54 protein-coding genes, 2 riboswitches and 2 other annotated features (2 of these 58 only partly in view) are annotated in these 57,671 nt (G+C 28.5%); of the genes, 10 read left to right on the plus strand and 44 right to left on the minus strand.

All coding sequences use genetic code 11. From position 1 onward, the window contains the following. From ACYQ1T_RS05450 to ACYQ1T_RS05465, 4 genes are all read right to left on the minus strand, one after another. Positions 1–1,359, minus strand: partial view of an alpha-galactosidase gene (locus tag ACYQ1T_RS05450; protein ID WP_459832664.1) — the 5' portion only. The gene continues 849 nt to the left of window position 1, outside the view; 1,359 of the gene's 2,208 nt are visible here — the first part of the coding sequence; its start codon is at positions 1,357–1,359; its stop codon lies off the left edge, out of view. A 29-nt stretch (positions 1,360–1,388) separates the two neighbouring features. After that, on the minus strand, positions 1,389–2,216 hold the full coding sequence (locus ACYQ1T_RS05455; RefSeq protein WP_459832666.1) for a carbohydrate ABC transporter permease: 828 nt from the start codon (positions 2,214–2,216) through the stop codon (positions 1,389–1,391). 17 nt (positions 2,217–2,233) lie between these two features. Continuing rightward, complete coding sequence (locus ACYQ1T_RS05460) at positions 2,234–3,160, minus strand: carbohydrate ABC transporter permease (RefSeq protein WP_459832668.1); 927 nt, start codon at positions 3,158–3,160, stop codon at positions 2,234–2,236. Between the two features lie 99 nt (positions 3,161–3,259). Beyond that, a complete protein-coding gene (locus ACYQ1T_RS05465; RefSeq protein WP_459836468.1) occupies positions 3,260–4,519 on the minus strand; it encodes a sugar ABC transporter substrate-binding protein in 1,260 nt (419 codons plus the stop codon). Between the two features lie 203 nt (positions 4,520–4,722). On the opposite strand from ACYQ1T_RS05465, the gene ACYQ1T_RS05470 reads away from it, so the two are divergent. Then, on the plus strand, positions 4,723–5,574 hold the full coding sequence (locus ACYQ1T_RS05470) for an AraC family transcriptional regulator (protein WP_459832670.1): 852 nt from the start codon (positions 4,723–4,725) through the stop codon (positions 5,572–5,574). Between the two features lie 124 nt (positions 5,575–5,698). Here ACYQ1T_RS05470 and ACYQ1T_RS05475 read toward each other — a convergent pair whose 3' ends face one another. The 10 genes from ACYQ1T_RS05475 to nrdD all read right to left on the minus strand — a co-directional run bounded on the left by ACYQ1T_RS05475 (position 5,699) and on the right by nrdD (position 17,933). Next, positions 5,699–7,180, minus strand: a complete 1,482-nt coding sequence (locus ACYQ1T_RS05475) for a leucyl aminopeptidase (RefSeq protein ID WP_459832673.1) — start codon at positions 7,178–7,180, stop codon at positions 5,699–5,701. Between the two features lie 325 nt (positions 7,181–7,505). After that, positions 7,506–8,078 (minus strand): xanthine phosphoribosyltransferase, encoded by a 573-nt coding sequence (locus ACYQ1T_RS05480; RefSeq protein WP_459832675.1) that lies wholly within the window; start codon positions 8,076–8,078, stop codon positions 7,506–7,508. A gap of 99 nt (positions 8,079–8,177) precedes the next feature. Continuing rightward, a riboswitch (purine riboswitch) is annotated at positions 8,178–8,279 on the minus strand. Between the two features lie 54 nt (positions 8,280–8,333). Continuing rightward, positions 8,334–9,095 carry an ABC transporter permease gene (locus ACYQ1T_RS05485; RefSeq protein WP_459832676.1) on the minus strand — a complete coding sequence of 254 codons (762 nt, stop codon included), beginning with the start codon at positions 9,093–9,095 and terminating at the stop codon, positions 8,334–8,336. After that, entirely contained in the window at positions 9,092–9,742 is a 651-nt protein-coding gene (locus tag ACYQ1T_RS05490; protein ID WP_459832678.1) for an ABC transporter ATP-binding protein, read from the minus strand. The genes ACYQ1T_RS05485 and ACYQ1T_RS05490 overlap by 4 nt, the downstream gene beginning before the upstream one ends. 137 nt (positions 9,743–9,879) lie before the next feature. Continuing rightward, positions 9,880–10,194: a PadR family transcriptional regulator gene (locus ACYQ1T_RS05495; protein WP_459832680.1), complete on the minus strand. Its 315-nt coding sequence runs from the start codon at positions 10,192–10,194 to the stop codon at positions 9,880–9,882. A 105-nt stretch (positions 10,195–10,299) separates the two neighbouring features. Continuing rightward, on the minus strand, positions 10,300–10,815 hold the full coding sequence (gene nrdG / locus ACYQ1T_RS05500; protein ID WP_459832682.1) for an anaerobic ribonucleoside-triphosphate reductase activating protein: 516 nt from the start codon (positions 10,813–10,815) through the stop codon (positions 10,300–10,302). Positions 10,816–10,937: 122 nt separating this feature from the next. Beyond that, positions 10,938–12,227 (minus strand): CapA family protein, encoded by a 1,290-nt coding sequence (locus tag ACYQ1T_RS05505; protein WP_459832684.1) that lies wholly within the window; start codon positions 12,225–12,227, stop codon positions 10,938–10,940. A gap of 121 nt (positions 12,228–12,348) precedes the next feature. Next, positions 12,349–14,274, minus strand: coding sequence for an aconitate hydratase (locus ACYQ1T_RS05510; RefSeq protein ID WP_459832687.1), 1,926 nt, complete (start codon positions 14,272–14,274; stop codon positions 12,349–12,351). Between the two features lie 42 nt (positions 14,275–14,316). Next, positions 14,317–15,480 carry a homocitrate synthase gene (gene nifV / locus ACYQ1T_RS05515; protein ID WP_459832689.1) on the minus strand — a complete coding sequence of 388 codons (1,164 nt, stop codon included), beginning with the start codon at positions 15,478–15,480 and terminating at the stop codon, positions 14,317–14,319. Between the two features lie 335 nt (positions 15,481–15,815). Then, positions 15,816–17,933, minus strand: coding sequence for an anaerobic ribonucleoside-triphosphate reductase (gene nrdD, locus ACYQ1T_RS05520; RefSeq protein ID WP_459832692.1), 2,118 nt, complete (start codon positions 17,931–17,933; stop codon positions 15,816–15,818). A gap of 354 nt (positions 17,934–18,287) precedes the next feature. Here nrdD and ACYQ1T_RS05525 point away from each other — a divergent pair, with 354 nt between their 5' ends. The 4 genes from ACYQ1T_RS05525 (at position 18,288) to ACYQ1T_RS05540 (ending at position 20,860) form a co-directional block, all read left to right on the plus strand. Next, entirely contained in the window at positions 18,288–19,133 is an 846-nt protein-coding gene (locus tag ACYQ1T_RS05525) for a DegV family protein (RefSeq protein WP_459832694.1), read from the plus strand. Between the two features lie 3 nt (positions 19,134–19,136). Further along, a complete protein-coding gene (locus ACYQ1T_RS05530; RefSeq protein WP_459832697.1) occupies positions 19,137–19,598 on the plus strand; it encodes a PadR family transcriptional regulator in 462 nt (153 codons plus the stop codon). Positions 19,599–19,747: 149 nt separating this feature from the next. Further along, positions 19,748–20,593, plus strand: coding sequence for a DegV family protein (locus tag ACYQ1T_RS05535; RefSeq protein ID WP_459832699.1), 846 nt, complete (start codon positions 19,748–19,750; stop codon positions 20,591–20,593). A 60-nt stretch (positions 20,594–20,653) separates the two neighbouring features. After that, on the plus strand, positions 20,654–20,860 hold the full coding sequence (locus tag ACYQ1T_RS05540; protein ID WP_459832701.1) for a hypothetical protein: 207 nt from the start codon (positions 20,654–20,656) through the stop codon (positions 20,858–20,860). 46 nt (positions 20,861–20,906) lie between these two features. On the opposite strand, the gene ACYQ1T_RS05545 is transcribed toward ACYQ1T_RS05540, so the two are convergent. The 13 genes from ACYQ1T_RS05545 to ACYQ1T_RS05605 form a co-directional block, all read right to left on the minus strand. Further along, positions 20,907–21,095: a ferredoxin gene (locus ACYQ1T_RS05545; RefSeq protein WP_459832704.1), complete on the minus strand. Its 189-nt coding sequence runs from the start codon at positions 21,093–21,095 to the stop codon at positions 20,907–20,909. 70 nt (positions 21,096–21,165) lie between these two features. Next, positions 21,166–22,008, minus strand: coding sequence for an Mrp/NBP35 family ATP-binding protein (locus ACYQ1T_RS05550; protein ID WP_459832707.1), 843 nt, complete (start codon positions 22,006–22,008; stop codon positions 21,166–21,168). 4 nt (positions 22,009–22,012) lie between these two features. Next, positions 22,013–22,855 carry a YhfM domain-containing protein gene (locus ACYQ1T_RS05555; protein ID WP_459832709.1) on the minus strand — a complete coding sequence of 281 codons (843 nt, stop codon included), beginning with the start codon at positions 22,853–22,855 and terminating at the stop codon, positions 22,013–22,015. 131 nt (positions 22,856–22,986) lie between these two features. After that, on the minus strand, positions 22,987–23,484 hold the full coding sequence (locus tag ACYQ1T_RS05560) for a hypothetical protein (RefSeq protein ID WP_459832712.1): 498 nt from the start codon (positions 23,482–23,484) through the stop codon (positions 22,987–22,989). A 91-nt stretch (positions 23,485–23,575) separates the two neighbouring features. After that, on the minus strand, positions 23,576–24,820 hold the full coding sequence (locus ACYQ1T_RS05565) for a DUF7922 domain-containing protein (protein WP_459832714.1): 1,245 nt from the start codon (positions 24,818–24,820) through the stop codon (positions 23,576–23,578). Between the two features lie 158 nt (positions 24,821–24,978). Next, positions 24,979–25,821: a 16S rRNA (adenine(1518)-N(6)/adenine(1519)-N(6))-dimethyltransferase RsmA gene (rsmA, locus tag ACYQ1T_RS05570; RefSeq protein ID WP_459832716.1), complete on the minus strand. Its 843-nt coding sequence runs from the start codon at positions 25,819–25,821 to the stop codon at positions 24,979–24,981. Continuing rightward, entirely contained in the window at positions 25,821–26,375 is a 555-nt protein-coding gene (gene rnmV / locus ACYQ1T_RS05575) for a ribonuclease M5 (protein WP_459832719.1), read from the minus strand. The genes rsmA and rnmV overlap by 1 nt, the downstream gene beginning before the upstream one ends. 195 nt (positions 26,376–26,570) lie before the next feature. Then, positions 26,571–27,623 carry a resuscitation-promoting factor gene (locus ACYQ1T_RS05580; RefSeq protein ID WP_459832721.1) on the minus strand — a complete coding sequence of 351 codons (1,053 nt, stop codon included), beginning with the start codon at positions 27,621–27,623 and terminating at the stop codon, positions 26,571–26,573. A gap of 261 nt (positions 27,624–27,884) precedes the next feature. Then, positions 27,885–28,670, minus strand: a complete 786-nt coding sequence (locus tag ACYQ1T_RS05585) for a TatD family hydrolase (RefSeq protein ID WP_459832723.1) — start codon at positions 28,668–28,670, stop codon at positions 27,885–27,887. A 202-nt stretch (positions 28,671–28,872) separates the two neighbouring features. Next, positions 28,873–30,501, minus strand: a complete 1,629-nt coding sequence (metG, locus tag ACYQ1T_RS05590; RefSeq protein WP_459832726.1) for a methionine--tRNA ligase — start codon at positions 30,499–30,501, stop codon at positions 28,873–28,875. 29 nt (positions 30,502–30,530) lie between these two features. Further along, entirely contained in the window at positions 30,531–30,758 is a 228-nt protein-coding gene (locus ACYQ1T_RS05595) for a DUF2164 family protein (protein WP_459832728.1), read from the minus strand. A gap of 86 nt (positions 30,759–30,844) precedes the next feature. Continuing rightward, complete coding sequence (metG, locus tag ACYQ1T_RS05600; RefSeq protein WP_459832731.1) at positions 30,845–32,788, minus strand: methionine--tRNA ligase; 1,944 nt, start codon at positions 32,786–32,788, stop codon at positions 30,845–30,847. Positions 32,789–32,855: 67 nt separating this feature from the next. After that, positions 32,856–33,096: a binding site (T-box leader), on the minus strand. 36 nt (positions 33,097–33,132) lie between these two features. Then, the gene (locus ACYQ1T_RS05605) at positions 33,133–33,492 is read right to left on the minus strand and encodes an SdpI family protein (protein WP_459832734.1); all 360 of its coding nucleotides are present in this window, start codon (positions 33,490–33,492) and stop codon (positions 33,133–33,135) included. A 183-nt stretch (positions 33,493–33,675) separates the two neighbouring features. On the opposite strand from ACYQ1T_RS05605, the gene ACYQ1T_RS05610 reads away from it, so the two are divergent. After that, positions 33,676–34,179, plus strand: coding sequence for an FUSC family protein (locus ACYQ1T_RS05610; RefSeq protein ID WP_459832736.1), 504 nt, complete (start codon positions 33,676–33,678; stop codon positions 34,177–34,179). Between the two features lie 105 nt (positions 34,180–34,284). Here the strand turns inward: ACYQ1T_RS05610 and ACYQ1T_RS05615 are convergent, their stop codons facing one another. Further along, a complete protein-coding gene (locus tag ACYQ1T_RS05615; protein ID WP_459832739.1) occupies positions 34,285–36,051 on the minus strand; it encodes an aminopeptidase P family protein in 1,767 nt (588 codons plus the stop codon). A gap of 165 nt (positions 36,052–36,216) precedes the next feature. Here ACYQ1T_RS05615 and ACYQ1T_RS05620 point away from each other — a divergent pair, with 165 nt between their 5' ends. Continuing rightward, complete coding sequence (locus ACYQ1T_RS05620) at positions 36,217–36,672, plus strand: DUF5680 domain-containing protein (RefSeq protein WP_459832741.1); 456 nt, start codon at positions 36,217–36,219, stop codon at positions 36,670–36,672. Positions 36,673–36,783: 111 nt separating this feature from the next. Here the strand turns inward: ACYQ1T_RS05620 and ACYQ1T_RS05625 are convergent, their stop codons facing one another. From ACYQ1T_RS05625 to ACYQ1T_RS05650, 6 genes are all read right to left on the minus strand, one after another. Next, on the minus strand, positions 36,784–38,520 hold the full coding sequence (locus ACYQ1T_RS05625; RefSeq protein WP_459832744.1) for a Na+/H+ antiporter NhaC family protein: 1,737 nt from the start codon (positions 38,518–38,520) through the stop codon (positions 36,784–36,786). Between the two features lie 109 nt (positions 38,521–38,629). Then, positions 38,630–38,802: riboswitch (Lysine riboswitch) on the minus strand. Positions 38,803–38,891: 89 nt separating this feature from the next. Continuing rightward, positions 38,892–40,142: an aminopeptidase P family protein gene (locus tag ACYQ1T_RS05630; protein WP_459832746.1), complete on the minus strand. Its 1,251-nt coding sequence runs from the start codon at positions 40,140–40,142 to the stop codon at positions 38,892–38,894. Continuing rightward, complete coding sequence (locus tag ACYQ1T_RS05635; RefSeq protein WP_459832748.1) at positions 40,139–40,600, minus strand: ACT domain-containing protein; 462 nt, start codon at positions 40,598–40,600, stop codon at positions 40,139–40,141. The genes ACYQ1T_RS05630 and ACYQ1T_RS05635 overlap by 4 nt, the downstream gene beginning before the upstream one ends. Before the next feature lie 247 nt (positions 40,601–40,847). Beyond that, the gene (locus ACYQ1T_RS05640; protein WP_459832750.1) at positions 40,848–41,057 is read right to left on the minus strand and encodes a hypothetical protein; all 210 of its coding nucleotides are present in this window, start codon (positions 41,055–41,057) and stop codon (positions 40,848–40,850) included. A 163-nt stretch (positions 41,058–41,220) separates the two neighbouring features. Further along, on the minus strand, positions 41,221–41,748 hold the full coding sequence (locus ACYQ1T_RS05645; RefSeq protein WP_459832751.1) for a spore maturation protein: 528 nt from the start codon (positions 41,746–41,748) through the stop codon (positions 41,221–41,223). Positions 41,749–41,765: 17 nt separating this feature from the next. Continuing rightward, on the minus strand, positions 41,766–42,341 hold the full coding sequence (locus ACYQ1T_RS05650; protein ID WP_459832753.1) for a nucleoside recognition domain-containing protein: 576 nt from the start codon (positions 42,339–42,341) through the stop codon (positions 41,766–41,768). A gap of 120 nt (positions 42,342–42,461) precedes the next feature. On the opposite strand from ACYQ1T_RS05650, the gene ACYQ1T_RS05655 reads away from it, so the two are divergent. Further along, a complete protein-coding gene (locus ACYQ1T_RS05655; protein WP_459832756.1) occupies positions 42,462–42,647 on the plus strand; it encodes a hypothetical protein in 186 nt (61 codons plus the stop codon). Between the two features lie 280 nt (positions 42,648–42,927). Here the strand turns inward: ACYQ1T_RS05655 and ACYQ1T_RS05660 are convergent, their stop codons facing one another. Next, positions 42,928–43,926: a LacI family DNA-binding transcriptional regulator gene (locus tag ACYQ1T_RS05660; RefSeq protein WP_459832758.1), complete on the minus strand. Its 999-nt coding sequence runs from the start codon at positions 43,924–43,926 to the stop codon at positions 42,928–42,930. A gap of 157 nt (positions 43,927–44,083) precedes the next feature. After that, the gene (gene ileS / locus ACYQ1T_RS05665) at positions 44,084–47,194 is read right to left on the minus strand and encodes an isoleucine--tRNA ligase (protein ID WP_459832760.1); all 3,111 of its coding nucleotides are present in this window, start codon (positions 47,192–47,194) and stop codon (positions 44,084–44,086) included. Between the two features lie 130 nt (positions 47,195–47,324). Then, positions 47,325–47,571 (minus strand) — a binding site (T-box leader). Positions 47,572–47,945: 374 nt separating this feature from the next. On the opposite strand from ileS, the gene ACYQ1T_RS05670 reads away from it, so the two are divergent. Both ACYQ1T_RS05670 and ACYQ1T_RS05675 read left to right on the plus strand, forming a co-directional pair. Then, a complete protein-coding gene (locus tag ACYQ1T_RS05670) occupies positions 47,946–48,161 on the plus strand; it encodes a (2Fe-2S)-binding protein (protein WP_459832762.1) in 216 nt (71 codons plus the stop codon). A 164-nt stretch (positions 48,162–48,325) separates the two neighbouring features. After that, positions 48,326–49,501, plus strand: coding sequence for a class I SAM-dependent rRNA methyltransferase (locus ACYQ1T_RS05675; RefSeq protein WP_459832764.1), 1,176 nt, complete (start codon positions 48,326–48,328; stop codon positions 49,499–49,501). A 61-nt stretch (positions 49,502–49,562) separates the two neighbouring features. On the opposite strand, the gene ACYQ1T_RS05680 is transcribed toward ACYQ1T_RS05675, so the two are convergent. From ACYQ1T_RS05680 to mnmL, 8 genes are all read right to left on the minus strand, one after another. Then, the gene (locus tag ACYQ1T_RS05680) at positions 49,563–49,862 is read right to left on the minus strand and encodes a nitrous oxide-stimulated promoter family protein (RefSeq protein WP_459832767.1); all 300 of its coding nucleotides are present in this window, start codon (positions 49,860–49,862) and stop codon (positions 49,563–49,565) included. Between the two features lie 8 nt (positions 49,863–49,870). Next, positions 49,871–50,275 (minus strand): YbaN family protein, encoded by a 405-nt coding sequence (locus ACYQ1T_RS05685; protein ID WP_459832769.1) that lies wholly within the window; start codon positions 50,273–50,275, stop codon positions 49,871–49,873. 29 nt (positions 50,276–50,304) lie between these two features. Next, positions 50,305–51,972 (minus strand): thiol reductant ABC exporter subunit CydC, encoded by a 1,668-nt coding sequence (gene cydC, locus ACYQ1T_RS05690; RefSeq protein WP_459832771.1) that lies wholly within the window; start codon positions 51,970–51,972, stop codon positions 50,305–50,307. After that, complete coding sequence (locus ACYQ1T_RS05695) at positions 51,972–53,762, minus strand: ABC transporter ATP-binding protein/permease (protein ID WP_459832773.1); 1,791 nt, start codon at positions 53,760–53,762, stop codon at positions 51,972–51,974. The genes cydC and ACYQ1T_RS05695 overlap by 1 nt, the downstream gene beginning before the upstream one ends. A 152-nt stretch (positions 53,763–53,914) precedes the next feature. Beyond that, positions 53,915–54,760: a CAP domain-containing protein gene (locus tag ACYQ1T_RS05700; RefSeq protein ID WP_459832775.1), complete on the minus strand. Its 846-nt coding sequence runs from the start codon at positions 54,758–54,760 to the stop codon at positions 53,915–53,917. A 548-nt stretch (positions 54,761–55,308) separates the two neighbouring features. Next, a complete protein-coding gene (locus tag ACYQ1T_RS05705) occupies positions 55,309–55,950 on the minus strand; it encodes a DUF3793 family protein (RefSeq protein ID WP_459832778.1) in 642 nt (213 codons plus the stop codon). Positions 55,951–56,127: 177 nt separating this feature from the next. Beyond that, entirely contained in the window at positions 56,128–56,850 is a 723-nt protein-coding gene (locus ACYQ1T_RS05710; RefSeq protein ID WP_459832780.1) for a 2-phosphosulfolactate phosphatase family protein, read from the minus strand. A gap of 43 nt (positions 56,851–56,893) precedes the next feature. Further along, positions 56,894–57,671 carry the 3' portion of a tRNA modification radical SAM protein MnmL/YtqA gene (gene mnmL / locus ACYQ1T_RS05715; RefSeq protein WP_459832782.1) on the minus strand. Its footprint extends 149 nt past the window's final position, so 778 of the gene's 927 nt are visible here — the last part of the coding sequence; its start codon lies beyond the right edge, outside the window; it ends in the stop codon at positions 56,894–56,896.

The following is a 57,671-nucleotide window of genomic DNA, read 5'->3' on the forward strand; positions in this document are numbered from 1 at the left end:
CCTAGAAAAATCTAATGTATATTGATTTCTTGTATGTGAAGGTTTTCTTTTAGGATCATGTATAATCCAATCTGGATGAATCCTATAAAGCTCACTATCCTTATTTATCATTTCTGGTTCAATCCAAATTCCAAATTTCATTCCAAGGCTATTTATATAGTTAATAGTTTTATCTAATCCATTAGGAAATTTATGTTTATTTACAGTCCAATCACCTAATCCAGCTTTATCATTATTTCTATTGCCAAACCACCCATCATCTAAAACAAATAGTTCTACTCCTAACTCTGAAGCATTAGTAGCTAGCTCATTAACTTTCTCTTCATCAATAGAAAATCCAAGGGCTTCCCAACTATTTAAAAGAACAGGCCTTATACTATTTTTCCATATTCCCCTCATTAAACACTCTCTATATAAACTATGATAAGTTTGACTCATATAATTTAAACCCTTATTTGAATAAACAATAGCAACCTCTGGAGTAAAAAATTCTTTGTAAGGTTCTAATTTCCAACTAAATCGATCCGGATGGATCCCCATCATAACTCTCATTTGATTATAAGTATCTACATCTATTTCTGCTAAGTAGTTTCCACTATAAATAAAAGAAAATCCTACTACCTCACCAGAAAATTCATCTGTATTTGGTCTTCTAAGAGCAAAAAAAGGATTGAATTCTGCACTGCTAGCTCCCTTTAAGCTATAGAAACCTTGCGTTCCTTGTTTAATACTTCTATCATGAACATGTCTTTCTCTTCCCCACGCTCCATTAAGTTGAATCATATTATAATTTGTATCTGGAAAATCTAAGTTAAAACTCATTGCTTTTTCTATGCTTATTACTTTATTGCTAGTATTTAAAAAGCTTGTACTCCTCGTAATAACTGGCCTATCTTTAAAAATGGTAAAATAAAGTGTTATTTTACTATTAATTATTTCATCAAATAGAATAATTTCTAATGTTGATGCCTCTTCATCAACTTCGACATATGTTTGAGGCAAACCAGGCAATTTAGGTTTACCATTTATTATTTTATGACTTTCGTATTTAAAGTTAGAAATTTCACTACCATTTTCTTGTTTTATTAAAAAAGCACCTTTTCTGAAATCTGAAAGACCAAAGGTAGGATATTCTTGTCTTGTATTTTGTAATGAAAATTTATTATCCCCTTCCTCTACGTAAGCAGCCAAAGGTCTATATTCTCCTTCAAACAAATGATTATAGTTTTTATAAGGATCTATTCTCTTACCAAAATATAGATTTCCAATATGCCCATTAGGTAAAATATGAATAATATAACTAATTTCTTCATTATATAAATGAAATTCCTGTGTTTCTTTATGAAAAATAACTGGCATTTTAATACTCCTCTCTAAATAAAATATACTTAAAGTTTTCCACCTGAAGTTGCAATACCTTCAATAAATTGTTTTTGGAAAATAATATAAACTGCTAGCATTGGCCAAATTGCTAATACAGATGCAGCCATAAGTTGCGGATAATTTACAGAGTAAGCTCCTTGAATTTTTGATAGTGCTGATGACAATGTAGCTGCATCGGTATTTGAGTTAACAATTAATGGCCACATTAAATCTTTAAATGCAAATAATGCTGTAAATATACTTAAAGCAATTAATCCTGATTTTGCTAAAGGAAGCATAACTTTAAAAAATGTTTGACCAATATTGCAACCATCTAGGTGTGCTGATTCTTCTAACTCTTTTGGTAACCCGATGAAAAATTGTCTTAAAAGAAATGTTCCAAATGCACTAACTATTCCTGGAAAAACAAGTGCAAAAATAGTATTTCTCATGTTAATTTGATCTATCATTAAATATTGTGGAATTACAAAAACTTGTGCTGGTATCATCATTTGAAATAAAACTAGCCCAAATAAAAAGTTTTTCCCTGGAAATTCTAGTCTTGCAAATGCATATGCTGCCATTGCACTAAATAATACTGAACTAATTACACGAAAAATCATCATTAAGAATGTATTAAAATATAATATAATAAAATTATTTCCTTTTATAACTTCTATATAATTTTCTATTTTCCATTGACTTGGTAAAATAGAAAATGGATTCATTTGAGTAGATTCTGTTACTGTTTTAAATGATGTTAATACCATCCATAAAAATGGTAATATCATCATAATTGCAATAATAATTAAAAATAAATGTATAAATAATCTAGAAACTTTTTTCTCTTTCACTGATATCAACTCCTTATCTACATGTAATTTACCCATTTTTTTTGTAATTTTAATTGAACAAAGGTAAATAATAAAATAATTATTAATAATAATATAATAATTGTTGATCCATATCCTTTATCTGAATATTTAAATGCATTATTATAAAATAAGTAAACAAGTGATACAGTTTTATCATAAGCAGGACTTGTTATATCTATCATCATATAAATTACATCAAATACTTGCATTGATTGAATTATATTAGTAACAATTACGAAAAATAATGTAGGTGAAACTAGAGGAAGGGTTATTTTGAAAAACTTATTTACAGAATTAGCTCCATCAATAGTTGCAGCCTCATAATAATCCTTTGGTATTTCTTGAAGCCCTGCCAAAATCAATACCATACTATATCCAATAGTGCTCCAAATTCCTATAATTATTAGTGAGTACATTGCTATATTAGGATCATTTATCCAATCTACTTTTGGTATCCCTATTTTTTCTAATAAATGGTTTATTAATCCAAATTGTGTATTATACAACCATTTCCAAACCATTGTTATAGCTGCTGGAGCAGCTACCATTGGAATAAAATAAATAGTACGATAAAATCCTCTACCCTTTATTTTTTTATTTAATATTGTAGCTAAAATAAGAGCAAGAATTACATTTAATGGTACAACAAAAAATGTATATTTAAGGGTATTAATAGTTGCTTGCCATACCTGTTTATCTCCTAATAACTTTATATAATTGTTAAATCCTACAAAAACATCATTTTTTCCAAAGTCACCACTTTCGAAAAAACTCATCTTTAAAACTTGGAATATTGGAATAATATTTAAAATAATTAATCCAATAATTGTTGGTGCTATTAAAAGCCAACCCCAAACCCATTCCGTTCTTTCTTTATTAGGAATAAAAAACTTTTTAAATAACTTCTTTTCTCCCAATTCCATAATTACTTCTCCTTGACTGTCATATTTTTATACTTTGTATATTTAATAAAAAAAGCAATAGCTACTATATTTATACTTCACTATTGCTTTTTATTAAACTTATTTCTCTTCAGCTAAATAATCATTCATCATTTTTGCAGTTTCTTTACTTGCTTCCTCAACTGAAATTTCTCCAAGATATGCCTTTTTTAGAATTTCTGTCGCCTTATCTTCCCATTTAGCAGTAGAATTAGAATATGGTCTTATCTTTGCATACTCTACCATATCTGTAAAAACTTTTGTATTAAATTTTTTATTTGTTTCTACCCATGTTTCTGCTGCTCCATTATATGCCGGAATAGCTACACCTAATTCTCCTTGTTTTTCTTGTCCTTCTTTTGATCCTAAGTATTCTAACCATTTCCAAGCTTCTTGTGGGTGTTCTGTCTTAGCAGAAGCTGCATTACCTAGTCCGTTAAATATTGTTGCTCTTTTTCCATCATTTGCTGAAGGTAGTACAGCAACATCAAAATTCTTAGTCATATATTCATTTTCTGAAAAAGAACTTAAGTTCCAAGAACCGAAAAATCCCATGGCTACTTGTCCATTTTGTAAAGCTTCTGCTCTTTCTTTATCATTATAAATCTTAGGTGATAAGCCTTCTTTTGATAAATTAAAATAATATTTCATAGCCTCTATTGTTTTTGGATTATCATATCCTGATTTCTTATCGCTATTTATAACTTCTCCACCGTTTTGGTATATAAAATTATAATAACCTTCTTGATTGTGTAATGGAGCTAAAATTCCATATTGACTTCCATCTGATTTTGTTAATTTCTTTGCAACTTCTTGTAGTTTTTCCCAATTCCAACTTTGATCTGGATATGCTATATTCGCTTCATCAAACATTTTTTTGTTATACCATAATCCAATAGTGTCATAATCTTTTGGAATTGCATATTGATTATTATTTATATTATAAATTTTATTTAATTCCTCTGGAAAATTTTTTAAATTTACCTCTTTACTATCCTTAATGTAATTATTTAAATTCAATAACATTTCATTAGATCCATAACGATAAATTTCATTAGAATGCATCCAGAATGTATCTGGTAATGATCCACCTGTTGCTGCTGCTTCTAACATTGTCCAATAATCATTCCATCCTATAACTTGTATATTAATTTTTATATTAGGGTTCTTTGTTTCAAATTCATCAGCCATTTTACGCAATCCCTTTTCCTGACCTGAATCCCATATAGCATATGAAATTGTTACATTGCCATTACTAGATTCTCCCTTTCCTTTGCTTCCACAACCAACTAAAAATACAATACATAGACTAAAAATTAATAATCCAAATTTCTTTCTCATTTTCATACCCATTCCTCCTGAAATATAATTAAAATTTAATTAACTTATTGTAAATTTTTTGTTATTAAGTTAATTTATATAAATTCTATCATTGAAAACGTTACTATTCTATGTTATTATTATTCTTAAATATATTAATATTTGTACTTTTTTCATATTTGCATATATATTGTAATTTTATCATATATTTTATGGGGGTATTTATGTCTAAATTTGAAACTTATATTTTTAATAATGAAAATTATATTGATTTAAAACCAATTCAATTTGGAGCTGAGCAATGTGATCCACTGCATTCAATAGGTCCTACAGTTAAAAATAATTATTTATTTCATTATGTAATATCAGGAAAAGGGAAATTTTTTCCAGTGGATTCTGAAAATTTTGAAAAAAAATATTATGAAATTTCTGCTGGGGAAGGGTTTTTAATTTGTCCAAATGCTATTTGTTCATATCAAGCTGATGAAAATTATCCTTGGCATTATATGTGGATTGAATTTAATGGATTAAAAGCAAAGATGTATATGGAAGAAGTCGGGTTAAACCCCAAAAACCCAATATTTAAAGCAAAAGAAAAGGATTGTTCGATTGAAATTATTAAACGAATGAGGGATATTGTTAATTATCCCAAAAAAAATCCAAGTTTTATAATAGGAAACTTATACTTATTTATTAATTCTCTTATTGAATCTTCAATAAATAGTACCTTAAGTGAAATAGATAACTTAAATGAATTTTATATTCGTGAAGCCTTAAATTTTATTGAATTCAATTATAATCGTAATATTTCTGTTGAAGATGTTTCTAATAGATGTAATTTAAGTAAATCCTACTTCAGCCGTATTTTTAAAAACCATATGAATATAACACCTCAAGAGTTTTTAATTCAATATAAAATGTCAAAAGCCTGTGATTTATTAAAAGATACTACTTTATCTATTTCATCTATTTCTGAATTATTAGGCTATTCTAATCAATTTAATTTTTCAGTAGCATTTAAAAAGAAATATACTATCTCACCTTCTCAATGGAGAAAAACCTATCTAAATGAATAATATAATTAATGTTATAAAAAATGTTTTTATAAATATAAAATATTCTTATGAAGTTCTTAGATTTTAAAAACAAAAGACAATAGATAGATTTGTTTTTAAACATATCCATCTACTGTCTCTACTTTTATTTATCTTCTCTATTTTTAACTAATTGATAAAGTGTACTTACCGGTGCTCCAGTAGCCCCTTTAATGCAATAATCGCTATTAGCAGATGCCCAAGATGTTCCTGCTATATCTAAATGTAACCATGGCTTATTTTGAACAAATTCTTCAATAAATAATCCAGCAGTTATTGTTCCTGCAAATCTTCCACCACTATTTTTTAAATCCGCTATATCTGATTTAATAAGTTTTCTATACTCTTCAAAGGCTGGTAATTGCCATATTTTTTCACCAGTATAATCTGAAGCTACTTTTAATTCATTATAAAAACCTTGATTATTTGTTAAAATAGCTGTTGTTGTTTCTCCTAATGCCACTAATGCAGCACCTGTTAACGTTGCAACATCTATTATTTCTTTTGCATTTTCTTTTTCTATTATATAATGAACTGCATCTACTAATGTTAATCTTCCTTCAGCATCTGTGTTAACTACTTCTATAGTTTTCCCTGCCATTGAACCTATTATTTCTCCTGGTTTATAGGCATTTCCTGCAATAAGATTTTCACAAGCTGCTACTACAGCAACTACATTAGTTTTTAATTTTCTTTTAGCTATAACTGACATAGCTCCAATAACAGAAGCTGCACCACCCATATCTGATTTCATATCAACCATACTTCCAGTTGGTTTTATTGAATATCCACCTGAATCATAAGTTAAGCCTTTTCCTACTAATCCTAATATATTGTCCTTATTATCTTTGTCACCAAAGTATCTCATAACAATAAATTTAGGTTCTTTTTCTGCTGCTTTTGCTACATTGTAAAATGCTTCCATTTTAAGATCTTTTATTTTTTCTACATCATAAACTTCAACTTGAAATCCGCTTTCTGCTCCAACACTTACAGCTTCATTTGCTAAAGTCTCTGGATAAATAACATTTGATGGTTCATTAACTAAATCTCTAGCTATTATAACTCCATCTGCTATTGTTATTCCTTCTTCTATAGCAGAAATAATTTCTTTCTTAACACTATCATCTACTCCATGAGCTCCTATTGATACATTAAGTTCTTTCTCTTCTTTCTTAGAAGTTTTGTATTTATCAAATTTATAATTTGCTAATTTAGCTCCGTAAACAACAGCTTTTGCCATTTCAGCTTTTTCTATTTTTTCAGTATCAGGAATTCTTAAAGTTATGCTAGAAAGCTTTAATTCCTTACACTTTTTAACACCCTTTCCTGAAGCAGTTCTAAGTTCTTCTAAAGTTAACTCTTCTTCTTTTCCTAATCCTATTAATATAACCGTTTGAAGCTTAGAGTCTTTTTCTCTAGTAAAGCTATATAACTCTCCCTTTTTGCCTAAAAATAATTCTCTTTCTTCTAAAGCCTTTATAAATTTATTAAGCTCTTCATTTGGAGTGCTTATTTTTTTTTCTAATAAATAAACTACTAAAGCATCTACTTCTGAACAAGTCATGCTTTTAAATCCTATATTCATATAAATTACCTCCTAAAAAATATCTTTTACCTATAATACCACTATTAAACATAAGCTTCAATGGATAATAATTATTATTTAAATAATTTAAAAATTTTTGTATAAATTTCTTAGTTATTGTACATAATACTAATGTAGATACAAAAACCTGTTTAATACAGGTCCCATCCCCCATTTATTTAAAAGCGCTTAGGCGCTTTTTTTATTTCTACTAACAAATACTTTATTTAAGTTTAAAATTAAATCCATGATTATAAAAACTTATACTTTTATAATCATGGATTTTTATGTATTTCAATTATTATCTTTATTAAGTTAATTATTTTTATTTAAATATAACAGTATTATTTTCGAATCTATCTATTATAGCTAAAGATTCAACTTTTGCTCCCATTTCTTCTAATACTTTTCTACCATCTTGGAAACCTTTTTCAATAACTATACCTATTCCAACAAGATTTGCTTGTGCTTGATTTAATATATCCATCATACCTTTTGTAGCACATCCTTGAGCTAAGAAATCATCTATAACTAATACATTTTCCCCTTTATTTAAAAAGTTCTTACCCACTCTTACTTTATATGTTTTCTTTTTAGTAAATGAATGAACTTCTGCTTCATAAACTTCTTTATCTAAGTTTAAACTTTCAGTCTTTTTTGCAAATACTACAGGTACATAATCAAAGTATTGAGATACAATAGCTGCTATTCCAATTCCAGATGCTTCAATTGTAAGTATTTTATCAACTTTTACATCTTTAAATCTTTCTTTAAATGCTTTTCCCATTTCATTGAAAAATTTTATATCCATTTGATGATTTAAAAAACAGTCTACTTTAAGTATATTTCCTTCTCTTATTTTTCCTTCTGTAAGTATTTTTTCCTTTAACGCTTGCATTTTTCCTTATCTCCTCTATTTATTATTTACCCTCTGCTCTAAAGTATGGATTTCCAAACCTATAAATATATGAAATAAAGAACCCTACAAAAGGGTACATAAATTAATTCATATACTCGTAGTTAGGATATTTACGGTTTCCTAGTAGAAACACCTGAACCATATTTTCAGGCATATACGAATATTATTTCTTTTTGCTTATTATAGCACCTAATAATCTAAAATTTCAATATTTTATTAATTTCATAGACTTTATTAGTTTATATCTTTTAACACTATTAATTGAGCTCTATCATTAAAATATGATTTATAAGCAAGATAACTTGAACACATAGCTGAAATTGTAGTTGCTGTTAATAACATAAATGTAACCATAATTTGAAATTTAATAGCTACTAGTGGAGATGCCCCCCCTAATATTAACCCTGTCATCATTCCTGGTAATGAGACTATTCCTAGAGTCTTTGCTGAATCTATCGTTGGCATAATTGCTACCTTTATACTTTCTCTTATTATATCCATTGAGGCTGTTTTTATATTACTTCCTAATGATAATTTTGCTTCAATTTCCCCTCTTCCTCTTTTAAAGTTTACATCTAAATTTTTATAACATAAATTTATAGCTACCATAGAATTTGATACTATCATTCCTGATACAGCTATAACTTCATTTGGTACAAATTTAATGGCACCTGAAATCACTAGCACACCTAATGTAATACTTGTTCCACTTGTTATTGATATAAGAGATATAAGTAATGGTCTTTTTATATTTTTTGCTCTATTTATAGTATTATAAGAAGCATTAAAAATTATTATTGTTATTAAAACAACAGTTATAACCTTATTATTTGCTCCAAATATTAATTCTAAAATATATCCTACAATTACTAATTGTATTACAGCCCTTATTATGCTTATTATTATTTCTTTTTCAAGTTGCAGTTTTTCTTTATAAGATATAATTATTGGTATTACTAATAAAAATGAGGTTAAAATTAAAGATACATTATTCATTGCATGTCTCCTTCTAATTTACCAGAATTTATTTTAATCAATCTACTATTAAATCTTTTAGTTTGCTCAATATCATGAGTTACCCAAACTACAGTAATTCCTAACTTATTAACTTCTCTAATTAATATTTCAATCAGCCTCTTATTTTCTTCATCTAAGGCTGAAGTTACCTCATCTAATAAAAGAATTTCAGGATTAAATATAACATTTCTAATAAGTGCTATCCTTTGTCTTTCACCGCCTGATAAATCATTTACTCCCTTATTTAAATAATCATCTTTTAAATTAATTAATTTAAATAACTCTTTTATTCTTCCATAATCAACCTCTTGCTTTCTAATTTTATAAGGAAACTCTAAATTCTCCTTAACAGTTTGTCCAAATAAATATGGAGTTTGATTACAGTATGAAATCATTTTTCTTAATTCTTCAGGTTTATAACTAAAATACTCTTTATCCTTATATAATATTGTTCCATTTGTTGGACTTATTAAATCACCCATTAACTTTAATAAAGAACTTTTTCCACTTCCTGATGGACCTGTTATAAAAACAAATTCTCCTTTATTAATTTCTAAATTTATTCCTTTTAAAATACTACTATTATTTATATTTAAAGATATATCTTTTACTTTTAAACTTCCCATAAACACCTCTTCTTTAACATTTGATAAGATTTTATTATCATAACTCGATATCGTAATTCGATAATATCATTTTTTAAATTTTTTTGCAAATAAAAGAGATGTAATGGTATTTTAATATATACCTACATCTCTTTTTACTAATTCTCTATTGGAACTTCTCTTATTAATTCTTTAAGTTTTGCTTGAAGTTCTTTTAATAAATACTCTCCATCATTTGTTGACTTATAATATTTTCTTATTTTACCATTTACATTTTTCTCTTCTTTATCTAATAATCCTTCCTCTACCATAGTTTTTAACATAGGATATAATGTTCCTGGGCTTATATTATATCCATGTTCTTTTAGCTCCTCTATCATCCATGTTCCATAAAATGGTTTCATCTTTGCATGATGTAATATATGTATATATATAAATCCATTAAATATTTTTCTCATTATTTGTTCTTTCAATAGCTTCACCTCTTAAAAATGTTACCTTATTAAGCTTAATAATTATTTGTAGTTTATCTACATTAAGTTAGAATGTAGTTGTAAATACTTTTATTATAACTATAATTAAAAATTATAGTCTAAAACTTCTATCTTTTTGGTATCTAAACTTTTTTTAACATCTATTATCCTTTGATTTGTAGATCCTCTAAATCTTAGACCTTCTCTTGTTTTTGTTAAATCAAACTTTCCATCTACTAAAACATCTATATTATTTAAAAGTTCTTTCCACCCTACTCTTTTATCTAAGTTATCTAATATATATTCGAAAGTATATCCTGTATAGCACCAAATATTTAGATTATTTTTTTTAAATATCTTTGCCATATATGAAAACTTATCAGCTTGCTCTAGAGGGTCACCACCACTAAAAGTTATTCCTTTAAGCATTGGATTATCCAAAACATCATGTATAAGTTCATCCATATCTCTTTCTTCTCCCCCTAAAAAATCATGTGTATCTGGATTAAAACACCCTTTACAAAAATGATTACACCCTTGAGAAAAAAACACCCTTCTCATACCTGGCCCGTTAACTAAGCTTTCATAAGCTATTCCGGATAACCTTATATTTTTATTCATTGTAATCACTCCTATCATAATTAATTCTTTAATATCTCCTAAGTTAATTTTTTATATAATATAAGCTTAATCAAATAAATTAACATTATTAACTACGAATATATTTTTTATATACTACAAACTTAATCATATTTAACCTTTATATTACTATTAAATTTTTCAATAATAGATTTTGTTCTTTCAAAGGATTCCTTTACCCTTACTTTTCCATTTTCAGTTAAATAATCTGCATCATAAATAGTTGCTGGTACAACTTCATAAAAAAGTTTTCCTTCTTTTTCATACCAATTTACCCAAGTTGGTATATACTTTGGAGTATCTACATCTATTTTATTTGTATTCATATTTTTACTTATATTAATAGATACAATAACACCATCTTCTGTATATGGATTTCCTATTCTCTCAGTTCTTTGACTTGATAAGAAGTTTCCCATTGAATATATTACAGCTGTATTACTTGTTCCATCTGATGATTTTAAAATATCAATTGGTTGTAATGAGTGTGGATGTGTTCCAAAAATTATATCAACCTTTTTATTCGCTAGAAATTGGGCCATTTCCTTTTGCATAGAATTTGGCTCTAACTCATATTCATCTCCCCAGTGCATATAAAATATTATAGCCTCTGCACCGTCATTTCTCATGTTATCTATTTGCTCACTCATGCTTTGTAAATCTTGATTAATATCGTTAGGATGAAATGTATTCATTAAAGGTAGTAAATCAGATGAAATTTCTGTTCCATTTAAGCCTCTACCTCCACTTCCTGCTGTCATTGTATATCCATAAGATATTATTCCAAGTTTTATTCCCTTTACATCTTTTATTATATATCTTTTATCTTCCGTACTTGCTCTACTACCTATTACATCAAAACCTTTTTCTACTAATACTTCTCTAGTTCTTTTATATCCTCTTACATCTCTATCTAATGCATGATTGTTCATATTAGCAACAACATCTATTCCTACCTCCTTCATAGCATCTGCTAATGAATCTGGCGTATTAAAAGATGGATATCCTGAATAATCGTAATTTTCCTTTCCCGCTAAGGTAGTTTCTAAGTTTGCAATAGCTATGTCTGCATTATATAAATACTTTTTGATATACTTTAAATTATTTGTAAAATCATAGCTATCATTTTGCAGATTATATTGAGTTTCTAATATTTCTTTATGTATCAAAAAATCTCCAGTAGCTACTACTTCAATGCTTTTAATTTCTTCTTTAAGTTTTTCTTCATTAGTATTTTCATTAATGCTATCTTCTATATTTATAATATCTTTTATCGATTGTTTTATAAAATATTCTATTCTATTAATATTTAATACTCCTAATATACATAAAATAAAAATACCTATAAATAGAGGTAATCTTTTGTTATTTTTTCTATTTATTTTTCTTCCCATAAAGCCCTCCATATATTTATTTATAGAATTATTATACATTATATTATATAAAAATCTCTTCATTATCTTATATAAATATTTATAAAAAACCTAAGCTTATAATATAAACTTAGGTTTTTTTCTATTTATCTGATAATTTTACATAATTAAGCCTTCCTCCAGCTTTAATTACTTCAATCTCCTTTTCTGTTAAAGAAAGTATAGCCTTAAATTCAATATCTTTAGTTATATTCTTTACTATAACAAATCCTTCTTTTAGTGCACTTTGAATATTATCTAGCATTAACTCGTCTAATAAATCAATCTCCTCATATTTGTCCTCTATCTCAAACTCCATAGGTATTATACCATTATTTATTAAATTAGCTTTATGAATTCTTGCAAATGATTTTGCTATAATTCCCTTAACTCCTAAGTAAAGTGGTGCTAAGGCAGCATGTTCTCTGCTTGAACCTTGACCATAATTATTTCCGGCTATAATAAATCCACCATTGTTTTCTTTTGCTCTATTTGGAAACTCCGTATCAACAGTATTAAAGCAGAACTCTGCTAAATAAGGTATATTTGACCTAAATGGTAATAACTTAGAATTTGATGGCATAATATGATCAGTTGTTATATTATCTTCAACCTTTATTAAAACCTTCCCTTCTATCAACTCTCCAAGCTCCTTATTTACAGGGAAAGGCTTGATATTAGGACCTCTAACAACTTCCACCTCTTCATTTATCCCTGATGGTTTTAAAATCATAGAATCATCTATTAAAAATTCTTCTGGAATATCTATACTTACATCAATATCAACTTCTGTTGGATCTGTAAGAACTCCATATAATGCAGATACTGCTGCTGTTTCTGGACTAACTAAATATACATTAGCCGACAATGTTCCACTTCTACCATAAAAGTTTCTATTAAATGTTCTTAATGAAACACCATTTGTTCCTGGTGCTTGTCCCATCCCTATACATGGCCCACATGAATTTTCTAAAATTCTTGCTCCTGAACCTATTATATCTGCAAGAGCTCCATTTCTAGCCATCATCTCCATAACTTGTCTTGATCCAGGTGCTATAACCAAGCTAACATCTTTATGAACTTTCTTTCCCTTTAGTATCTTCGATACTTTCATTAAATCTTCATAAGATGAATTTGTACAACTCCCTATAGCAACTTGATCTATTTTTATTTTTCCAACACTACTAACTTCTTCAACATTATCAGGACTATGTGGTTTTGCTACTAAAGGTTTAAGTTTATCTAAATTAATAGTAACTTCTTCATCATAAATAGCATCTTTATCTGCCTTAAACTCAACCCATTCTTTTTCTCTTCCTTGAGCTTTAAAGAACTCTAAAGTTCTTTCATCACTTGGAAATATTGATGTTGTTGCTCCAAGTTCTGCTCCCATATTAGTAATTGTAGCTCTTTGTGGCACTGATAAAGTTTTAACTCCATCACCTGCATATTCAAATACTCTAGATACTCCTCCCTTAACTGTCAGTTTTCTTAAAACCTCTAGAATAATATCTTTTGCTGCCACCATTTTATTTAATTTTCCAACTAAATTTATTCTACAAACCTTAGGGGTACTTATATAATACGCTCCTCCCCCCATTGCTAGAGCAACATCTAATCCTCCTGCCCCCATTGCCAACATTCCTACTCCACCTGCCGTTGGTGTATGACTATCTGAACCTATTAGAGTTTCTCCTGGAGTCGAAAATCTTTCTAAAAATACTTGATGACATATACCATTTCCAGGTTTTGAAAAATATACACCATATTTTGATGCTACTGTTTGAATAAATTTATGATCATCTGCATTTTCGAATCCTTGTTGTAGCATATTATGATCAATAAAAGCAACAGATCTTTTTGTTTTTACTCTATCTATGCCCATAGCTTCTAGTTGTAAATAAGCCATAGTTCCAGTTGAATCTTGTGTTAATGTTTGATCTATCTTTATCCCTATAGGTTCTCCTACTTTTATTTTACCTTCTACTAAATGGCTTTTTAATACTTTATAAACTAAATTATCACCCATTTACTTAATCCCCCTTTTTATAAATAATATTTTTGCTTATTGCTAATTTTCCTTATTATTTTCCAACCTTATATATTCTTTATATATTTGAACTAACTCCTTATCAAATAGACTCCTTTTTAACCTTACAGAACTTGTCCTTACCATTTCTAAGATTTTTTGTGAAGCATAATCATCTAACTCTATTCCATACTCCTTAAATTTATTTACAATTCCAGCTCTACCTGAATGTTTACCAATAACTATTTGCCTTTCTAAGCCAACTATATCAGGATCAAAAGCCTCATAATTTTTCGGATTTTTTATAGCCCCATCTGCATGAATTCCAGATTCATGTGCAAACATATTATCTCCAACTATAGCTTTCCATGCAGGTAATACTCTACCTGATGCCCTTGAAACATATTCCGATACTTCTCTAAACATAGTTGTATTTATATTTCCTTGGTAATTATAAACAAACATTAATGCCATTAAAACCTCTTCAAGTGCTGCATTTCCAGCTCTTTCACCTAATCCATTTACAGTTACACCCACATGAGATGCTCCTCCATTAATTCCTGCAACTGCATTAGCTGTTGCCATTCCAAAATCATTATGAGTGTGCATTTCTATATCAAATCCAGTATTAGAATACAAATAATTTATATTATCTCTAATAATAAATGGTTCCATTATACCAACAGTATCGCAATATCTAAATCTATCTGCGCCTGCTTGCTTAGCAACATTTATAAACTGAACTAAAAACTCTCTATCAGCTCTTGAAGCATCTTCACCATTTACTGATACATATAAACCATTTTTCTTTGCAAACTCTACAGCTTTAAACATATTATCAAGTACCCATTCTCTTGAAGTTTTCAATTTATGTTGTATATGAATATCTGATACAGATATTGAAATAGCAACTGAATCTACTCCACAATCTATAGAATGTTCAATATCTTTTATAACAGCTCTATTCCATGCCATTATGCTACTTTTTTTATTTCTTTTTACAATTTCTTTAATAGCTTCTTTTTCATCTCCACCCATAGCTGGTATACCAACTTCTAATTGGTCTACACCTAAATCACTTAACATTGCTGCAATTGTAACTTTTTCTTGATTTGCAAAAACTACCCCTGCAGTTTGTTCCCCATCTCTTAATGTAGTATCTACAATATAAATAGACTTTCCATTTTCTAAATTTTTAACTGACATTAATTTATCCCCCTTCTTAATTTATTGCTTATTGCTTATATATTTCTGCCCCAATTTATTATACATTTTGTATAATATTACTGTTTTTCTATACTTTTCTTATGATAATTTTATCATACGAAAATTTTTAAAACAAGTAATTACCATGTTAATTTTGACAAAAATTGCAGGATTTTTTAAAAATTATTCAGTTTTTTTCTTATAAAAAATATTTTTTACCTTTACAACACTATTTATTGCAATTTTTTTATACAATCTTGCAATTTTCTTTCTTTACCTAAAACTAAAAAGGATATTAAAACTTATTCATAAAAATAAGTTCTAATATCCTTCTTTTATAGTACTTGATAATTATTCTTATTAGTTCCTGTGTGCGATCTTCTGTCTGCTCTTTCTTGATATTTACCTGGTCCAAATCTTTCATCTAAACTTAAATATCCTGTAACTCTTGAAATACCTTGAATATTATGACTTCCACACTTATTGCACCTTGATTGGCTACTATTTAAATGAGTACCACACTCCTTGCAATATCTTATATGAAAATTGATTCCTAGATAACTTATATTTGTATTTTTATAAGCATAATTTAAAATATCCATAATAGCTTCACCACTTGGAAGATCATCTACTTCTAAATAACTTATATGACCTGCATTACAAAGTTTATGATACGGTGCTTCTATATCTATTTTATCTTTAATTGAAATAGGATAGTTTACAGGTATATGAAAACTATTTGTATAATAATCTTTATCTGTTATATTCTTAATGTTTCCAAATAAACTTCTATCTTGTTTTATAAATTTCCCTGAAAGACCTTCTGCTGGTGTTGCATAACAACTCCAGTTTAACTTAGTCTCTTCTGTTATCCTATCTATATATTGCCTAATGTAACTAATAATCTCTACACCAAGCTCTCTACTTTTTTCATCTTCACCGTGATGTTTTCCAGTTAATGCTATTAAAGTTTCTGCTAAACCTATAAATCCAATTCCCCATGTCCCTTGCTTTAATATTGGTTCTATCGATTCATCTTGACTTAAATTTTCAGATCCCTTCATTAAGCCTTGCCCTGCTACAAATGGTAAGTCTTTAACCTTTAATTTTTTTAATATACCATATCTATGAAGTAATGATTCCTTAGCTAATTCTAACCTTGTATATAATATTTCATAAAATTTCTCTATATCTTCATTTGCTTGAATACCCACTCTTGGTAAATTTATTGTTGTTGGAGCTATGTTTCCTCTTCCTTTACAACCTGGCTCACCATTAATATTTTTCATAAGATATGTCCTACATCCCATAGTGGCGGGCATATAACCCATATCATAATACTCCTTATTAAAGTCTGCATCTATATTCATAAATGTAGGATTCATTCTTTTAGCTGCAACATTACATGCTAGTTTATATAAATAGTGATACTCATCACAAGCATCTCTATTAACACCTTCCTTAACTCTAAAGATTATATTAGGAAATATAGGTTGTTCCCCCTTGCCTAATCCCTTATCATACTCTAATAAAAATATCTCACATACTAACGCTGCATCTTTAGTATTTGGTATTCCTAAATTAATTGAACTAAAAGGAACTTGTGACCCAGCTCTTGAATGCATAGTATTTAGGTTATATACTACACCTTGCATTGCTTGATGTATTCTTTCCTTTAACTTCTTTTCCGTTAAACTCTCTAATCTCTCATCATCAATTCCAAGTTCTTGCAATTCTCTTCTTATTTCATTCCTTGTAGGATTAACAAATTCCCCTAAATCATTATCAAAATCAGGGTGTGATTGACCTCCAAACATATCATTTTGAGTTGATTGTAATAATATGCAAGATAGTTCTGCTGCTGTTTCTATTCTCTTTGGTGCATTTATAGTTCCATACCCTGTATTAAACCCATTTTTCAACATTTCACCTGTTGGAATATGCAAGCAATTTGTAGTTAAATTATAGCTATCTAAATCATGATAATATAAATCTCCTATTTCATGAGCTTTAGCTAAATGTTTCGGCATGGCAGCTAAATTATGCCACTTGTTAGATTCTGATGCTATTCTTAGTAATTTTGAACTAAAATTATTACCTACATTTGCGTTATCTCTATCAGTTTCAATGCCTATCTTTTCTATAGCCTTCATAAGATCAGACTTTATCTCTCTAACCTTGGTTCTTTGTTTTCTATAATTTGAATATGCAGTCTTAATATCTGCATAGCCTCCATCAAGCAAAGCTTTCTCAACTAAATTTTGAATTTCTTCAACAGTTACCTTCTCATTACCTGATAGTTCTATATAGTTAATTACCTTTTGTATTGTGCCAAGCACTTCACTTTCTTTCAGCTTTTTCCCTGAATCATCCCCCGCCTTCTTAATGGCAATAGATATTTTAACTGAATTAAATGGTACCTCTCGACCATCCCTTTTAACTACATATAGCATTTATTAGACCTCCATATACAATATATTGTATTTCAATAGTATCTATTATACTCTATTACATTTTTATCATCAAGCTACACTAGGATAAGATTAACTAAGATTTTTAAGTTTATTCTCATTTTTCTTCTTGTTTTAAATACCCACTACATTTAATTAAATATTTTAAATTTACTATTATAAAAAAATTTTTATATGAAATAATTTATTATATAGGCTTTATCTTGAATTTTAATTTATATAAGTATAAACTGTATCAGTAATGATAATTTAAACTATATCACTATTGATATATTTAACCATTATGCTATAATTTTATTATATAAAAAATGGGATTAATTGTTAGGAGGGATATTTATGCAAAAAATTGCATTACTAGCAGATAGCGCTTGTGATTTGTCTTTAGAGACTTTAGAAGAAAATAATATTAAGTTGCTTCCATTACTAATAAGCTATTCACATGGATGTTTCCAAGATAAAATAGATATTGCTGCCGAAAAAGTTTATAGTAACTTAGATACTGAAATACCTAAAACATCATTACCAAGTGCTGAAAACACTGATAGAATATTAAATCAATTAGAACTTGAAGGTTATACACATGTTATTGCCATAACTATATCTAGTGGACTTTCAGGGACTTTTAATTCTGTAAGATTAGCTTTAGAAGATCATCCAAAGTTAATTTCTCATGTTTTTGATACTAAAATCCTTGCTTTTCCTGAAGGATTAGTAGCACTTGAAGTTGCAAAATTAATAAAAGAAGGTAAATCATTTGAAGAAATAGTTGAACTAATACCTACTATTAGTTCTAAAATAACAGGATATTTTACTCTAAATACTCTAGAATATCTAAAAAAGGGTGGAAGAATAGGCAGAGTTACTGGAACAATTGGTGAAATGCTTAGTTTAAAACCTATTATAACTGTTGATGAGAATGGTGTTTATTATACAGTTTGTAAGGCTCGTGGAAGAAAACAAGCACTTTCAAAACTTACTGATATTTTAAAATCACATTTAGAATCTTCACCATGCAAAGTTTGGGTTTTACAAGGTGGAGCTTTAGAAGAAGGTAAAAAACTTATGGAATCCTTAAAGTCTTTAAATAATATTTTAGACATTGGAATGTCTGAAATAAGTCCTGCTCTAGGGGTTCATGCAGGTCCTGGTTTACTTGGTTTGGCTATACAAAAGGTTGATTAAAATATGGATAATTTCAATTATAACTTCAGTACTATTGAAGATATAAAAGAAGAGGAACAAAGAATCCATGAAGAATACAAAAAAAAATTAGCCGAATTAAAAAAGATTCAAAAAGAAAAAGAGTCAGTTGGCCAAGTTTTTACTAAAGGTTTATTGCCTATATATGTATTACATATCCTTACCATGGGACCCACAAATGGTAATGATATAGCTCATAAAATTGGGAGTCGTACCAATGGACTTTGGCTTCCAAGCACCGGCGGTATATATCCATTACTTAAGAAATTAGAAAAGGATGGATTTGTAGTTGGTGAATGGGATGATCCAAAGAAAAAATTTCAAAAATTCTATTCTTTAACACCATTAGGTCTTAAAGAATATGAAATTAGAAAACATCTTTTGAAACCTAGAATAGAAGAAGCTCTTAGAGTTTTTAAAATAATATATAAAGATATATATAAATAGAAGCAATTATTTGCTTCTATTTTTTTCTATTAAAAGCTTATTTTAATAATAATATTATTTATTTCATTATTTATAACTATATCACTATTGATATAATTATCATGTATGATATATAATGAGATTAAATTAATAATAGGGGGGCAATTTTTATGCAAAAGATAGCAATAATTACTGATAGTGCATCAGATTTATCAATAAATACATTAAAGGAAAATAACATTCACCTATTTCCATTAAGAGTAATCTATTCTTATGGTGAATTTGAAGATAAAATAAACATAACTTCTGAAGAGGTTTATAATTCTCTAGAAAAGGAAATACCAACAACGTCATTGCCTAGTGCTGAAACAGCTGAAAAGGTTTTATGCAAACTAGAAACTGAAGGATATACGCATGTAATTGCAATTTCAGTTTCTGCTGGACTATCTGGTACATTTAATGCATTTAGACTTGCATTAGAAGAACATCCAAATTTAATATCATACGTTTATAACAGTAAAATTATTGGATACCCTCAAGGAGTTATAGCTTTAGAAGCAGTAAAATTAGTTAATAAAGGTAAAACCTTTGAAGAAATAATTGAAACTCTACCTAAAATCCGTGAAAATATATACGGTTATTTTACTCTAAATACATTAGAATACTTAAGAAAAGGTGGTAGAATAGGCAGATTGGCTGGGGCAATAGGCCAGGTTCTTCATCTTAAGCCTATTATCTCTGTTGATGATGAAGGTGTTTATTGTGCAGCTGGAAAGGCTAGAGGTAGAAAGCAATCTCTTTCTAAAATGTTTGATATAGTTAAAGAACATTGTGCTGAAGGTAAATGCAAGGTTTGGATTTTAGAAGGTAGCTGTATGGATGAAGCTACTGCATTTATGGAATCTTTAAAAATTATTGACAATGTTGAAATAATGGGAATTGCTCCAGTTGGTGCAATGGTTGCTGCTCACTCTGGACGTGGAATGATAGGACTTGCTATACATAAAATAAATTAATTGTATTTTTTAATTGCATATTGCACAAAATAATACCAATAATAATTAGGTGGTGTTATTTTGAAAGGTAAGGTTATAGACTATAGTTCTTTTGAGGCTTTTGTTGCTTTAGAAGATGACACTATAATAAAAGTTCCTTTATCAGATGTAAATGGATATTTAACTGTAGGAAGTACTGTAAATATATCATCTCAATCTGGTAGCTTTGGTTATTGTAATAATCATAAGCCAGGGATTTGCCAAGATAAGCTAATAGATTTTTTTTAATTTAATTAAATAAAAAGATGCTTGAAATTATCAAGCATCTTTTTATTTATGATACTGAAATTGCATTTACTGGACAACTTGATTCTGCTTCTCTAACATCATCTTCATGATCTGTTGGTACTGGATCTACTATTGTAGTAGCCTTACCGTCATCGTCCATTTCAAATACAGTTGAGCATATTGATGGACATAATCCACATCCTATACAAGTATCTTTATCTACATTAGCTTTCATAATTAATCTCTTCCTTTCTTACTAATATTCAATAATAATATGCCCTAGTAAGAGATCTCTTATGTATTTTTTAGTATAAAGCTTCAAAAATTAATGAGTATAAATCATTATCTACTATATAATCTTCAGCAACTCCATTTTCTAATGCTTCTGTTAATTCTAAATTTATTGGTAGTTCTCCTAGTAGAGGTAACTCTAAATATTCAGCATGTTCTTCTGATGATTTTTTACTAAAAACTTTCATTTTAGTGTTACATCCAGGACAATTAATATAAGCCATATTTTCTATTAGCCCTCTAATTTTCACACCCATTTTATTAGCCATTATTGTTACTTTCTTTACTATCATTGAAACCATATCTTGTGGTGTTGCAACAACAATAAGTTCTGTTATAGGAATACTTTGCATTATAGTTAGTGTTACATCTGATGTGCCTGGTGGCATATCTATTAATAAGTAATCTAGTTCTCCCCACTTAGTATCTGTAAACATCTGCGTTAAAACGCTTGTTACAACTGGACCTCTCCATATTACAGGTTCCTCTTCATTTGGTATTAATAAATTCATTGATAATACCTTAATTCCACCCTTTGATAGAACTGGTGAATACATTACATTATTTTCATCCATACTTTCTATTAATGCTCTTTTATTATTAATTCCAAAGAATCTTGGCATAGATGGACCTGTAATATCTGCATCTAATATACCAACCTTATATCCTTTTTTTCTTAGTGTACTAGCTAAAATACCAGTTACAGTAGATTTTCCTACTCCACCTTTTCCACTTATTACTCCAATTATATTTTTTATATTTCCATAATTAGGAGTTATTTTACCACAGGCTTGTGCTCCTCCCTCTGACTTTGTTGAACACTTATCCTTACTTGGACAACTTGAACAATTTCCCATATTACTACCACCATTCCTTCTCTATTTCTTTTGGTACATTACCTTCTTCATATAATTGAATATTCCATTCTTTAAACTCATTTTTTCCTAAAACATAATAATAATATTGTGTCTTATCAACTTTGTTGTTGATAGATATATTAGTCTTATATGTAGTCGAATCATATCCCCTATTTTTTATAGTTATTATTACGTCAAATTCATTTGCATTATTATCAACCATGCTTACATCAGGTGTTATCTTTTTAGCCTTCTTTAAGAAGTCCTCTAAATCTATGGAAAATACATATTTTAAGCATTCTATGTCTCCTTGAATATCAATTCCAACTTTATGAACTCCATTATTTAATTCTTCTTTTTTTAAATTTAAAGCATGTAAAATTGAATTATAATAAACATATTCGAAATCTCTTGGTTTTCTAATAACTGATAAATTTTGTATCAGTCCCTCATCTAATCTTTTAGAAGCTGTAAAAATATTTTCATCATCATAGAAATTTCCAGTATCTGCTCCTACGACGTAGTTAAATTTTTTAACTTCATCCCCCACTTTGATTTCAAAAATATAATCTGCTTTTAATTCTGACTTTGTTTCACTTACTTTTGCATTTGATAAAAGAGTATACATATTTGCTATAGCTTTCTCATCTGTAACTATAAATTTAAATGATGGATCTCTAACACTTTGAATACTTATTTTATCTACTCTTCCACTATTTAAAAATTCAAAGTAATCATTTTTCATTCCAAACTTCTTTTTTATATCATCTATTTTCCCGCATCCAACTAAACTTAATATAATTGATATCATTAATACCATAATAATAGCTATTTTTCTTTTTCTCACTATACCATTCTCCTTTTCAAAGAGTTCACTATATCCCTACTTCTATAAGTAATTAGGAGAAGCTTAAGCTTCTCCTAATTATAAATAAATTATAATACTTTAATACTTTAATAGCAAATTTTATTACAAACCTATCTGAAAGTTTTTGCAATTTCATCTAATGTTACATTTATACTAGGTTTATAATCCGCTTCTTTAAATTTAAAGGTAATCATAAGAATCTTTCCCTCAGAGTATTTTTTTAAATAGCATTTATTTTTATAATTTGTTTTATTATCATTATTTTCATAGTAAATTATCTTCCAGTTATCATTATTCTCATTTATACTATAGCAAGTTCTATTTTTACCTTCATTTCCAACTTCATCACTTAACACTTCTATATCTTTTTTACTATCTAAAATGATAATTTCACCTTTCATGCTATTATTGTCTTTAATTTTAACCTTTAAGCTCTTTCCATCTATATTATTTTCTTGAGATTCTATAGACCATATTTCTGGTAATAAGACCTCATTATTTTCTTCTCCCACCTTATATTCTTTAAAACTATTTATATTATTGTTTGAAAATGCAATTTTTCTTATATCATCTGAAAATATGCTTGCCATACATACTATTACAAACATAAGGAATATTAGTAGGGTTACTATATAGATTTGCTTCTTATTCATTTAGACACTCATTAGGATTTAATAAGTACAGCTTTTTATATTATACCTATTGCATAGGTACAACAACAGTTGAATTTCTAAAATCATAGAACATTAACCAACACCCTAGTTCTTCCCTATTTTCATCTTTATTACTAATCCAAGTAACAAAACCTGTCTTTCCTTCGTATGGCTGATCATCCTTATCTCTCTTTCCTGGAACACCATAGACTATATATTTTAAATTACCATCTTTGTCGCATTTATATCCTAACATAAAATATCCATGCTTTTTAATGTAAGGATAGTAATTTAACATTGGATAATATGCAACAGTATATTTATTGTAATTTGACATATTGCACATTTCATATAAGTCATTTACCGGCACTTTATACCACTTACAATTTTTAATTTCATCATAGCCATCTCTATAATGTTCAAATCCATTAGCTATTCCTTCGAAATACTCTCCAACACTTCCTCTAACTGAAAACTCATCTGAAACTTGTTCAATTCTTGCCTCATATTCTTCAAATTTATTATTTTCGGTTTTGCTTGTGTCTTCATTTATCTCATTATTTTCTTCTACATTATTTTTGTCAGCTTTTGAATTATCCTTTTCTTCTACATTCTCCTCTGTTTCAGGTAAGTCTCTTGTTTCTTCCTCATTAATTTTCACTTCTTCTTTTACATCTTCTTTTACTTCTACTTCTTCAGACTCTTTTACCTCACTATCAATTGATTCATTAGAAGATTCTTCTTCTGTTCTATTACACTTATCTTTTTTCTTATCCTTTTTCTTGTCCTTCTTATCAGACTCTTTTTCTTTCTTTGGTAATTCCTTTTTATATTTTGTCTTCATTTCTCCATCGCAGCCCATAACAACCTTATAATTTTTCCAATTATCATTTGGCTGTTCTCCATTCATAAAGCCACACATTATAAATATTGGAGTTCCATCCTTCATTTTAACAATTGCAGCTCCTGATATTTTATCATAAGAAATATCTAGCCCTGCTATGTTATCAATATAATATTCCTTTGTAACTTCGGCTTTTCCCCCATCTGATATAGCGATTCTTCCTAAATTGATAAGCTTCTTTGAATCTTTTTTATTGCATATAAGCATGATACAATAATCATCGCTATCTGTTCTTAGATTTTGAGCATAAAAAGATATCTTACATTTATCTCCCTTTGCTTCTATCTTCGAATATCCTGATAAGGTTTTGTCGCTCTCATTAGAGTAGCCCCTTTCATCCTCTTGTAAAATAATAAAATTTCTATACAACTTATTTACTTGTGACAAACCTCTAGAACCTCCACTTTAGATTAATTCAATATATTATATGCATGGCATATACAAATATGTTAAAAATAAAACTCGTAAGAATATTTGATATTCCATCAAATTTCTTACGAGTTTTTGTTAATATACTTTATCTATGATATTATATAATCTCTTGTTTAAAATTGCTCCTTAATTTTATCTGCTAATGTTGCAAACTCTTGTATGCTTAATGTTTCTCCTCTTCTCTTTGGATCTACATCTGCATTATTAAAAGCTATCTCTAACTTTTCTTTATCTAACCCTATATTTTTAACACCATTCCATAAAGTTTTTCTTCTCATATTAAATGAATTTCTTATTATATCAAAAAATAACTTTTCATCTGTAACCTTAACCTTTGGTTCTTCTAACCTATCCAATCTTATTACTATTGAATCTACCTTTGGTCTTGGAATAAAACATTGTGGTGGAACTCTTCTTACTATTTGAGTATTACAATAATATTGAACTAAAAGTGAAAGAGCACCATAATCTTTATTTCCTGGCTCTGCATTCATTCTTTCTGCCACTTCTTTTTGTATCATTATAGTTAATGATTTAAAATGATAATTTTCCTTTAAAAGCTTTACTATAATTGGAGTTGTAACATAGTATGGTAAATTGGCTACTAACTTTACACTTTTTTCATCTCCTATTATTTCGTTAAAGTCAACTTTTAAGGCATCATTATGTATAAGCATAAAGTTTGGATTATCTCCAAGCTCTTGTTCTAATATTGGAATTAAATCATTATCTAATTCTATAGCAACTACTCTTTTAGCTTTTTCTAAAAGCTTAGCCGTTAGTGTACCAACCCCTGGGCCTATTTCTATTACTAAATCATTTTCATCAACCTCTGCTCCACTAACTATATCTCTTGGAACTGAATCGTCTATTAAAAAATTTTGTCCTAGACTCTTTGAAAATTTAAAATTATACTTTTTTACAAGCTCAGCAGTTTTTATATCATGTATTTCCACTAATTATTTTCCTCCATTTCTTTTTCTATAGCTTTAATAGCCTTAACAAACTCTTCCTTTGTTATAGCATACTTATTTAACCTTGTTAACATTTGATTTGCGTTACCATACCCTATTCCTAATTCTTTTCCTAATATTATTCTTCTCTTTTTAGAAGTAGCATCTCCTGTTAATTTAAAATAGAACATATCTTGAGGAGTATATATTTCTTCTACTACTTCTTCTGAAATTTTAGCCCTATTTAGGGCTTCTATAATAACTTCTGGAGTTGCATTTTCAACACCTATATCATCACCCTTTATTCCGTCTTCTTGAGCTATATAAGCATGCTTTATTCCCTTTACACGCTTTGCGATAATACTTCTAATTTTTTCACCTGCAAAATCGGGATCTGTTAATACAATTACACCCTTTCTTTTTTGTGCTTCTCTTATTCTATCTATTACTTTAGCATTTATACCAAATCCACCTACCGCTATAACCTCAGCTTCTACAGCTTGCTTCACAGCAGTTATATCATCTCTTCCTTCTACTACTATAACTTCCTTAATCAAAGTTTAACTTCCTTTCCGTGCCTATTACGCCTATTCTTTGTTTCTTCCTACCTATTAATTTATCCTTATATAAGTATTATGTCAAATTTATAAGCTTTGTAATTAGATTTAATACTATCTCTTATTGAAATATGTCCTTTAATTTAAAAAATTTTCTAAAAAATAAAAAGACACTCAATTGAGCGTCTTTTTATTTTACCATTCTCCTGGGTAAGCTAAAATATATACTGGTACATTGTATCGTCTTCCCCACCAGCCATAGGCCTCTTCCTGTGAATTAACAAATACATCAATTATGTTTCCTTTGATAGCTCCACCAGTATCTGATGCTATAGCTTTTCCATATCCCTCAACATATACTAATGATCCCAATGGAATTACTCTAGGATCTACAGCAATAGTACTTATTCCGCCTTCACTTCTTACTGGAACCGTTCCAGTCGCAGTTATACCATCACCGTGATATGCTGTTGATTCGCAGTATATTAGTTTTTTATAATCTAATACCTGACCATCTCTACTAGCAAATGTTTGCCTTGTCCCTCTTACTATTACTTTAGTAACTGGTTCTGCTAGTACTTTAGAGCTTCTAATATTTCTGGATACCTCTTTGCCATCTTTATAAATCACTTCATAAGTAACTTCTTTCTCTCCAGTAGCTCCATTTTGTCTTACCTCTTCTACACTAACGTCAAGACTTGAATCTGTTTGCTCGTCAGTGTCAAAAGCAATGGCTTCTTTAGCGATTTCGCTTTTTACATCAACTTTAACAAGTTGAATTTTTAAGTCCTTAGTAATATTAGTTTCAAGTGATGGACTTACTTCATCAACTCCATCCTTAAATTCTATACCTTGACTCTTTAGTTCCTCTGTTTCTGATTTAAGCATTTCTCCAATAGTATCTTCTGCAGTATCAATTTGTATTTGTTTTTCACCTACAGTCAAATCTACTGAAATAGCCTTTTTAACAGATATTGTATCTTTCTCAGATACTCTGTTATCTAAAGCTGGTTGAACTTTATCCTTAGGTGCAATTTCTACCCCCTTAGAATCCAACACATCTTTAACAGTCCCTTTATATGTGACAAATGTTTCTTCTTCTCCGTCTATTCTTATAGTTAATGTCTTTCTCATGTTAATGAACGTCACCGTTAGTACTGCTACCAATACAGTAGCACCTATTAGTATTTTTGCCTTTGGACTGTTAGAAAAATTCTTTTTCAGGAAATCCTTACATTTTTCTATCATCTACTTTACCTCCTTTGGCAAGAGCGTCTTTAGCATTATATCTTGAAATACTACGCTTTGTCAAATTCGACACCTCTTGCATAAATAAAACTGCGTATAAAATGCACTCTATGCATAGTAAAAATTATAAAAATAAATAATAGCAATTTGAGTTTGCAGCTTGTATTTTGTTTAAGTAGATTCCATTCCTTAACATTAAAAATCTTCTGTATGCAAAGTTTAGTTTAATTAGGTAAAAAATATTAATAACCTAATTTTACTTTATTTTCCATTTCTAATCAAGTTATTAAAATTATCATTTACTACTGTATTAACTTCTTTTGGGGTTAATTCTTTTATTTCAGCTATTTGTTCTATTATATGTCTTATATAGTCTGATTTATTCCTCTTTCCTCTATTAGGCACAGGGGCCATATATGGACAGTCAGTTTCAACAAGTAATTTTTCTATTGGTATTTCTCTTACTACATCAACTATTTTCTTAGCATTTTTAAATGTTACTACTCCTGTAACACCAATATAATATCCTAATTTTACACATTCTTTTGCAAATTCAACACTTCCTGAAAAGCAATGTACTATACCTTTTACTTCCTTAAATTCCTTTAATATTTCTAAAGTATCACCATGTGCATCTCTATCATGTATTACTACAGGAAGCTTTAACTCACTTGCTAATTTCATTTGCTCTCTAAAAACTTGTTTTTGAACTTCTTTTGGTGGATTTTCATCCCAATAATAATCAAGTCCTATTTCACCTATAGCCAATATTTTTTTATTATTATTTATAAATTCTATGATTTCTTTTCTTACTTCATTACTATATTCATTTGCATTTTCTGGATGTATCCCCAATGCACCATATATAAAATCATTATTTTTAGTTAGTTCATCAGTAGTTTTTAAACTTTTATAGCTTGATGCACAATTTAAAATTCCTATTACACCATTTTCCTTAATTTCCTTAAAAACTTCTTCTCTATCCTCATCAAAAGCTTCATCATCATAATGTGCATGTGTATCAAAAATTATATATTCATTATTCACTTTAAATTCCTCCTTAATCCTCTATTTTCCAACTTAATATTTTCTTTATTTTTTTGTCACATAACTGACATACTTTTAATATATCATTAAAATTGTAAAGTAGTTAAAGCATTATTATTTACCCCTAAAACCATCTTAATAGAATGGTCCCTAGAGATTAATCGTCCCCCAAAATGATTAAAACCTCTAGGGTTTTCCCCTTTTATAGCCTTTTTTCTTTAAGTTTTCTAAACTCTTCTACAGAATTCTTTCTGTCTATCTTTTGAAATAACGTATCTACTTCTTTGATTAATCCTTCATGTTTCTCTATAATGCTCCAAATAGGTTCTTTTAAGTACAAGAACCCTCTTATTTTTTCACAAGTGAATGGCATAAAAGGTTCTAAAAGATTGGAAATATTTATTATAGATTGAATACAAATATAAATTATCTCTCCAGCTTTTTTTCTATCCTTTTCTATTAATATCCATGGCTTAGAATCATCAAAAAACTTATTCATTTTCTTAATAAATTTAAAAATATCATTTAATGCACCTTTAAATTGTCCCTCTTCAATTTTATCTCCAACATCAAAGTATAAATTTAATATTTCATCTTGTAAATTTTTAGGCATATTTCCTTTTGGAATTCTAGAATTAAAGTTTTTTTGAACAAATACTAAAGTTCTATTTACAAAATTTCCTAAACCATTCATTAAATCTATATTATTTGTATTTATAAAATCCCTCCATGTAAAATCTGTATCTTTTATCTCTGGAGAATTTAGTGCTAAATAGTATCTAACTGAATCAACATTATAATTTTTAACTATATAATCTACCCATATAGCCCAATTTTTTACTGAAGAAAAATTCTTTCCTTCTAGTTTTAAATATTCACTAGATATCACTCTTAAATTTGGATTTTTAATTCCAAGTCCAGCTAATATAGCTGGAAATATTACTGTATGGAATGGTATATTATCTTTTCCATGGACAAAATATACACGTGAATCTTCCCCCTGCCAATATTCTTTCCAGTCCTCATCTCTTTCTTCAAGACACTTCATACTAGCAGTTAGATACCCCATAACAGCTTCTATCCATACGAATATTTTTTTATCATCATATCCCTGTAGCGGAACATCTACACCCCAATTAAAATCTCTTGTTACAGCTCTATCTCTAAGTCCTTCACTTAAATACCTATTTACTATTTTTTGTGCATTTTCTCTCCATCCATGTTGTCTTATAACCAATCTTTTAACATCATTTTCAAACTTAGACAGTGTAAAAAATAGATGTTTAGTTTCCTTAACTATAGGCTTACTTTTACATATTTTGCACCTTTTATCTATAAGCTCTTCTACCTCTACCACTTCGGAGCAATTATCACATTGTTCTCCATCTACATTTTCACCACAATAGGGACATTTTCCCTCAATATATCTATCAGATAAGAATTCATTGCATTTTTCGCAATATATTTGCTCAACTTCTTTTTCATATATATACCCACTGTTATATAATTGCAATATAAATTCCTGAACCTTAGCCTCATGATATTCTGAGTGTGTTTTGGCAAATATATCAAAAGAAAACCCCAACTCATTAAAACATCTTTGGAATTCTTCATGGTATTTTATTGATGCTTCTAATGGTGTTATTCCTTCTTCTTTAGCCTTCATTGTTACTGGGGTTCCGTGACAGTCTGTTCCCGATAAAAATATAACTTCATCCCCCATAAGTCTATGATATCTTGCAATTATATCCCCTGGTAACAATACAGCTATTCTTCCTAAGTGAAGTGGCCCATTAGCGTATGGCCATGCATTTCCTATAATAATATTCATAAATATCCCCTTACTATTTTCTTATTGCTTTATTTTTGTATTCCGAGTAAATCTTCAGCTCTATCTATAATATATTTATAAGAATCCTCTACTCCTTGATTATAAAATTCTGTTGCTAATTTATCCATAAAGAATTCTAAGATCATATTTGCTGCTAAATCACCTAACTCTTCATCTCTTTCTTCATAGAAATAAGTTTTTATTTCATTTTTTAAATTTTCTCTCTTTTCTTTAGATAATTCAAATCTTTTTTTCATTATAACACCACCTTTTTATTAAATTGTGTTAGTTATTTTATAAAAAATTGAGGATAGGTCCCCCTATCCTCCTTAATACTTAAAATTTATCTTACTTGACTTCCAGTTGGTAATTCACCTGGATTTACAACTTTTAATAAACTATCATCATCTGTTGCTGCTGCTAAGATCATTCCTTGTGATAACTCACCTCTTAAAGTAACTGGTTTTAAGTTAGCAACTAAAACTACATACTTTCCAACTAAATCTTCTGGTTTGTAGTATTGAGCTATTCCTGAAACCACTTGTCTTTCTTCCCCATTTAAATCTATTTTTAGTTTTAATAGCTTTTTAGCTTTTTTAATTGGTTCACAATCTAATACTTTTACAACTCTTAAATCTATTTTTTCAAAGTCTTCTATTGTAATTTCCTCTTTTATAGGAATCATTTCTCTTTTTTCATCTTTTTTAGTTTCTGCTAATTGAGCTTCTCTTAAAGCTTCTAGCTCAGCTAATTTTTTATCAACATCTATTCTTGGGAATAAGGCTTCGCCTTTTTTAACTTCTGTTCCTGGAGTAGTTCCGTCAAAACCTGCAATTGAATCCCATTCAGTAACATTAGTATTTAATTGTACATTTATTTTTTCACTTGTTTCAGGTAAAAATGCTGATAATAGTACTGAAGAAAATCTCAAGCTTTCAGCTAAATTATATAATACTGTTCCTAATCTTTCTTTCTTTTCTTCATCCTTAGCTAATATCCAAGGAGTTGTTTCATCTATATATTTATTAGCTCTTCCTACTAGGTTAAATATATGTTCTAAAGCTTCTGGAATTCTTAACTCATCTATAGCTTTATTTACCTTCTTAGGTGTTTCTAGAGCTAAGTTTATAAGTTCATCATCAATTGCTTCCTTAACAGTTGGAGCAGGTATTACACCACCAAAATATTTTTCAACCATTGCAACAGTTCTTGAAAGTAAATTTCCTAAATCATTACAAAGATCTGAATTTATTTTCTTTATAAATATTTCATTATTAAATAATCCATCTGAACCAAATGGTATTTCTCTTAATAGATAATATCTTACTGCATCAACACCAAAATGTTCCACTAAAGTTACAGGGTCAACAACATTTCCCTTTGACTTTGACATTTTCCCACCATCAACAAGTAACCATCCGTGTCCAAATACTTGCTTAGGTAGTGGTAAATCTAATGCCATTAACATTATTGGCCAATAAATAGTATGGAATCTTAATATATCCTTACCTATTAAATGCACATCTGCTGGCCAGAATTTTTCATATAATTCTTTATTATCGCTTCCATAACCTAAAGCAGTTATATAGTTTGAAAGTGCATCTATCCAAACATATACAACATGACCTTCATCAAACGTAACTGGAACTCCCCAATTAAAGCTAGTTCTTGATACACAAAGATCTTGAAGACCTGGCTTTAAGAAGTTATTAACCATTTCATTTTTTCTTGATTCTGGTTGAATAAATTCTGGATGAGTTTCTATATATTCCATTAATTTATCTGCATAATTGCTCATTTTAAAGAAGTAAGCTTCTTCTTTTGATTTTTCTACTGGTCTACCACAATCTGGACAATTACCATTAACTAATTGAGTTTCTGTCCAGAATGATTCACATGGAGTACAATATAATCCCTCATATGAAGACTTATAAATATCTCCTTTATCATATAACTTTTTAAATATATCTTGAACAGCTTTTATATGATAATCATCAGTTGTTCTTATAAACTTATCATAACTAATATTCATCATTTTCCAAAGGTCTTTAATTCCTGCAACTATTTCATTTGTATGTTCAATTGGAGTTATACCCTTTTCTTCTGCTATTCTTTGAATCTTTTGTCCATGCTCATCTGTTCCTGTTAAGAACATTACATCATATCCTGTTAATCTCTTATATCTAGCTAAAGCATCTGCTGCAACAGTTGTATAAGTATTTCCTATATGAAGCTTTGTTGATGGATAATAAATTGGTGTAGTTATATAATATGGTTTTTTACACATGGTTTTTCCTCCCTTATTTTTATCCTTTTATTTATAAAAAAAGTCCCTATATAGGTATTTAAACCCATATAGAGACGTATTATACGTGTTACCACTCTATTTTATATTTATTTCACAATAAATAACTCATTAGGTGACTAGTATCACCTTGCAATATAACGGTTGCCACCGCATTCCCCTAACTTTTAATAAAGCTCAAAGAATAAGCTCCAAGACCATCTTCGTAAAATTTTCAGACACTAGCTTTCACCTTTTCTAGCTCTCTTTTAGACCTTCCATCTTACTACTCTTCTTTTCATAGCATTTTTTATTTAATATTATGATATGATATATTAAAATTACTGTCAATTATTTTTAATATTTCCCTCTTTATCAAACTTTCTTCTTAATAGCCTATCTATCATGTAAAATAACGCTACAGAAATTATTAAATTTAAAGTTAAAATAAAAACAAAAGCCTCAATACCAATACTAAATAGTATTACTGCATTTATTATAAATAAAAATGTTCCTATTGAACCATTCATTTTTGCCACTAGCTTATTTGCATAGTCCCAAGTAGTTTTATTTTTTATTGCAAATTTACTCTTATACCCTACCTTTGTATTAGGGAATTTACTAGATTTTTCTTCACAAATAGCTCCTAAAATCCAGATTATAATTGGAATAATTTCTACTATTAATAAATATATCCAAAAACTCATTATTTTTTACCTCTTTATAAAATTTATGATTATTTAAATTTTATCATATCTTTAATAAAAGAAAAACCTACACTATTTCTAACTACTTATACTAATATATAAATTTGTTAATTTTTATTTGTCTATGAAACCTTATATAATTTATATGATATAATAATCTGTAAAAAAGGAGGGACTAATAAAATGAATTCTTTTAAATTTCCACGTATAGGTCTTAGAAATATCAAAACAGCAATCTCTGTATTCCTATGCTTGCTCTTATTCCCAAAAGATCCATTTTACGCAGCTATTGCATCTGTTATTTGCATGCAGCCTACTGTTGAAAATACACTAAAAGCAGGAGTTAACAGATTAATAGGAACTCTTCTTGGAGGTACAGTTGGAGTAATCATGCTATTTTTATTTAGATATCTTGAAATCTCCTTTTTATTGCCACTCTTTGCCGGGTTAGGTATTAGCTTAGTTATCTATAGCTGTAACGTAGTTAATAAACCTGCTGCTTCTTCAATTGCATCGATAGTTCTTGTTGCCATAATGGTAGCACCTGCTACTAGTAATCCGCTAATGTATGCAACTAGAAGAACTATAGAAACTGCCTTTGGTGTTGTTATTGCTATACTTGTAAATAAATATTTCAATCCACCTAAAAATAAAAAAGAAGAAGAAATTATAGATGATAAAAAATAATTTAAAAGACTATACATATATCAAATGTATATATCTACTAAAATAAAAATAGATATGTTATTGCTTTAATTTTATTCTGCATAACATATCTATTTTTTATATTTATTATATTTCCCTTGTTTGATACTTTAAGAAATCTACTTCTTCTTTATTTAAATATGGACTTAATTTATTAAATACTGTTTTATGATAGTTATTTAACCATTCTTTTTCTTCATTTGATAACATTTCAGGTATAACTCCATTTAAATCTATAGGACAGTATGAAACTATTTTAAATTTATAAAATTCTCCAAACTCCTTACTATCTTCATCTTTAACAATTAGCATTGTATTTTCTATTCTTATACCATGTTTACCTTCTTTGTATACTCCTGGTTCATTTGTCAATATCATACCAGGCTCTAATACAACTGTATTACCTTCTGGTCTTATGCCTTGTGGGCCTTCATGAACATTTAAGAAAAATCCTACTCCATGACCTGTTCCACATTTATAATCTATTCCATATTCCCATAAAGGTCTTCTTGCCAATATATCAAGATTTACTCCTGTGCAGCCCTTTAAAAATTTTGCCATAGACAATCCAATATGTCCCTTTAATACAAGTGTAAAATCTCTCTTTTCTTCCTCTGATATATTTCCGAGTACAAAGGTTCTTGTTATATCAGTAGTTCCATCTAAATATTGTCCACCTGAATCTACAAGGAATAGTCCTTCATTCTTTAATTCATATTGACTTTCCTCTGTAGCTGAATAATGCATCATAGCTGCATGATCCTTATATCCACCTATAGTTCCAAAGCTAGGCCCTTTAAAATATTCTCCTTCTTCTCTAAATGAAGTTAGCTTTTCAGCAGCACTTATTTCTGTTACCTTTTCTTTTCCTATAGATTCATCTAACCATTTTATAAATTTAACCATAGCAACTCCATCTCTAACTTGGGAATTTTCTATGTTATCTATTTCAATATTATTTTTAATAGCCTTTAATTTAGTAGTTATATTCACTTCTTCTATTATCTTTACTTCTTTATTAATTAAAGAATATATTTTTGCATTAACTTTATTACTATCAATAATAACAGTACAAGTCAATTTTTTAGCATCCTCTTCTATTGAATTATAACTATAAACATCTATACCTTCTTCTTTTAATGATAATAATATATTCTCATCAATCTTATCCATATCTATATAAAGATTAGCTTTATTATCTGATATTATTGCATACGCAAGAGCTACAGGATTAAATTTAACATCATTACCTCTTATGTTAAATAACCATGCTATATCATCTAATGATGATATTATATAATTTTTAGCATTTACACCTTCCATATATTCTCTTACTTCTTTAATCTTTTCTTTCGCAGACTTTCCTGCAAATTTTACATCATGTAGAAATATTTTTTCTTTAGGTAAATTACCTCTATTAGACCAACACTCTTCCAATAAATCTTTATTCATATTTATATTAAATTTATTTTCTGTTGATAGATCTAATAATTTTTTATATTCATTTGTTGAAATTACACTTCCATCAAATCCTAAAGTATCTCCATCCTTTAAATTTCCCTCAATCCATTCCTCTAAAGTTGGATATCCTACAGTTCTCATTTTCATTAAATCTATTCCTCTACCTTCAAGCTCTTTATCTGCTTGAATAAAATATCTACCATCAGTCCATAACATAGCTTTGTCTAAAGCAACTAAAAGTGTACCTGCTGATCCAGTAAATCCTGAAATATATGCTCTACCTTTATAATACTCACATACATATTCACTTTGATGAGGATCACTACTTGGTATTATATAATGAGTTATATTATTTTTTTTCATTATTTGTCTTAGTTTATTTATATTTTCCATTCTATTGCCCCCTTAATTTTCATAATATAATTATACATTACATATCAGTAATTATATTATATATTCTGTTTATTTAAAATTTATTTTATATTCTGAAAACTTTGTTGAATAGTGAGATTTTTTTTTATATAATTTAATATATGGTATTTAAAAGGAGGAACTTATATGGGAGACTTATTGAAATTCAAAAAATTTTTAGTAGAGGCTAAACAAAATACTTATGCTTCTGGTATAAAAAGAGAAGAGCCTTCTAGGCCAAGCTCTAAAGATTATGCTTTTAAAAAATATAATTACTACTATCTAGATAGCTATGTTGGTAATAAAAATTTCATTGGTGAAGAATTAATTTGGCATAATGAAAAGGTTTGTTGGGGAATGAATTATAAAGGACAACTTTTAACTGATGATATTCCAAGTGGATTTTCTTCTTTTTTAAAGAAGGCATTAAAAAATGTTAGCTCTGAATCACCTTTTAGAGGTCCAAAATATTTAGAGGATGATGATTTTATATATGAATGTAACTGGGATGGAGATGTTAGTTCTTTTAACGGAGTAGAAACTATAAAACATAATGGCAATGAAATATTTAAACTTCACTTCCATGGTGGAAAACTTCATTAAATTGAAAAAGGTAGAAGAGTTTTATTCTTCTACCTTTTGGTTTATTAAGCTTAATTATATTTTAAATCTAATTCCTATATATTATAAAAATTTTTTGTATATATTTTCTAGTTATTCTGCTTTTACTTCTACTTTCTTTCCTAACAATTGAACCCCTATAAATACTGCTAATAAGGATATTGGTAAAACAATATACCATGGTAATCCAAATCCTGCTGGTATATATCCAAATACTACTGTTATAGATGCTATAAATAATGAATACCACATTTGTGTCTTAACGTGAGCTATATGATTACATCCAGCTCCCATTGAAGAAAGTATAGTTGTATCTGATATTGGTGAGCAATGATCCCCAAATATTGCTCCTGTTAGTACGGCACTTGTACTTACTATAACATAACTCATATCTGGATTTATTGAATATGCTAGTGGAATTGCTAGTGGCATTAATATCCCCATAGTTCCATATGCTGTTCCCGTTGCAAATGATATTACTGCTCCAAGCATAAATATTAAACTTGGTAATAAGAAATATGGAAGTGATCCTGATAACATAGAAACTAGATATTTTGCAGTTCCTAAATCTTTAATTACTGATCCTAATGACCATGCTAATATTAATATAACTCCAGTTATAATTAATGGTTTCATTCCATCTATCCAAGTGTCAATAGCTTCTGATAAAGTAAATATTTTTTTAAATACTCCCATTGCTATAGCTACTATACTAGCTATTAATGCAGATTGGAATAATGCTACTGAAGCATCTGAATTACCAAAAATCTTTTGTATTGCTTCAAGGGATGTTGGTGAATTAGTTATTAATTGCTGTATAGCTATATCTTCTCCCCCCATTATAGTAGTATATCCACTATAATAGAAACAAATTAATGCTGTAATTACTAAAGTTCCTATTGGAATTATAGCATTCCATACACTTAATTTAACGCCTTCTTTTGGCTCTAGATCTGAATTATCAAGTGTATTTTTATTGTCTTCTATAGCAACTTCATCTTCTAAATGAAGCTTTCTTCTTCTTGCTGCTATTTCAGCTTTATACATTGGTCCAAAATCCTTTAAAAGTAATGATGTTATAAATACAAATGCTATAATTAATATGTTATAGAATCTATATGGTATTGTTTGTAGGAATATTCCAAAAGCATCTACTTGTTGACCTATTCCATTTGCAAACGCATCATTTATTAAACCAACCTCAAGTCCTATCCATGTTGAAATAATAGCTAGTCCTGCTATTGGTGCTGCCGTAGCATCAATTATAAATGCTAATCTCTCTCTAGATATATTCATTTTATCTGCTACTGGCTTCATTATAGGTCCAACTATTAATGAATTTGCATAGTCATCAAAAAACACTGCTATTCCTAATAATAAAGTTACCATTTGAGCACTTCGAGCAGTTTTAGCTTTTTTAGCTAATGCCTCAGCAATAGCTTTAGCTCCACCCATTTTAGCTACTAAATGAATAACACCTCCAATAGCTAATACTTGTAATATAATACCTGCATTCCATGGATCTGCAAGAGAATTTAATGCTCTAGAAACAAAATCTATGAATGATTGAATAAAAGCCCCCCCCAAACTATTATTAGTTAACTGCACTAAAAAAGTTCCTGATAATACCCCAATAAATAATGATATTATAACGTTCTTAGTTAAAAATGCTAACACTATGGCAATTATTGGTGGTATTAAAGTTAGTAACCCATAATGATCTGCATTTTTAGTTGCCGCATCTACCTCCGCTGCAAAAACTACCGATGTCGATAGAACTAACATCATAATAGTCATCAAAAATACCCTTAAATTTCTGTTGTTTTTCATTTTAATTTCTCCCTTCTAATTATTGTGAATAATTAAAAAGTAGTAAAAAAGAGCCTTGAGTTTTCACTCAAGGCTCTAGATATACTTCAAATAATATACTAAAAAATCCTCAAATAATAGCTCACCACAAAATTTTGTGACAGTGTTGCACATATTTTATGCAACCCCAGCTATACAACCTTAAAGCATTAGTTGTATGCTTCGGCGATAACTCCTTTCCTACTAAATCTTAGTGCTTACCTCATTAGCAGTACTATTAATTAACGCGCCTCTACTCTTTTTATTATTCACGTTTAATTAAATTATATAGATATTATTACTTTCATGCAATATCTCTTATTACATATTCAGAAAATTTTAACATTTAAAGCTTAATTACTTTTCATAAATGCTTCTATGTCCTCTACTGTTTTTATCATATTTTTTGTTAAGATATCATAGCCATCTTCCGTTATAAGTATATCATCTTCTATTCTTATACCTATACCCTCTTCTTGTATATAAATTCCCGGTTCAACAGTATAAACCATTCCAGCTTCAAATGTTACATCTCTATTTGGCATATCTGAATCATGAGTATCCATTCCTAAACTATGTCCTATACTATGATAATAATACTTTGTAACATCTTCTTTATTTGTTATTAAACCTAGTGAAATACACTCATCTGCAATCCAATCCTTAGCCTGTTTATTAAGTTCTAAAAATTTCACTCCTGGCTTCATTGACTTAATTACCTTTTCATTAACTCTTAAAACAGCATTATAAACTTCTTTTTGTCTATCAGAAAATACTCCATTTATAGGAAATGTCCTTGATATATCTCCATTATAGTAATTATGTTGAGCTCCTAAATCAAATAAAATTAAATCTCCATCTTTTAATTCTGAATTATTATCAACATAATGAAGTATTGTTGCATTTTCCCCTGCAGCTGCTATTGTTTTAAAGGCAAAATCTTTAACTCCATTACTCTTACAAACAAAATCAAAATATGCCTCTAATTCATACTCTTTTAATCCAGCCTTTGAGCTCTTCATTAACAGATTTACACCCTCTATTGTAATATCTATAGCTTTTTGTATTTCAGCTATCTCTTCTTTTGTTTTTACAAGCCTATATCTAGATATAATACTATAAATATTCTTTATATTTAATTGTGGATATTTCCTGCATATTTCCCTAGAAAACTCCTCTGAAATACTTAATCTTGAACTATAGTTATCTCTTTCTAAATCTAAATATAAATTTAATTCTTCTCTTTGTGATATTATTCTATTTATAAAAGAGTCTATATTACTTTTATAATCAACATCGTTAATTTCACAAACATCAAATACTTCTTGTTTTCTTATAGATTTGCCTTCCCATTTTTCAGCTATTGGATCTATATCCTTTATAAATAACTTGGAATTTTTCTCTCCATTTATTTTACTCATAACTAAAATATGATTTTCTTCCGCTATTCCTGTTAAATAATAAAAATTTCTATTTGGAGTAAACTGATATTTTTCGTCTGCAGTTTTTTTAGGTGCATTTCCTGCAAACAATATGACAATAGAATTATCCTTTATATCATTTAATACTTTTTCTCTATTATTTTTATAAAATTCCTTATTCAAAGTTCACATCCCCTTTTTTCCTCCATAGCTAGCAACTTAACACTAACTACGTTTTTTAATGATTTTAATGTATTTACTAAGTGCCTTAAATCTTTCTTCATATTAGATATATCTAAAGTAATTGTGACATTAGCAGTCATATTTATTGGTATATCTTGATTTATTGTTAATACATTTCCTCTATTAAAAGCTATGCAATCTAAAACCTTTGATAAAGCTCCTGCCTCATGAGACATTAATACTACCAAAGTTATTTTTTTACTATTTAGCCCTTCTGCCATTGGAAATATATCATCTTTATATTTATAGAATGTACTTCTACTTATCCCTGTCTGTTTTACCGCCTCGCTTATATCCTTAGCTCTCCCAACTAATAAGGATTCTTTAGCTTCTATTACCTTTTTAAAAACATCCGGTAATATTTTTTCATTAATTATAAAATATTTCTCCCCAGCCATTAACTTTTACTCGCCTTTCATTTATATTGTACCCTACTATTTATTAAAGAAATCTGCCTTTTCATTATATATAATTATACAACTTGTATTTATTAAAATACATATCTTTTTATGTTATCTTAATATGTTATACTTATCCACAATCAGTCTATAAATATAATTTCTAAAAAATAAAAAAGATATTATACTATGATTGTCTTTATCCTAAAAACAATTCTAGTATAATATCTTAATTTATTTTTCTATTTCATAATTTATTCTGTTTTTTATATCTATTTATAAAACACTTTATAAGAGAAATTATTATTGAAATAACACCACCTAAAGAAAAACAAAGTGGAATATTATCAATAAATATACCTAAAAACATACCTAGTCCTATACCATAAGCTAAATACATAGCTACAATCTTAATTTCTTCATCTGATAAATATAATAATTTATTATTCCACTCCATTTACTATTCCTCCTACTATATTATATTTTTAATTATAAATTAACTTTTTTGTTAATTTGTTACAAAATAATTACTAAATAGATAAAATTTAACTATTTTGTAGACTAATTTCATTATTATATTAGTTACCTTGACTTTATAAAAAATTTGATGTTTCTAATATTTATTTAAGTATTAATGTACCAACTAAAAATATAGCTAATATTATAGCTGTTAGTTCTGCAAATATTGATGCCCATAATGTATGTCTTATTTTTTTTATTTGTACTGCTCCAAAATAAACTGTTATTGTATAGAATATTGTTTCTGTAGTCCCCATAATTACTGATGCTATTAAACCTATTGCTGTGTCTGGACCATAAGTATTTAGTATGTCTGTAAGTATTCCCATAGCTCCACTTCCTGATAATGGTTTAATTAATACTAATGGAATCACTTCCTTTGGTAATCCTATTACTCCTGCTGTAGGTGCTATTAAATTATTCAACATATCTAATAATTTTGATTCTCTAAAAATATGAACAGCTACAATCATAGCTAAAAGATAGGGAAATATATTTAAACAAACCTGAAGACCTTCTTTCGCTCCCTCAATAAACCATTCATAAACTTTTTTACCTTTAAACATCCCATAAGTTATTATTAGTACAACTATTATTGGTATTATGCTTTTTGTAAAATACTCAAACACTACTACTCACCTCTCTATTAAAAATACTTCTGAAGAATTTTACAACAAATTACTCCAACTATAGCTGCAATTGTACTTGCAATAATTGCAGGTATTATTATAACTCCAGGATTAGAAGATCCACTTGCAGCTCTAATTGATATTATTGTAGATGGTACCAATTGAATACACGCTGCATTTAACACCAAAAATAGTACCATATCATTAGATGCTGTTCCCTTTTCCTTATTTAACCTATTCATCTCTTGCATTGCTTTTATTCCAAATGGAGTTGCTGCATTTCCAAGCCCCATCATATTAGCTGTTATGTTCATAACAATTGCTCCTAACGCCTTTTCATCCTTTGCGGCTTCTTTAAATATCAACTTTAAAATAGGTCTTAAAAGCCTTGCTAACTTATTTGTTAATCCACTTTTTTCAGCAACCTTCATTACTCCACACCAAAAGCACATTAATCCAACTAATCCTATTACTAAAGTAACCGTTGAATCTACTGATCCAATTATTGCTTTTGAAATCCCATCTCCATTTCCTGTGAAAAGTCCTACTATAATACCTAAAAATATCATTACAAACCAAATGTAATTAATCACCTATTTCACCACCTATAAAATTTCCTTTTACAAATATATGCCTTGCATATGATATTTATTAGTGATACCATGAATATATCTAATATTAATTATGTATACTACATAAAAAGGAGACGAACTATGAAAGAAGCAAACCTAAAATTAGCCCAACAAGATATTGATGAAGCATTACAAGCTGTAGAAGACATGGAAAAGGTAATTGATGGAAGTGAGCTTCCAAAAAACTTATTAAAAGAAAAGTTTATCGCTCTTACAGAGAAGGTACAAGAGCTTGAAAATATATTAAAAACTGAAGGAATAATTTAATATTTCCATAAAAATTAAAAGAGGCTTCTATTTTTAATAGAAGCCTCTTTTAATAACCCATTTAAACTCACATTATTTTTTATATCAGACAACCCAAATCTGATACTATACCATATATTATCATAAAATTCTCTACTCATAGTCGAAATTGAAAACGTTTAATGGTATCTTTCTTAAATTATATCATGGTTTTAATTTCCTTGCAATATAATAGTTACTAAGTATATAAACTATTATAAAATAAAAATAACCTAGTAAACTAGGTTATTTTTATTTTAAGTTACTTACAGCTTTCTCTTTCAACTAAGCTATAATCTAATACAAATTGAGCCTCATCTAGCTCTTTTTTATTTAACATTTTTATAAGCATTCTCATTGCTACTGAACCCATATCATAGCTAGGTTGATTTATAGTTGTTATCTTTGGATAGAATACAGATGCAACATCATTATTATTAAAACCTATAACACTTACATCTTCTGGTACTTTCTTACCAACTTCTCTTAATCCATTTATAACTCCCATAGCAATTTCATCAGATGCACATACTACAGCATCATAATTGCATTTTGAAGCTTCAAATTTTTCAACAGCTTCGTATCCTGTTCCAACCTTAAGATTTTTCGTAAACACTAATTTTTCGTTAACTTCAATACCTTTATCTTTTAAGGCACTCTCATAACCTATGTATCTATCTCCCCAAGCGTTCATAGTATCTTTTCTAGCACCTGCAAAAGCTACATTTTTTAAACCTTTATTCAATAAGTATTCTGTAGCTTCTTTCATTGCTTTTATGTTATCTATAGTTACGCTTGGTAAGCTTCCTTCTTTATCCTTTGTTTCAACTAATACAGTAGTTAAATCCAATTCATTTATTATGTCTAATATCTCTTCTTCTAATGAAGAACTCATATAAAGAACTCCATCAACCATTTTTTCTTTAAGTACTCTTAAGTACTCTTTTTCTTTTTCCTCATCGAAATCTGAGTTACATAATATTACGTTATAATCATAAATATTTGCAACGTCTTCAGCTCCTCTAACTATCTCAGGATAAAATCCACTTGATATGTCTGGAACTAATATTCCTACAGTCTTTGTCTTTTGTGTTTTTAAGCTTCTTGCTACTATATTAGGTCTATATCCTAGCTTTTTTATGGCATCTAAAACCTTTTTCTTTGTGTCCTCGTTTACAACATCTATGTCATTTAAAACTCTGGAAACAGTAGCAATTGAAACACCTGCTTCTTTAGCAACATCTTTTATAGAAGTAGCCATACCAACATCACTCCATTTTCATTGTAATACTTTAAAATTACTATTCTAACTATATATTATACTATTTACTAGTAATTAATACAACATATTGTATATATTATAACCAAAAAGGTTAGATGCAAATCTGCATTCTAACCTTTAGATTAATTTTTTATTTTTAAGAAACAACTTCAACAGTCATATCTAGCTTTTCACCATTAATAATTGTTTCAACATAATCATATTCACCATTACAGATTACTTCTTGTGTTAAAGTTTCTTTCTTAATAGTATCAGTATATTTCTTAATTACATCTATAAGCATATCATTTCCTGATACATAAAGATTTATTTTATCTGCAACTTGGAATCCTTTTTCTTTTCTCATATTTTGTATTTTTGAGATCACTTCTCTTAAATGTCCAAGTTCTCTTAACTCTTCTGTTATAGTTGTATCAAGAACTACACCTATAGAACCCTCTCCAGCAAATGCATAACCTTCTAGTCCTTGCATTGTAACTAGAACACTTTCTTTATTTAAAGTTATTTCAGTTCCTTCAACATTTATAACTTCAGTTCCACCAGCTTGAAGCTTTTGAGCTAATTCCATTTGATTTCTTGAAGCTATTTCTTTTCTTATTCCAGGTATTAACTTTCCATAAGCTCTTCCTAATACAGGTAAGTTAGGCTTAATTTCAAAGTTAACAAATTTAGAAAGATCTGCTCCAAATAAAATTTCTTTTATATTAAGTTCATCAGTTATTATGTGTCCATAATACTCAGGAAGTAAATCTGTTGATAATAATATCTTTGAAAGTGGCTGTCTGTTCTTTATATTAGCACCGTTTCTAGCACTTCTACCTAATTTAACTATTGTATAAGCTAAATCCATTTCTTTTTCTAGATTTTTATCTATAGCCTCTTCATTAACCATTGGCCAAGTACATAAATGTACGCTTTCCTTAGCATCTTTATCTAAGTTAACTACTAAGTTTTGATAGATTTCTTCACTTATAAATGGTACAAATGGAGCTGCAACTTTAACTACAGTAGTTAATACTCTATATAGAGTTACATAAGCACCTATTTTATCATCAGTTAAATCTTCTGACCAATATCTTGCTCTATTTCTTCTTACATACCAATTTGACAACTCATCTGTGAAGTCTTCTAACGCTAAAGCTGCTGGAGTTATTTGATATTCATTTAAGTTAGCATCAACCTCTTTAACTAATGTATTAAGCTTAGACATTATCCACTTATCCATTACATTTTCAGATTCAAAATCTGAATATTGTAGTGGGTTAAACTTATCTAAATCTGCATATAAAACATAGAATGAATAAACATTCCATAATGTGCTTAAGAACTTTCTTTGAGCTTCTGAAACATCATCTACTGAGAATCTAGTTGGAAGCCATGGAGCACTTGCAGTATAGAAATGCCATCTTGTAGCATCAGCTCCTTGTGCATCTAATACTTCAAACGGATCTACTACATTTCCCTTTGATTTTGACATCTTTAAGCCCTTCTTATCTAGAACGTGACCTAATACTATACAGTTTTCAAATGGATTTCTATCAAATATAGCTGTTGAAATAGCTAACAATGTATAGAACCATCCTCTTGTTTGATCAACTGCTTCTGATATAAATTGAGCTGGGAAGTTTTGATCAAATAATTCTTTATTTTCAAATGGATAATGTAATTGTGCAAATGGCATTGAACCTGAATCAAACCAACAATCTATAACTTCAGCTGTTCTAGTCATTTCCTTACCACACTTATCACATTTTAAATGAACTTTATCTATATATGGTTTGTGTAATTCTATATCATCTGGAACATTAACACCTTTAGTCTTTAGTTCTTCAATACTTCCTATACACTCTCTATGGCCACATTCACATTCCCAAATTGGAAGTGGAGTTCCCCAGTATCTATCTCTTGAAATACCCCAGTCAATAACATTTTCTAAGAACTTACCAAATCTACCTGTTCTGATGTTATCTGGATACCAATTAATTTTGTTATTGTTTTCTAATAACTTATCTCTAAGAGTAGTCATTGCAACAAACCAACTTTCCTTTGGATAGTAAAGTAATGGTGTATCGCATCTCCAGCAGTGTGGGTATGAGTGAGTATGCTTTTCAGCTTTTAATAGCTTATTATTTTCTTTTAAGTAATTAACTATACTTTCATCACATTTTTTAACAAACTTACCCGCCCAAGGAGTAACCTCTTCTGTAAACTTACCTGCTAAGTCAACTAAGTTAATAAAAGCTAAACCATTTTTCTTAGCTACTAAATTATCATCTTCACCATATGCAGGAGCTATATGAACTATACCAGTACCATCTGATAAAGTTACAAAATCTCCATGAATAACAACAAATGCTTTTCCTTCTGGAGTATGGAATGGAAGCAATTGTTCGTACTCAGTTCCAAGAAGCTCTGCACCTTTAAACTCTCTTATAACTTCAAAATTTTCACCTAATACCTTTGGTGCCAATTCTTTAGCTAAAATATATATTTCATCTTCAACCTTTACTTCTACATAATCATATTTTTGATTTATACATAAAGCAACGTTTGATGGTAATGTCCAAGGTGTTGTTGTCCAAGCAAGTATATACTTATTGTCTTCTCCTTTAACCTTAAACTTAGCAACTGCAGTTAAATCTTTAACATCCTTATAACCTTGTGAAACTTCATGTGATGAAAGACCTGTTCCACATCTAGGACAATATGGCATAGTCTTATGACCTTTATATAAAAGATCTTTATCCCACATTTGTTTTAAAGCCCACCATACTGATTCTATATATGGATTATGATATGTTACATATGGATCATCCATATCTACCCAATATCCAATTTGCTCAGTCATTTTTTCCCACATGTTTACATATGTGAATACACTTTCCTTACATTCCTTAACAAATTTTTCAACACCATATTCTTCTATTTGTGGTTTACCTGAAATACCAAGCTTTTTCTCTATTTCAAGTTCAACCGGAAGTCCATGTGTATCCCATCCAGCTTTTCTTATAACCTTGTATCCCTTCATAACCTTATATCTTGGGATTATATCTTTCATAACTCTTGTTAAAATATGACCTACGTGTGGTCTTCCATTAGCTGTTGGAGGACCATCATAAAACGTAAAGTACTCTCCATCTTGATTCATATCAAAGTTCTTTTTAATTACATTGTTTTCTCTCCAAAGTTCTGCAACATTCTTTTCCATACCAACAAAGCCTTTTGGTAACTCAACTTTTTTGTACATAATATAAATCTCCCTTCTGTATTTTAATAATAAAAAATATGTTTCGCAAACTATGTGTTCTGCTATTCTATAAAGCTATAAACAAATTTGTTTGCCTTGTGATTTCCTAAAGAATAAAAAAACTTCGTCCTAATAGGACGAAGTTGAATTCGCTATACCACCTAAGGTTAACCCCCTTATTAATTTAAGAGGCTTAAAATTTCGAGTACCATCATACTCTATCCTTTAACGCAGGATAACGAGATAAGCTTAATAAGTCTAAACTTTTCAGCCTCTAACTCCTAGGTGATTTTCCTTAAGTTCTTTTGTGATTTCACACCAACCAATCACTCTCTGAAAAAATCTACATAAGTACTTTTCCTAATCATAGTCTTTATTATTTTTTTCATTATATATCACTGTAAATTTATTGTCAATTTATAATAATAATTTTACTACAAAGATTTATAATATGAAAGTATTTTACCTATATTTTATTGTGAAATTTTCTTTTATAATATAATTTTATAAAGTAATTAAATATTTTTTCTGTTTTAAGTAAAACATTGAATAAAAAAACTATAATTACTTATAATATGTGAAAATAAAGTTGGATTTAAAATAATATAAATTAACTAATAATTTTTATCAATTAGTATTGACTTTCTTTTCGTTCGTTAATATAATGTATTTATAAAGAATAAACATAAATTTATTTTTTATCCCCTTTATTTTCCGTAGTTTAATTCATATATAACAGGAGGAAGACTAAATGGAAAATAATTTAAATGAACAAGTCCTTGATAAGTTAACAAAAGTTTGCACTTGCAAGGCAATACCAAGATCCAAAATAAAAGATGCAATCAAAGCCGGTGCTCATACTGTTGAAGAAGTTTCTAAGATAACTGGAGCTTGTACAGGTGGATGCAGAGGCTACAGATGTACCCCTACAATCCAAAATTTGATTGATAAACATCTGGAAAAATAACTACTAGTAAGGTTTCCCCAAACCATATTAGTATAGATTATATCTCCCCAAAAAACGTCTGTTGTGGAAGCAGACGTTTTTTTATTATATATCTCTTTTCTCTAGCTTTAAAATTTCATTATGTTATAATCTTATAAGAATTATTACGGAAGGAGCTAGTATAAATGGCAAGTAAATTCTATTTACATAAAGGAAAAAATAAGAGAGCTGAACAAGGGAGACCTTGGATATATATTGATGAAATAAATGAATATGATGGTGATTATGAAAATGGAGATATTGTTGAGGTTTATAATCATAAAGGTTTTTTCATAGGAAAAGGTTACATTAATGATCGTAGTAAAATAACTATAAGAATAATGTCTAGAGAAATAGATGAAGAAATAGACGAAGAGTTCTTTAAAAAGAGATTCGCAGCAGCCTGGGATTATAGAAAAACTGTTATAGATACTTCATCTTGTAGGTTTATATTTGGAGAAGCTGATTTCTTACCAGGGTTAACAGTAGATAAATTTGAGGATTATTATGTAATTCAAATATCAACTTTAGGAATGGATAAATACAGAGATGCAATAGTAAAGATATTAGTAAATGAATATGGTGCTAAAGGAGTATATGAACGAAGCGATTTAAAAACTAGAGAAATTGAAGGTTTAGAACAAACTAAAGGTTTCTTAACTGAAGAATTTGATACTAATATACAAATCGTAGAAAATGGCGTTAAGTACATAGTGGACTTAGAAAATGGTCAAAAGACAGGTTTCTTCTTAGACCAAAAAGAAAATAGAGCTGCAATGCATAAAATTTGTAAAGGAAAAGATGTACTTGATTGTTTTACTCACACTGGTTCTTTTGCTTTAAATGCTGGTATCGCAGGTGCTAAATCAGTCTTAGGTATAGATGTTTCTAAACACGCTGTTGAATGTGCTACTAGAAATGCAGAATTAAACGGTCTTCAAGATGTAGTTAAGTTTGAATGTCATAATGCCTTTGATGTACTTGGAGATTGGTCAAGAGAAGGTAAACAATTTGATGTTGTTATTTTAGATCCTCCTGCATTTACTAAATCAAGAAATACAGTTAATGCTGCTATAAGAGGTTATAAAGAAATAAATCTTAGAGGATTAAAAATGGTTAAACCAGGTGGATATTTTGCAACTTGTTCTTGCTCACATTATATGAATGAGGAACAATTGAAAAAGACTGTTGCTGAAGCTGCACATGATGCTCATAGAACTTTAAGACAAATAGAGTGCAGAACTCAGTCATCTGATCATCCAATCTTATGGAACTCCGATGAATCTTATTATTTAAAATTCTTTATATTCCAAGTTGTATAATAAAAATTTAGATATTAAAACCCATTAGAATAAATTTATTTTAATGGGTTTTAATGGGTTTTTATTTAAATATATGTCTTACAAATTCACACGGTCTATATATTATAAGCCTTGGTCCAGAAAATCTCATAACTATTTTGATTTTTTCTTTCATATCCCTCTTATAACAATGTATCTTACATTTACTACATGAACTTTTATTGTCTCCAAACTTACAAAAAGATAATCTTTTATGAGCATATTCTAAAAGTTCATTACATTCCTCACATAAAGTACCTCTTTTACTACCATGTTTTTTCTGACAATATAAGCTAATCATTAATTGAACAATCTCTTTTTCTTTTTCAATCCTCTTTCCCATACTTACACCTACTTTATTGTTCTTAATGCTTGTCTCTCTTTCTCGCTAATAGTCCTTACTTTAAATATAAAATAATAAAGCTTAAATATTATAACTAAAGCTAACAAAATCTTTACATGTAGATTATCTATTATTACTAAAGGAAATGCTATCATAATATCTGCAAATAATAATATAGTAACTTTTTGTTTCATTGTCATAGCTCTATTAGTGGCAAAAGTTTCTAAATGTTTTTTATAAATTTTAGTTCCTCTAAACCACTCATCAAATCTTTTTGACCCTTTTACAAAACAAAATGATGCTAGAAGTAAAAATGGTGTTGTAGGTAAAATAGGCAACGCTATTCCTATTGCACCTAAAACAAGTGCTATTAATCCAACTGTTACATATAAAACTTTTTTAATTTTTCCCATATCTTCCTCCTTATATTAAATAATATTTTCTATATTTCTATTAGACTTTTATCCTTAACCATTAATATTTTATTGCATATTGTTGCCGTTGATTTTCTATGAGTTATTAATATTACTGTTCTATCCTTTGAATATTCACTTATAGATTTTAATATTTGTCCTTCATTTAAAGTATCTAAATTACTTGTAGGTTCATCTAATATCATTATATCTGCATCACTTAAGAATGCCCTTGCCAATCCAATTCTTTGCTTTTCTCCAGATGATAGGTTTGAACCAAGTTCTCCTACGTTACTCTTATATCCATTTGGTAAAGTACATATAAATTCATGAATTGAAGCCTTTTTAGCCGCTTCTATAACCTCTTCTCTTGAAGCATTAATATTAGCAATTTTTATATTATTTTCTATGCTGTCGTTAAATAAATATGTTTCTTGACTCATTAACACTTCATGACTTCTTAATGTATTAGTTGATAAATTCTTAATATTATTTTCTCCAATTTCAATATTACCTTTAGTAACATCCCAAAATCTCATTAATAACTTTATAAATGTACTCTTTCCTGTTCCACTTTCTCCAATTATAGCTACCTTTTCACCCTTTTTAATATCTATATTAATATTTTTTAATATCTCTTCTCTATTTTTGTATCCAAAAGATACATCCTTATAGCTAATATTGAAATCTATCGACACGTTTTCTCCATTTACCTCTTCAACCTCTGGACTCTCATCTAAAAGATCAAATAATCTTTGTGCTGAAGCAAATGTTTGAAGTAAATTATTTGATAAATTACTTAAAGCAACTACTGGTCCAAAGGATGATGCAACTAAAACTATTGCTACTATCATCATTCCAAAGGATATCTTTCCTGATATGCTAAGATAGCTTCCTATTGAAAGTGTAGTTAATATAGCTATCATTATTGTTAAATCTGTTGTAGCTCTAACTATTCCCTCATGTAACTTTATTTTAATCTGTTTTTGATTTAACTCTTCTGATAATTCATGAATTTTACTAGCTCTTTCTTGTCCATTTTTATATATTAAAATTTCCTTTAATCCTCTCAATGAATCTAAAAGATATGAATTCACTTCTCCAAAAGCTTTCCTGTATTCACTCCCTGCATTTTTTCCAAGCTTTGATGTAAAGTAGGGAATACAAAAACCAACTATTAAAAAGAATATCCCGCTAAAAATTCCGAAATAAGGATGAATACTAAAAAGAACTACTGTAATAACTGTATTTGTTATTATAGCTATCGCTATTGGAGCTATTGTATGTGCATAGAAAACTTCTAGTAGCTCAATATCTGAAGTTACTAAAGAAACTAAGTTTCCTTTTTCTTTATTTTCTAATTTAGCAGGTGCTAACTTTCTAAGCACAGTAAAAATTTTATCTCTTAATATTACTAATATTTTAAAGGCTATATAATGACCTGCTAATTGTTCTCCATATCTTAAAGGCCCTCTTAAAATAGCCATAATCCCCATTAATATTAACGCTGATGTAAAAGAAATTCCCATGTCTATATTAAGTATATTTCCTATAGCTACTGCTCCAAATGTTGTTATTGATATAGCTGCCAAAAAACCTAACACTCCCATAAATATAGTTATAAACATAAAAGGGGTTAATGGTTTTAATTCAACTATAAGTCTTTTCATTATCTTGAAACCAGATTGTCTATTCATTACATCACACCCTTACTTTCTAAACTTTCCTGTTCTTTAATCATTTTAAAATACTTATTTTTATTATTCATAAGTTTAATATGATTGCCACTTTCTATTATTTCACCCTTATTTAGTACATAAATATTATCAGCCTCTATTACATTTGCTAATCTATGAGAAATTACTATTATGGTCTTTTCCTTAGCTAATATATTAATAGACTTCCATATAAGTTCTTCACTTTCTATATCTATATTTGAAGTTGCCTCATCAAATATCATTATCCCTCTATTTGCAAGTATTGCTCTAGCTAATGCTAGTCTTTGCTTTTGCCCACCTGATAAAAGGGATCCACCTTCCCCTACATTTGTATTTAACCCATTATTTAATGAATCTATGAACTCACGTAAATTAGATATTCTTAAAGCATTATCTATTTCAAAATTTGTTGCATCAGTTTTTCCTATTAATAAATTATCTAAGATTGTTCCATTAAAGATATAACTATTTGTTGATATAAGAGAAATTTCCCCATAAACATCTTCCCGTTGCATAAAGTTTATATTTTTTCCTTTTAATAAAATTTCCCCTTCTTTAACTTCATGATTATTTAATAAAAGCGATGCTATTGTACTTTTCCCACTACCACTTTCTCCAACTATAGCAACAAAGGATTTTTTAGGTATATTAATTGAAACATCCTTTAATACATCTCTTTTATTATCATAGCTAAAAGTAATATTTCGTATTTCTATTGACTCTAAATATTGATTATCATTATCAATGTTAACTTCTTCTAATTCCTTATCTTTTATGTTTTCTCTTTCTTTACTATCTAATAACTTAAATATTTTATCTGAAGCTGCCATCCCATTCATAGCAACATGGAAAAATGATCCAAGTAATCTTAAAGGAATAAAGAATTCTGATGATAATAATATAATTACTAATGTTTCTCCAATATTTATTACACCATTTTTAAATTCAAATAATGCTACTATACTTCCAAGTGCTGCTCCTCCAAAAGCTATCAAATCCATAACTGTTATTGAATTCAGTTGCATACTTAACACTTTCATAGTTACTTTCCTAAAATTCTCTGCTTCTTCATTCATTTTATTATGTCTTTGCTCATCTATATTAAATACCTTAAGTGTTGTTAATCCTTGAAGATTGTCTAAAAAAGTATCCCCTAAATTAGAATATGTTTGCCAATAATTTTTTAAAATTCTTTTTGCTATTTTCATTATTGCTATTATAGATAATGGAATTAATGGTACGCATAAAATAAAAACTATTGCAGCTTTTAAGGATATAAATGATAGCACTATAAATAATGTTATAGGCGCTAATAAAGAATAAAATAACTGCGGTAAGTACCTTCCAAAATAAATTTCTAATGCTTCTACTCCTTCAATGGCAGCTTGTACTATCGAAGATGTTGACGAAACCTCATTATAATTTAAACCAAGCTTTAAAAGTTTATCATAAATCATATCCCTTAATTTTACTTTAACCATAGCTGAAGATTTATGTGAAAAATGTCCATATGCTAAATTTGATATAAATCTTATTAAAAGTAATACTGCTATAAAAATAAATTCCTTTCCAAAACTTTGAAAAACTACTCTTGATGGAGATGTTATACCATCTACTCTATTAATATTTATAAGTCCATTTATAATTTCTCCAACAATTAAAATAGTAAATATATTACATATAATAGATATCCAATTTACTAAAACTGTTAATTTAATATATTTTTGCGACTCACTACATAAATTTATTAATCTCTTATTAATCATCATAAAAATCACCTCTCAAATTAATTCGCATGTAAACTACTTTTTTACTTTAACATACTTGATAATCATTTTCAATAGCAAATTAATATCATTCCCTAAATAAAAAAAACTTGAGATTATGTTAAATCTCAAGTTTTTTTGCTACACTATATTAATTATCTATAAAATTCTTGTGTTGCATAGTAAGTATTTCCTACTTTATAAACACCTACTCCAATACTAGAAAAATTACCTGAAAGTATATTTGCTCTATGCCCTGGTGAATTCATCCAATTAGTCATAAATTGATTTGCTAAATTAGCATTTCCATTAACACCTTGTATGTAGGCTATGTTTTCACCCCAAGCACTATATGAAACCCCATCGGCTTTCATTTGAGCTGTTATCATTTGTCCTTCTGGGTTAGCGTGATCAAAGTATCCTCTATCACCCATATCCTTAGACTTAATCCTTGCATAGTGTTCCATAGTTCCATTATAGCTTAATGCAGATAAGCCTGCTGCAGCTCTTTCTTGGTTTACCTTTTGAAATATTATTTGTTCTATTTCAGCTACATAACTATCTGAACTAGCTTCTGAATTATTTTTCGCCTCAGGTTGCTGAGTATTTTGACTTTCCATATAGTTATTAGGTTTAGAAGTATTATCTCCAGAATTGTTTACTACTGTGTCATCACTTTGTTTTTCTGTAGTATTACCGTTACTAGCTTGTCCATTATTAACATCTGACCTATTTTCTTCAATTTTAATATTGGTGCTAGTATTACTGTCTATAGATTTCTTTTCTAAATTTTCAGTTTTAGCCTCTGTGTCCTTACTTTCTTGAGGCTTTTCAACCTTTGCTAAATCAGATTCCTTAGATTTAACCTTACTCTCTTCTTGGACTACTTTTCCATTATCTACAGGATTTTTAATTTTAGAAATTCCATAACTTCCTGAAACTCCTACACATAAAACTAATCCTATAGAAGCTAATAATTTTATTATCTTAGCTTGTATCATATTCCATTCCCCCTTCAGATTTCTTTAGGTCATCTGTGTTAATAGCTTAACACGTATCCCTCAATAACAAAATATGAGTTACATTCCAATAATTGAATATTGTGTTATTTTTGACAAAACATTTGATATACTTGATTTTATTATAAAAACCCCCAACATAATAGTAAAATGGATTATTTTTCATTTAATATACCATAAAATAAAAAAGATGATTACTATCAGGTAATCATCTTTTTTATGAAATAAATTCTTTTAGGATTCAAAATTTGTTTGTTTATGTATACCAATAAAAAATGTGGAGGTTTTTATTGGTACCAAATCAATAGTTCAAGAGTAATTCGTTTTTATTGATTACACAAACCAATTGATATCGGTTATCATCTATGTTTATATATTACCTATATTTACCCCATATGTCAATACTTTTTATAAAAATAATTGATAATTATTTTCATTTGATTAACTCCAAGCTCCCCTTAACCTATATTTTTTACTATAATAACAGAAAAAAAGAATTATTGACAGGGAATCAATAATCCTTTTAAGGGTCAAATACAATATTGATGATTGAAAAAATTTGTTTGTATAGATTGAACTAGAGAAAGAATACTTCTTCCTTCTAGTACATTATTAACTACATACTCCTTACTTTTATCGTAAGTATTAAATATCTCTTGTGCTTTATAATAATCATTATAAACCTTCCAATATCCACACATAAGACACTTTTTACTACTACATTCCATAAAATCTATAACATCTTCTATTGGAATTCCTAAAAACACTCCTAATTCATGTGGACAATGATATAACTCATATCTTTTTTTCAAAGTTGATAACCATGCTTCTACTGAATCATTTTCATCATACTCTAATTTACTAAGAAACTTCAGATTATTTTGTTCCCTTAGATGTTTTTCTAATGTATCACTCCTATAAATAAGAACTACTACATAGTCATCTTCTTCTCTTAGGGAGATATAGTCTAACCCCAGCTCTTTAATGAATGATTTTCCATATTCATTCCAGTTAAAATACAAATTTCTATATTCTCTTTTGAAGTTTATAGTAGATGATGGTTTGAAACCAGCTATAACTGGGGATAGACTATATATTAAATATATTTTCATATATTCATTATCATTTAATGTATTCAAGATAGTGTAAAATTCTTTTTGTTTCTCTTCCATCATTTACCTCCTAAGTTCTAAACTTCTTTTAAATGATACTGATTATCATTACCATTATAATATCCCTTATTTCTCTTTTTGTCAACATTTATTATTATAAATATTTAGAAATTTTTTCAAAGAACAAAAAAAATCATTTCAGGTTTACTAATTAGCAAACTTGAAATGATTTTTTATTTAAATTCCAATATATTTCTTTTCTTTATCATATATTGGAACTATATCTATAATATCCTTTTTACAACAATATTCTAAATCTCCTTCTAACTCTAATGCTTTTAAAACATTGTAGTGCCTTGCATTAACTATATAATCAATAATGTTATTATTTGACTCATATATAATTTTAGCAGTCATTGCTATATCGGTTAAATCATGCATTACATTATTAGTTAATAAAGATATCATATATCCAGCACAAATAAAGTCATCCATAGAAAACTCTCCATTTGTTCCTGCATTTATAAATACTACATCCTTTTTTAGTTTTTTAATAGCATCTACTATAGCTTTAGCATTTAACATGGATCCTATTAGAATATGTTCAGCATCTAAACTCAATGTTATTGCCCTAGTGCCATTAGTTGTAGTTAATACAACTGTCTTTTCACTAATCTCTTCTCTTATATATTCTAATGGAGAATTTGTGAAATCAAAGCCTTCTATTTTTAAAGCCCTTCTTTCACCACCAAGTAAAACTTTTTCACCTTTAGCTTCTAACTTGTTTTTAACTTCAAAAGCTTCCTCTACCGTTAATAATGGTATAACTCTTTTAGCTCCGTTTGCTAATGCTGTTGTAATTACTGATGTTGCTCTAAGCATATCTATAACAACGACAACTTTTCCCTTAATATATTCCTTTTTAATATGATCTGCTGATATTATCAAATCTAGTTTCAATTTAATTCCCCCTCATTTGCTCATATTAAATTTATATTTATTATTAATTTTTAAACTCTTTACCTTGCCATATATTATTATCTTCTAAAGCTTTATCTATAGCATTTAATACTTCCCATTTTTTTAGACTCCACATTGGTCCAATTAGTAAATCCCTTGGTGCATCCCCTGTTAGTCTATGTACAACCATTTTTTCCGGTATCATAGCAACAGACTTACATATTAAATCAATATAATCTTCTTGAGATAATAGTTTTAATTCTCCTGATTCATATTGTTCAACCATCTTAGTTCCCTTCATTAAATGTAATAAATGAAACTTAATCCCTTGAGCACCACAATGTGCAACATATTCAACAGTCTTAAGCATATCTTCCTTTGTTTCTTTAGGAAGTCCAAATATAGTGTGAACTACAACTTCAATATTTCTTTCAAGTAATCTTTTTAATGTATTATCAAATACTTCAAAATCATATCCTCTATTAAAGTTTCTTGCACTTTCATCATTTATAGTTTGAAGTCCCAATTCAACCATTAAATATGTTTTTTTATTTAACTCTTCTAGAAAATCTAAAACATCATCATCTATGCAATCCGGTCTAGTAGCTATTGAAATTGCAACTACATTTTCTTGTGCTAATGCTTCTTCATACTTTTGTCTTAACACTTCTACAGGAGCATAAGTATTTGTATACGCTTGAAAATACGCTATACACTTTCCATTTTTCCACTTTTTCTCCATCATTTCTTTTCTATCATCAAATTGCTTAGTAATAGATAAAATCCTACTTCCTGCATAATCTCCTGACCCTCTAGCACTA

The organism is Clostridium carnis, assembly GCF_054657435.1.

Excerpts from the sequence above, each read along its gene's own strand:
- ACYQ1T_RS05460 (WP_459832668.1), bottom strand. The coding sequence starts at position 3,160 with ATGGAATTGGGAGAAAAGAAGTTATTTAAAAAGTTTTTTATTCCTAAT.
- ACYQ1T_RS05465 (WP_459836468.1), bottom strand. The coding sequence starts at position 4,519 with ATGAGAAAGAAATTTGGATTATTAATTTTTAGTCTATGTATTGTATTT.
- ACYQ1T_RS05470 (WP_459832670.1), top strand. The coding sequence starts at position 4,723 with ATGTCTAAATTTGAAACTTATATTTTTAATAATGAAAATTATATTGAT.
- ACYQ1T_RS05475 (WP_459832673.1), bottom strand. The coding sequence starts at position 7,180 with ATGAATATAGGATTTAAAAGCATGACTTGTTCAGAAGTAGATGCTTTA.
- ACYQ1T_RS05480 (WP_459832675.1), bottom strand. The coding sequence starts at position 8,078 with ATGCAAGCGTTAAAGGAAAAAATACTTACAGAAGGAAAAATAAGAGAA.
- ACYQ1T_RS05485 (WP_459832676.1), bottom strand. The coding sequence starts at position 9,095 with ATGAATAATGTATCTTTAATTTTAACCTCATTTTTATTAGTAATACCA.
- ACYQ1T_RS05490 (WP_459832678.1), bottom strand. The coding sequence starts at position 9,742 with ATGGGAAGTTTAAAAGTAAAAGATATATCTTTAAATATAAATAATAGT.
- nrdG (WP_459832682.1), bottom strand. The coding sequence starts at position 10,815 with ATGAATAAAAATATAAGGTTATCCGGAATAGCTTATGAAAGCTTAGTT.
- ACYQ1T_RS05505 (WP_459832684.1), bottom strand. The coding sequence starts at position 12,227 with ATGGGAAGAAAAATAAATAGAAAAAATAACAAAAGATTACCTCTATTT.
- ACYQ1T_RS05510 (WP_459832687.1), bottom strand. The coding sequence starts at position 14,274 with ATGGGTGATAATTTAGTTTATAAAGTATTAAAAAGCCATTTAGTAGAA.
- nifV (WP_459832689.1), bottom strand. The coding sequence starts at position 15,480 with ATGTCAGTTAAAAATTTAGAAAATGGAAAGTCTATTTATATTGTAGAT.
- nrdD (WP_459832692.1), bottom strand. The coding sequence starts at position 17,933 with ATGCTATATGTAGTTAAAAGGGATGGTCGAGAGGTACCATTTAATTCA.
- ACYQ1T_RS05525 (WP_459832694.1), top strand. The coding sequence starts at position 18,288 with ATGCAAAAAATTGCATTACTAGCAGATAGCGCTTGTGATTTGTCTTTA.
- ACYQ1T_RS05530 (WP_459832697.1), top strand. The coding sequence starts at position 19,137 with ATGGATAATTTCAATTATAACTTCAGTACTATTGAAGATATAAAAGAA.
- ACYQ1T_RS05535 (WP_459832699.1), top strand. The coding sequence starts at position 19,748 with ATGCAAAAGATAGCAATAATTACTGATAGTGCATCAGATTTATCAATA.
- ACYQ1T_RS05545 (WP_459832704.1), bottom strand. The coding sequence starts at position 21,095 with ATGAAAGCTAATGTAGATAAAGATACTTGTATAGGATGTGGATTATGT.
- ACYQ1T_RS05550 (WP_459832707.1), bottom strand. The coding sequence starts at position 22,008 with ATGGGAAATTGTTCAAGTTGTCCAAGTAAGGATAAGTGTTCAACAAAG.
- ACYQ1T_RS05560 (WP_459832712.1), bottom strand. The coding sequence starts at position 23,484 with ATGTTTGTAATAGTATGTATGGCAAGCATATTTTCAGATGATATAAGA.
- ACYQ1T_RS05580 (WP_459832721.1), bottom strand. The coding sequence starts at position 27,623 with ATGATAGAAAAATGTAAGGATTTCCTGAAAAAGAATTTTTCTAACAGT.
- metG (WP_459832726.1), bottom strand. The coding sequence starts at position 30,501 with ATGAATATTATTATAGGAAATGCATGGCCATACGCTAATGGGCCACTT.
- ACYQ1T_RS05595 (WP_459832728.1), bottom strand. The coding sequence starts at position 30,758 with ATGAAAAAAAGATTTGAATTATCTAAAGAAAAGAGAGAAAATTTAAAA.
- metG (WP_459832731.1), bottom strand. The coding sequence starts at position 32,788 with ATGTGTAAAAAACCATATTATATAACTACACCAATTTATTATCCATCA.
- ACYQ1T_RS05605 (WP_459832734.1), bottom strand. The coding sequence starts at position 33,492 with ATGAGTTTTTGGATATATTTATTAATAGTAGAAATTATTCCAATTATA.
- ACYQ1T_RS05610 (WP_459832736.1), top strand. The coding sequence starts at position 33,676 with ATGAATTCTTTTAAATTTCCACGTATAGGTCTTAGAAATATCAAAACA.
- ACYQ1T_RS05615 (WP_459832739.1), bottom strand. The coding sequence starts at position 36,051 with ATGGAAAATATAAATAAACTAAGACAAATAATGAAAAAAAATAATATA.
- ACYQ1T_RS05620 (WP_459832741.1), top strand. The coding sequence starts at position 36,217 with ATGGGAGACTTATTGAAATTCAAAAAATTTTTAGTAGAGGCTAAACAA.
- ACYQ1T_RS05625 (WP_459832744.1), bottom strand. The coding sequence starts at position 38,520 with ATGAAAAACAACAGAAATTTAAGGGTATTTTTGATGACTATTATGATG.
- ACYQ1T_RS05635 (WP_459832748.1), bottom strand. The coding sequence starts at position 40,600 with ATGGCTGGGGAGAAATATTTTATAATTAATGAAAAAATATTACCGGAT.
- ACYQ1T_RS05640 (WP_459832750.1), bottom strand. The coding sequence starts at position 41,057 with ATGGAGTGGAATAATAAATTATTATATTTATCAGATGAAGAAATTAAG.
- ACYQ1T_RS05655 (WP_459832756.1), top strand. The coding sequence starts at position 42,462 with ATGAAAGAAGCAAACCTAAAATTAGCCCAACAAGATATTGATGAAGCA.
- ACYQ1T_RS05660 (WP_459832758.1), bottom strand. The coding sequence starts at position 43,926 with ATGGCTACTTCTATAAAAGATGTTGCTAAAGAAGCAGGTGTTTCAATT.
- ileS (WP_459832760.1), bottom strand. The coding sequence starts at position 47,194 with ATGTACAAAAAAGTTGAGTTACCAAAAGGCTTTGTTGGTATGGAAAAG.
- ACYQ1T_RS05670 (WP_459832762.1), top strand. The coding sequence starts at position 47,946 with ATGGAAAATAATTTAAATGAACAAGTCCTTGATAAGTTAACAAAAGTT.
- ACYQ1T_RS05675 (WP_459832764.1), top strand. The coding sequence starts at position 48,326 with ATGGCAAGTAAATTCTATTTACATAAAGGAAAAAATAAGAGAGCTGAA.
- ACYQ1T_RS05680 (WP_459832767.1), bottom strand. The coding sequence starts at position 49,862 with ATGGGAAAGAGGATTGAAAAAGAAAAAGAGATTGTTCAATTAATGATT.
- ACYQ1T_RS05685 (WP_459832769.1), bottom strand. The coding sequence starts at position 50,275 with ATGGGAAAAATTAAAAAAGTTTTATATGTAACAGTTGGATTAATAGCA.
- cydC (WP_459832771.1), bottom strand. The coding sequence starts at position 51,972 with ATGAATAGACAATCTGGTTTCAAGATAATGAAAAGACTTATAGTTGAA.
- ACYQ1T_RS05695 (WP_459832773.1), bottom strand. The coding sequence starts at position 53,762 with ATGATGATTAATAAGAGATTAATAAATTTATGTAGTGAGTCGCAAAAA.
- ACYQ1T_RS05700 (WP_459832775.1), bottom strand. The coding sequence starts at position 54,760 with ATGATACAAGCTAAGATAATAAAATTATTAGCTTCTATAGGATTAGTT.
- ACYQ1T_RS05705 (WP_459832778.1), bottom strand. The coding sequence starts at position 55,950 with ATGGAAGAGAAACAAAAAGAATTTTACACTATCTTGAATACATTAAAT.